This is a genomic window from Halosimplex aquaticum (genome assembly GCF_028747785.1).
Taxonomy (GTDB): Archaea; Halobacteriota; Halobacteria; order Halobacteriales; family Haloarculaceae; genus Halosimplex; species Halosimplex aquaticum.
In genome coordinates this window covers 3,465,691-3,519,884 of sequence record NZ_CP118158.1, presented here as the reverse complement: position 1 = coordinate 3,519,884, position 54,194 = coordinate 3,465,691, and the positions used below count along the sequence as shown (strand labels likewise).

At 70.1% G+C, this 54,194-nt stretch carries 55 protein-coding genes and 3 pseudogenes (2 of these 58 only partly in view); 28 read left to right on the top strand and 30 right to left on the bottom strand.

The features are described from left to right. A protein-coding gene (locus PSC72_RS17545; RefSeq protein WP_274322718.1) for a hypothetical protein crosses the window boundary here: on the bottom strand, positions 1–59 show its beginning. It extends 1,111 nt beyond the left edge of the window; the window shows 59 of its 1,170 coding nt (coding positions 1–59); the start codon lies at positions 57–59; its stop codon lies off the left edge, out of view. A 233-nt stretch (positions 60–292) separates the two neighbouring features. Here PSC72_RS17545 and PSC72_RS17540 point away from each other — a divergent pair, with 233 nt between their 5' ends. Next, on the top strand, positions 293–1,063 hold the full coding sequence (locus tag PSC72_RS17540; RefSeq protein WP_274322717.1) for an SDR family NAD(P)-dependent oxidoreductase: 771 nt from the start codon (positions 293–295) through the stop codon (positions 1,061–1,063). Further along, positions 1,060–2,076, top strand: a complete 1,017-nt coding sequence (locus tag PSC72_RS17535) for a TIGR04024 family LLM class F420-dependent oxidoreductase (RefSeq protein WP_274322716.1) — start codon at positions 1,060–1,062, stop codon at positions 2,074–2,076. Before PSC72_RS17540 ends, PSC72_RS17535 begins: the two co-directional genes overlap by 4 nt. A 375-nt stretch (positions 2,077–2,451) precedes the next feature. Here PSC72_RS17535 and PSC72_RS17530 read toward each other — a convergent pair whose 3' ends face one another. The 6 genes from PSC72_RS17530 to PSC72_RS17505 form a co-directional block, all read right to left on the bottom strand. Beyond that, a complete protein-coding gene (locus PSC72_RS17530) occupies positions 2,452–3,837 on the bottom strand; it encodes an FAD-binding oxidoreductase (protein ID WP_274322715.1) in 1,386 nt (461 codons plus the stop codon). Between the two features lie 67 nt (positions 3,838–3,904). Continuing rightward, the gene (locus PSC72_RS17525) at positions 3,905–4,132 is read right to left on the bottom strand and encodes a hypothetical protein (RefSeq protein ID WP_274322714.1); all 228 of its coding nucleotides are present in this window, start codon (positions 4,130–4,132) and stop codon (positions 3,905–3,907) included. Positions 4,133–4,267: 135 nt separating this feature from the next. Continuing rightward, positions 4,268–4,510 carry a hypothetical protein gene (locus PSC72_RS17520; protein WP_274322713.1) on the bottom strand — a complete coding sequence of 81 codons (243 nt, stop codon included), beginning with the start codon at positions 4,508–4,510 and terminating at the stop codon, positions 4,268–4,270. 177 nt (positions 4,511–4,687) lie between these two features. Further along, entirely contained in the window at positions 4,688–5,503 is an 816-nt protein-coding gene (locus PSC72_RS17515) for a 6-hydroxymethylpterin diphosphokinase MptE-like protein (protein ID WP_274322712.1), read from the bottom strand. Positions 5,504–5,629: 126 nt separating this feature from the next. Beyond that, complete coding sequence (gene folP, locus PSC72_RS17510) at positions 5,630–6,838, bottom strand: dihydropteroate synthase (protein WP_274322711.1); 1,209 nt, start codon at positions 6,836–6,838, stop codon at positions 5,630–5,632. Between the two features lie 151 nt (positions 6,839–6,989). Continuing rightward, positions 6,990–7,295, bottom strand: a complete 306-nt coding sequence (locus PSC72_RS17505; RefSeq protein ID WP_274322710.1) for a DUF7577 domain-containing protein — start codon at positions 7,293–7,295, stop codon at positions 6,990–6,992. A gap of 121 nt (positions 7,296–7,416) precedes the next feature. On the opposite strand from PSC72_RS17505, the gene PSC72_RS17500 reads away from it, so the two are divergent. From PSC72_RS17500 to PSC72_RS17490, 3 genes and pseudogenes are all read left to right on the top strand, one after another. After that, entirely contained in the window at positions 7,417–7,944 is a 528-nt protein-coding gene (locus PSC72_RS17500; protein ID WP_274322709.1) for a hypothetical protein, read from the top strand. Further along, positions 7,944–8,732 carry an RNA methyltransferase gene (locus tag PSC72_RS17495; RefSeq protein WP_274322708.1) on the top strand — a complete coding sequence of 263 codons (789 nt, stop codon included), beginning with the start codon at positions 7,944–7,946 and terminating at the stop codon, positions 8,730–8,732. The genes PSC72_RS17500 and PSC72_RS17495 overlap by 1 nt, the downstream gene beginning before the upstream one ends. 89 nt (positions 8,733–8,821) lie before the next feature. Continuing rightward, positions 8,822–9,493: pseudogene (locus PSC72_RS17490) on the top strand (DUF2071 domain-containing protein). Positions 9,494–9,555: 62 nt separating this feature from the next. On the opposite strand, the gene PSC72_RS17485 reads toward PSC72_RS17490, so the two are convergent. The 3 genes from PSC72_RS17485 to gatE are packed head-to-tail and all read right to left on the bottom strand — an operon-like array spanning position 9,556 to position 12,927. Further along, positions 9,556–10,050: a hypothetical protein gene (locus PSC72_RS17485; RefSeq protein WP_274322707.1), complete on the bottom strand. Its 495-nt coding sequence runs from the start codon at positions 10,048–10,050 to the stop codon at positions 9,556–9,558. Continuing rightward, positions 10,047–11,042 carry a hypothetical protein gene (locus PSC72_RS17480; RefSeq protein ID WP_274322706.1) on the bottom strand — a complete coding sequence of 332 codons (996 nt, stop codon included), beginning with the start codon at positions 11,040–11,042 and terminating at the stop codon, positions 10,047–10,049. The genes PSC72_RS17485 and PSC72_RS17480 overlap by 4 nt, the downstream gene beginning before the upstream one ends. 7 nt (positions 11,043–11,049) lie before the next feature. After that, positions 11,050–12,927, bottom strand: coding sequence for a Glu-tRNA(Gln) amidotransferase subunit GatE (gatE, locus tag PSC72_RS17475; protein ID WP_274322705.1), 1,878 nt, complete (start codon positions 12,925–12,927; stop codon positions 11,050–11,052). Positions 12,928–13,128: 201 nt separating this feature from the next. On the opposite strand from gatE, the gene PSC72_RS17470 reads away from it, so the two are divergent. Then, on the top strand, positions 13,129–13,503 hold the full coding sequence (locus tag PSC72_RS17470) for a response regulator (RefSeq protein WP_274322704.1): 375 nt from the start codon (positions 13,129–13,131) through the stop codon (positions 13,501–13,503). 67 nt (positions 13,504–13,570) lie between these two features. After that, positions 13,571–14,398: a hypothetical protein gene (locus PSC72_RS17465; RefSeq protein ID WP_274322703.1), complete on the top strand. Its 828-nt coding sequence runs from the start codon at positions 13,571–13,573 to the stop codon at positions 14,396–14,398. A gap of 155 nt (positions 14,399–14,553) precedes the next feature. Here PSC72_RS17465 and PSC72_RS17460 read toward each other — a convergent pair whose 3' ends face one another. The 3 genes from PSC72_RS17460 to fen all read right to left on the bottom strand — a co-directional run bounded on the left by PSC72_RS17460 (position 14,554) and on the right by fen (position 18,502). Continuing rightward, positions 14,554–15,963: a class II fumarate hydratase gene (locus PSC72_RS17460; RefSeq protein ID WP_274322702.1), complete on the bottom strand. Its 1,410-nt coding sequence runs from the start codon at positions 15,961–15,963 to the stop codon at positions 14,554–14,556. 170 nt (positions 15,964–16,133) lie between these two features. Continuing rightward, the gene (locus PSC72_RS17455) at positions 16,134–17,333 is read right to left on the bottom strand and encodes a twin-arginine translocation signal domain-containing protein (protein ID WP_274322701.1); all 1,200 of its coding nucleotides are present in this window, start codon (positions 17,331–17,333) and stop codon (positions 16,134–16,136) included. A 188-nt stretch (positions 17,334–17,521) separates the two neighbouring features. Continuing rightward, a complete protein-coding gene (gene fen / locus PSC72_RS17450) occupies positions 17,522–18,502 on the bottom strand; it encodes a flap endonuclease-1 (protein ID WP_274322700.1) in 981 nt (326 codons plus the stop codon). 102 nt (positions 18,503–18,604) lie between these two features. Between fen and PSC72_RS17445 the strand changes: the two genes are divergently transcribed. After that, a complete protein-coding gene (locus PSC72_RS17445) occupies positions 18,605–19,363 on the top strand; it encodes a hypothetical protein (RefSeq protein ID WP_274322699.1) in 759 nt (252 codons plus the stop codon). Continuing rightward, positions 19,360–20,688, top strand: coding sequence for a hypothetical protein (locus tag PSC72_RS17440; protein ID WP_274322698.1), 1,329 nt, complete (start codon positions 19,360–19,362; stop codon positions 20,686–20,688). The genes PSC72_RS17445 and PSC72_RS17440 overlap by 4 nt, the downstream gene beginning before the upstream one ends. Before the next feature lie 42 nt (positions 20,689–20,730). Here PSC72_RS17440 and PSC72_RS17435 read toward each other — a convergent pair whose 3' ends face one another. Next, on the bottom strand, positions 20,731–21,180 hold the full coding sequence (locus PSC72_RS17435; protein ID WP_274322697.1) for a TIGR00725 family protein: 450 nt from the start codon (positions 21,178–21,180) through the stop codon (positions 20,731–20,733). A gap of 80 nt (positions 21,181–21,260) precedes the next feature. Here PSC72_RS17435 and PSC72_RS17430 point away from each other — a divergent pair, with 80 nt between their 5' ends. Beyond that, the gene (locus tag PSC72_RS17430) at positions 21,261–22,541 is read left to right on the top strand and encodes an alkaline phosphatase family protein (protein WP_274322696.1); all 1,281 of its coding nucleotides are present in this window, start codon (positions 21,261–21,263) and stop codon (positions 22,539–22,541) included. A gap of 37 nt (positions 22,542–22,578) precedes the next feature. On the opposite strand, the gene phaC is transcribed toward PSC72_RS17430, so the two are convergent. From phaC to PSC72_RS17410, 4 genes are read right to left on the bottom strand one after another with little or no spacing between them, the layout of a single operon-like run. After that, on the bottom strand, positions 22,579–24,105 hold the full coding sequence (phaC, locus tag PSC72_RS17425) for a class III poly(R)-hydroxyalkanoic acid synthase subunit PhaC (protein ID WP_274322695.1): 1,527 nt from the start codon (positions 24,103–24,105) through the stop codon (positions 22,579–22,581). Position 24,106: 1 nt separating this feature from the next. Continuing rightward, entirely contained in the window at positions 24,107–24,682 is a 576-nt protein-coding gene (locus PSC72_RS17420) for a poly(R)-hydroxyalkanoic acid synthase subunit PhaE (RefSeq protein WP_274322694.1), read from the bottom strand. Positions 24,683–24,720: 38 nt separating this feature from the next. Then, positions 24,721–25,269, bottom strand: a complete 549-nt coding sequence (locus PSC72_RS17415; RefSeq protein ID WP_274322693.1) for a hypothetical protein — start codon at positions 25,267–25,269, stop codon at positions 24,721–24,723. 5 nt (positions 25,270–25,274) lie between these two features. Further along, the gene (locus tag PSC72_RS17410) at positions 25,275–25,571 is read right to left on the bottom strand and encodes an AbrB/MazE/SpoVT family DNA-binding domain-containing protein (RefSeq protein ID WP_274322692.1); all 297 of its coding nucleotides are present in this window, start codon (positions 25,569–25,571) and stop codon (positions 25,275–25,277) included. 498 nt (positions 25,572–26,069) lie between these two features. Between PSC72_RS17410 and PSC72_RS17405 the strand changes: the two genes are divergently transcribed. After that, positions 26,070–26,624 carry a MaoC family dehydratase gene (locus tag PSC72_RS17405; RefSeq protein ID WP_274326195.1) on the top strand — a complete coding sequence of 185 codons (555 nt, stop codon included), beginning with the start codon at positions 26,070–26,072 and terminating at the stop codon, positions 26,622–26,624. Between the two features lie 54 nt (positions 26,625–26,678). Here the strand turns inward: PSC72_RS17405 and PSC72_RS17400 are convergent, their stop codons facing one another. Further along, positions 26,679–28,052, bottom strand: coding sequence for an oxidoreductase (locus tag PSC72_RS17400; RefSeq protein WP_274322691.1), 1,374 nt, complete (start codon positions 28,050–28,052; stop codon positions 26,679–26,681). A 126-nt stretch (positions 28,053–28,178) separates the two neighbouring features. On the opposite strand from PSC72_RS17400, the gene PSC72_RS17395 reads away from it, so the two are divergent. After that, positions 28,179–28,607 carry a universal stress protein gene (locus PSC72_RS17395; RefSeq protein WP_274322690.1) on the top strand — a complete coding sequence of 143 codons (429 nt, stop codon included), beginning with the start codon at positions 28,179–28,181 and terminating at the stop codon, positions 28,605–28,607. Between the two features lie 75 nt (positions 28,608–28,682). Next, a pseudogene (locus PSC72_RS17390) lies at positions 28,683–29,129 on the top strand (phosphopantetheine adenylyltransferase); the annotation flags it as partial. A 185-nt stretch (positions 29,130–29,314) separates the two neighbouring features. Here PSC72_RS17390 and PSC72_RS17385 read toward each other — a convergent pair. The 3 genes and pseudogenes from PSC72_RS17385 to PSC72_RS17375 all read right to left on the bottom strand — a co-directional run bounded on the left by PSC72_RS17385 (position 29,315) and on the right by PSC72_RS17375 (position 32,765). Continuing rightward, complete coding sequence (locus tag PSC72_RS17385; protein WP_274322689.1) at positions 29,315–29,755, bottom strand: universal stress protein; 441 nt, start codon at positions 29,753–29,755, stop codon at positions 29,315–29,317. A 65-nt stretch (positions 29,756–29,820) separates the two neighbouring features. Next, positions 29,821–30,342: a KEOPS complex subunit Cgi121 gene (gene cgi121, locus PSC72_RS17380; RefSeq protein WP_274322688.1), complete on the bottom strand. Its 522-nt coding sequence runs from the start codon at positions 30,340–30,342 to the stop codon at positions 29,821–29,823. 19 nt (positions 30,343–30,361) lie between these two features. Continuing rightward, a pseudogene (locus PSC72_RS17375) lies at positions 30,362–32,765 on the bottom strand (ATP-dependent DNA helicase). Positions 32,766–33,055: 290 nt separating this feature from the next. On the opposite strand from PSC72_RS17375, the gene PSC72_RS17370 reads away from it, so the two are divergent. Together PSC72_RS17370 and PSC72_RS17365 are read left to right on the top strand one after the other, a co-directional pair. After that, on the top strand, positions 33,056–33,556 hold the full coding sequence (locus tag PSC72_RS17370) for a hypothetical protein (protein ID WP_274322687.1): 501 nt from the start codon (positions 33,056–33,058) through the stop codon (positions 33,554–33,556). Between the two features lie 120 nt (positions 33,557–33,676). Next, the gene (locus tag PSC72_RS17365) at positions 33,677–33,919 is read left to right on the top strand and encodes a ferredoxin (RefSeq protein WP_274322686.1); all 243 of its coding nucleotides are present in this window, start codon (positions 33,677–33,679) and stop codon (positions 33,917–33,919) included. Positions 33,920–33,979: 60 nt separating this feature from the next. Here the strand turns inward: PSC72_RS17365 and PSC72_RS17360 are convergent, their stop codons facing one another. Together PSC72_RS17360 and PSC72_RS17355 are read right to left on the bottom strand one after the other, a co-directional pair. Beyond that, positions 33,980–34,630: a hypothetical protein gene (locus PSC72_RS17360; RefSeq protein WP_274322685.1), complete on the bottom strand. Its 651-nt coding sequence runs from the start codon at positions 34,628–34,630 to the stop codon at positions 33,980–33,982. 3 nt (positions 34,631–34,633) lie between these two features. Then, positions 34,634–34,855 carry a hypothetical protein gene (locus tag PSC72_RS17355; protein WP_274322684.1) on the bottom strand — a complete coding sequence of 74 codons (222 nt, stop codon included), beginning with the start codon at positions 34,853–34,855 and terminating at the stop codon, positions 34,634–34,636. Positions 34,856–34,934: 79 nt separating this feature from the next. Here PSC72_RS17355 and nadA point away from each other — a divergent pair, with 79 nt between their 5' ends. The 4 genes from nadA to PSC72_RS17335 all read left to right on the top strand — a co-directional run bounded on the left by nadA (position 34,935) and on the right by PSC72_RS17335 (position 38,983). Further along, positions 34,935–36,068, top strand: a complete 1,134-nt coding sequence (gene nadA, locus PSC72_RS17350) for a quinolinate synthase NadA (protein ID WP_382261808.1) — start codon at positions 34,935–34,937, stop codon at positions 36,066–36,068. A 2-nt stretch (positions 36,069–36,070) separates the two neighbouring features. Then, positions 36,071–37,627, top strand: a complete 1,557-nt coding sequence (locus tag PSC72_RS17345; protein WP_274322682.1) for an L-aspartate oxidase — start codon at positions 36,071–36,073, stop codon at positions 37,625–37,627. 4 nt (positions 37,628–37,631) lie between these two features. After that, positions 37,632–38,459, top strand: coding sequence for a carboxylating nicotinate-nucleotide diphosphorylase (gene nadC, locus PSC72_RS17340; RefSeq protein WP_274322681.1), 828 nt, complete (start codon positions 37,632–37,634; stop codon positions 38,457–38,459). Positions 38,460–38,530: 71 nt separating this feature from the next. Beyond that, on the top strand, positions 38,531–38,983 hold the full coding sequence (locus PSC72_RS17335) for a hypothetical protein (protein WP_274322680.1): 453 nt from the start codon (positions 38,531–38,533) through the stop codon (positions 38,981–38,983). Between the two features lie 19 nt (positions 38,984–39,002). Here PSC72_RS17335 and PSC72_RS17330 read toward each other — a convergent pair whose 3' ends face one another. From PSC72_RS17330 to PSC72_RS17320, 3 genes are all read right to left on the bottom strand, one after another. Beyond that, positions 39,003–39,740: a GNAT family N-acetyltransferase gene (locus tag PSC72_RS17330; protein WP_274322679.1), complete on the bottom strand. Its 738-nt coding sequence runs from the start codon at positions 39,738–39,740 to the stop codon at positions 39,003–39,005. A gap of 83 nt (positions 39,741–39,823) precedes the next feature. Further along, positions 39,824–42,031: a glycoside hydrolase family 3 N-terminal domain-containing protein gene (locus PSC72_RS17325; RefSeq protein WP_274322678.1), complete on the bottom strand. Its 2,208-nt coding sequence runs from the start codon at positions 42,029–42,031 to the stop codon at positions 39,824–39,826. A gap of 95 nt (positions 42,032–42,126) precedes the next feature. Then, the gene (locus PSC72_RS17320; protein ID WP_274322677.1) at positions 42,127–42,996 is read right to left on the bottom strand and encodes a TrmB family transcriptional regulator; all 870 of its coding nucleotides are present in this window, start codon (positions 42,994–42,996) and stop codon (positions 42,127–42,129) included. Positions 42,997–43,097: 101 nt separating this feature from the next. Here PSC72_RS17320 and PSC72_RS17315 point away from each other — a divergent pair, with 101 nt between their 5' ends. Then, a complete protein-coding gene (locus tag PSC72_RS17315) occupies positions 43,098–43,436 on the top strand; it encodes a DMT family transporter (protein WP_274322676.1) in 339 nt (112 codons plus the stop codon). 61 nt (positions 43,437–43,497) lie between these two features. Here the strand turns inward: PSC72_RS17315 and PSC72_RS17310 are convergent, their stop codons facing one another. Further along, a complete protein-coding gene (locus PSC72_RS17310; protein WP_274322675.1) occupies positions 43,498–43,668 on the bottom strand; it encodes a DUF5786 family protein in 171 nt (56 codons plus the stop codon). 127 nt (positions 43,669–43,795) lie between these two features. Between PSC72_RS17310 and PSC72_RS17305 the strand changes: the two genes are divergently transcribed. The 4 genes from PSC72_RS17305 to PSC72_RS17290 all read left to right on the top strand — a co-directional run bounded on the left by PSC72_RS17305 (position 43,796) and on the right by PSC72_RS17290 (position 46,986). Beyond that, positions 43,796–44,467, top strand: coding sequence for an RNA 2'-phosphotransferase (locus PSC72_RS17305; protein ID WP_274322674.1), 672 nt, complete (start codon positions 43,796–43,798; stop codon positions 44,465–44,467). 85 nt (positions 44,468–44,552) lie between these two features. Further along, complete coding sequence (locus tag PSC72_RS17300; RefSeq protein ID WP_274322673.1) at positions 44,553–45,491, top strand: carbohydrate kinase family protein; 939 nt, start codon at positions 44,553–44,555, stop codon at positions 45,489–45,491. Between the two features lie 70 nt (positions 45,492–45,561). Next, positions 45,562–46,035, top strand: a complete 474-nt coding sequence (locus PSC72_RS17295) for a TIGR03668 family PPOX class F420-dependent oxidoreductase (protein WP_274322672.1) — start codon at positions 45,562–45,564, stop codon at positions 46,033–46,035. 39 nt (positions 46,036–46,074) lie between these two features. Continuing rightward, positions 46,075–46,986: a dihydrodipicolinate synthase family protein gene (locus tag PSC72_RS17290; RefSeq protein WP_274322671.1), complete on the top strand. Its 912-nt coding sequence runs from the start codon at positions 46,075–46,077 to the stop codon at positions 46,984–46,986. Between the two features lie 72 nt (positions 46,987–47,058). On the opposite strand, the gene PSC72_RS17285 is transcribed toward PSC72_RS17290, so the two are convergent. Next, positions 47,059–47,628 (bottom strand): NADPH-dependent FMN reductase, encoded by a 570-nt coding sequence (locus PSC72_RS17285; protein ID WP_274322670.1) that lies wholly within the window; start codon positions 47,626–47,628, stop codon positions 47,059–47,061. 230 nt (positions 47,629–47,858) lie between these two features. Here PSC72_RS17285 and PSC72_RS17280 point away from each other — a divergent pair, with 230 nt between their 5' ends. The 3 genes from PSC72_RS17280 to ddh all read left to right on the top strand — a co-directional run bounded on the left by PSC72_RS17280 (position 47,859) and on the right by ddh (position 51,085). Continuing rightward, on the top strand, positions 47,859–48,638 hold the full coding sequence (locus PSC72_RS17280; RefSeq protein ID WP_274322669.1) for a DUF7260 family protein: 780 nt from the start codon (positions 47,859–47,861) through the stop codon (positions 48,636–48,638). A 189-nt stretch (positions 48,639–48,827) separates the two neighbouring features. Continuing rightward, entirely contained in the window at positions 48,828–50,039 is a 1,212-nt protein-coding gene (locus PSC72_RS17275; RefSeq protein ID WP_274322668.1) for an MFS transporter, read from the top strand. 116 nt (positions 50,040–50,155) lie between these two features. Next, positions 50,156–51,085: a D-2-hydroxyacid dehydrogenase gene (ddh, locus tag PSC72_RS17270; RefSeq protein WP_274322667.1), complete on the top strand. Its 930-nt coding sequence runs from the start codon at positions 50,156–50,158 to the stop codon at positions 51,083–51,085. 48 nt (positions 51,086–51,133) lie between these two features. Here ddh and PSC72_RS17265 read toward each other — a convergent pair whose 3' ends face one another. Next, positions 51,134–52,099 (bottom strand): NADPH:quinone reductase, encoded by a 966-nt coding sequence (locus tag PSC72_RS17265; RefSeq protein ID WP_274322666.1) that lies wholly within the window; start codon positions 52,097–52,099, stop codon positions 51,134–51,136. A 1,383-nt stretch (positions 52,100–53,482) separates the two neighbouring features. Here PSC72_RS17265 and PSC72_RS17260 point away from each other — a divergent pair. Next, positions 53,483–54,194: the 5' portion of an enolase C-terminal domain-like protein gene (locus PSC72_RS17260; RefSeq protein WP_274322665.1), read on the top strand. 494 nt of this gene lie beyond the right edge of the window; 712 of the gene's 1,206 nt are visible here — the first part of the coding sequence; it begins with the start codon at positions 53,483–53,485; the stop codon falls past the right edge of the window.

Sequence of the window (54,194 nt, the reverse complement as noted above, 5' to 3'; positions counted from 1 at the left end):
CCAGTCGCCTGTACGAAGCGGCGCCTGCCGGTCCGGGGATTCGGGGGCGTACCTCCCACAGTGGTCGTACAGGAGTAGAGAGTTCGGATAAGGATTCGGGTGGTGACAGCGGTGCCCGGTCGACACCCCGCTGTGCACTCGGCGCCTCGCACGAGACGAGGTGTCATCAGAACGTCGAGACGAGCTGGCAGGTTCAAACCCCGCGCGAGTTGTCGCGAGTGCTACGCACCTATTTGGGTCTGCGGGCCCCGGACACGAGTATGCGACGTAGTACCACAGCGGAGGTGAGACGGTGACCGACCGGTTCTCCGTGGCCGGCCAGACGGCCGTCGTCACCGGGGGAACGAAGGGGATAGGCCGCGCCGTCGCCGATCAGTTCGTCGCCGACGGCGCCGACGTAGCGATCTGCGCCCGGACCGAGGACGACGTGGACGAGACGGTCGCGGAATTGAACGAGGGGGACGGCGGCAGCGCCGTCGGCCGGACGTGCGACGTGCGCGAACGCGCCGAGGTCGAAGCGCTGGTCGACGCGGCGGCCGAGGAATTCGACACGATCGACTGTCTCGTCAACAACGCCGGGGCGAGCTTCATGGCCGGCTTCGAGGACATCTCGGAGAACGGCTGGGAGAGCGTCGTCGACGTGAACCTCACCGGAACGTACAACTGCACACAGGCCGCCCGCGAGCACCTCGCCGACGGCGACGGGACGGTGATCAACGTGGCGAGCGTCGCCGGCCAGCAGGGCGCCCCCTACATGAGCCACTACGGCGCCGCGAAGGCGGCGATCATCAACCTCACGAGCACGCTCGGCTACGAGTGGGCCGGCGACGGGATCCGCGTCAACTGCGTCGCGCCCGGGTACGTCGCCACGCCCGGGGTCGCCAGCCAGATGGGCGTCGAACCCGGTGATATCGATCGAGGGAACTTCGACCGCAACGTCGGCCTGAGCGAGGAGATCGCCGACGTGGCGCAGTTCCTCGCCAGCGACGCCAGTTCGTTCCTCGTCGGCGAGACGGTCACCGCCCGCGGCGTGCCGGACATCGAGGAGACCCCCGACCTATGACTCGAAACTCCACCCCGACCCGCGACGTGTTCCTCCCCGTCGCCGCCCAGCCGTCGATAGACACGCTCGTCGAGTACGCACAGGACGCCGAGGAACTGGGTTACGACCGCGCGTGGCTACCCGAGACGTGGGGCCGCGACGCCGTGACGGTGCTGACCGCTATCGCCGAGCGCACGGACGAGATCGGTATCGGCACCTCCATCGCGAACGTCTACTCCCGCTCGCCCGCCCTGATCGGCCAGACCGCGGCGACCCTGCAGGAAGTCTCCGACGGCCGACTCAGGGTAGGTCTCGGGCCGAGCGGGCCCGCCGTCGTCGAGGGCTGGCACGGCGTAGACTACGACCGGCCCCTGCGTCGGACCCGCGAGACCATCGATATCATCCGGCTCGTGCTCTCGGGCGACCGCGTGGAGTACGACGGCGACATCTTCACGCTCTCGGGTCTGCGTCTACGCTGTGATCCGCCGGATACGCCCCCGGGACTCGACGCGGCCGGGATGGGGCCCAAGTCCGTCGAACTGGCCGGTCGATTCGCCGACGGCTGGCACGCGCTGATGCTGACCCGAGACGGGTTGGGCGACCGGCTCGACGACCTCCGGCGCGGCGCCGAACTGGGTGATCGGGAGTTCGAGGACCTGCGCGTGACGCTCTCGCTCCCCTGTCTCGCGCTGGACGACCGCGAGCGCGCCCGGGGATTGGCCCGGAACCACCTCGCGTTCTACGTCGGCGCGATGGGCACGTTCTACCGCGAGGCCCTCGAACGGCAGGGCTACGAGGACGAAGCCGTCGAGATCGCCAGCGAGTGGGCCAACCGGAATCACGACGCCGCCGAGGCCGCGGTCTCCGACGAGTTGCTCGACGACCTGGGCGTCGCCGGCACGCCCGACGAGTGCCGCGAGCGATACGCCGAGTGGGAAGCCATCGACGGCGTCGACGCCGTTTCCGTCTCGTTCCCACGCGGCGCAGAGCCAGGGGAAATCGACGCGACGATGCGCGCGCTCGCTCCGGAGTAGCTGGTGGAGAGCGCCACGAGGACTCCAGCGGAAGCCGTGAGAGTTGCAGGCCGTGAATCGACTACAGCGCTCCTGACTCGTCACTACCGGCGTTGAAAGCCCCCGACCGCTGCGGTCCCGGGACTCGCTGCGCTCCTCACTACGCTGCGGTGCTTGCTTCGTCCGGGTTCCCGCAGCTGTCGGCCCCTTTCAGTCCCGCCCGGCACAGCACCGCAGACAGCCACACGCCTCCCCAGCCGATTGCGTTGCTCAGTCGCGTCGCTCCTTGCGCTACTCATCCCTCGCACGGCTCCGTCTCGCGGCCTCGCTATCGCTCGGCACGCTCGACAGCGCGCGCCACTGAAAATTTGGGCCCGATACGCCTCGAAAACCGCCTTACTCAGACTCGTCCGGGAAGATCTTCCCCGGGTTGAGAATCCCGTCGGGGTCGAGCGCGTCCTTGATCGAACGCATGACGGCCACGGAGTCGCGGCCGTGCTCGCGGTTCATGAACTGCCGCTTGCCCAGCCCCACGCCGTGCTCGCCGGTGGCTGTCCCTCCCAGTTCGATCGCTTTCTCGACGATGCGCTCGTAGGCGTCCTCACCCCGGGCGACCATCTCCTCGTCGTCGGGGTCGACGAGGATCTCGTAGTGGAGGTTGCCGTCGCCGGCGTGGCCGTAGCAGGCCATCGGGAGGTCGCGGTCCTCGGCGACCTCGCGGGCCTCGCGGACGATCGTCGGGAACGCGCTGATGGGGACGGTCACGTCGCCGGGGTGGAGCGGTCGCAGGTGCTCGCGGTAGTCGTCGAGCGCGTAGGCCATCTCGCGGCGCAGCTCCCACAGCTCGGCCATCTCCTCGTCGGCGGCCATCTCGAAGGAGAGGGGGTCGTAGTCGGCGAAGACAGCCCGGCAGAAGTCGATCTCCTCGTCGACGCCGTGGTCGGCGTGGAACTCGACGAACACCATGGGGGCGTCGGGGAGGTCGGTGCCGACGTACTCGTTGGCGACCTCGGCCGCGAACGAGCCCAGCAGTTCGATCTTCGCCACGTCGACGCCCGACTGGATAGCGTCGGCGATGGCCCCAGCCGCGTCCTCGAACGTCTCGAACACGGCGCGCCCGCCGCGGATCTGCTGGGGTCGGCCGGCGAGTTGCAATGTCGCCCGGGTGACGACAGCGAGGGTCCCTTCGCTGCCGACGATCAGGTCTTTGAGATTGTATCCCGCCGAACTCTTGACGGCCTCGCTGCCGGCCGAGATCACGGTCCCGTCGGCGAGCACGGCTTCGAGGTCGAGCACCCAGTCGCCGACGACGCCGTACTTCACCGCTTGCATTCCGCTGGCGTCTGTCGCGATCATCCCGCCGACGGTCGAGATGTCGCCCGACGAGGGCAGCGGCGGGAAGGTCAACCCGTGCTCAGCCGCGGCCTCGTCGACGGCGCTGCCGAGGACGCCCGGCTGGACGTCGACCTGGAGGTCCTCGGGGCGAACGTCGAGAATCTCGTTCATTCGGGTGGTGTCGAGGCTGATGCCCTCGTGGGCAGGAACGGCGTTGCCCTCCAGTCCGGTCCCGGCGGCGTAGGGGGTGACGGGAATCCCTCGCTCGTGAGCGCCGGCGAGGATCGCCGACACCTCCTCGGTGGTCGTCGGCCAGACGACGGCGTCGGGGCGGACCTCGTCCTCGGGGTGGGTGCCCCAGTCGCCGGCGTGTTCGTCGCGCGCGTACTCGTCGACCGACACCCGATCGTCGCCGACGGCGTCGGTCAGAAAGGCGTAGTCGGTCATTGCCTGAGTGAGCGGTCCCGTCGCATTTAGCTCCGTCGGCGGAGGAGACGGCCCCGACGACCGCCGTTCACTGACTCACCGACTGCTTCGCGGTGATCCGGTGCGTCAGCGAGTGGCCGATGAGCACGAGGCCGACGCCGGCGAACGCCGCCGCGGCCCAGCCGCCGAGGTCGGCCGGCCAGTGGCCGGTCGTCGTGCGCAGTGCGACCGAAACCAGCGCAGTGAAGACCAACAGCGCGCCGAAGTTCCGGGCACTCCAGAACTGCTCGTCGCGCGTGTCCCTCGTTCGATCCATCATTGACCACGTCGGAAGTCGGGAGCGGATGGCAATAACCGGAGCGCCAAAACAGTTAGAGCCGCCAGATCGCCACCGAGACGCGCCATTCGCCGCGAGCTGTGCGACGGGCGAGCCCCGGTCGGGTCGACTCTTCTACGCCCCCGTCAGCGGTTCGAACTCGTCGTTGCCGCACTGGCAGGTCCCGTCGGTCCCGAGCGGGACGACGGCGCCGTCCGCACCCATCTGTAACGAGTAGACCTGCCCGCATTCGGTGCATTCCCCCACCAGCGCCTCCTCGTCGACGGCGTCGGTCCCGTTCCGGTCTCCGCCCGTTTCGGCCTCGTTTCGCCCACCGCCCAGTTCGGTCCCGTCTCGCGCCCCCGCGTTTTCGGTCATCGCGCTGATACTACGGTGTCCGTCTATAAATTGTCACCTGCGAAATCTGTACGGAGTGGTTACCAGATGACGACGCGGACGAGTCGGCGTCGCGTACATCGGTCGCACCGCGCCCGACGGCGTCGTCCGTGGGACGTGTAGCGATGGGAAAACACGTCACTCTGTTGTCTGAACGGATTATCTCGGGAGGGCCGACTCGTCGATGGCGTCGCGCCGCCCGTCCAGCACGTCGAAGCGTTCGCCGCGGCGGGCCTCCAGCCACCGCAGCAGCCGCTCGGCCCAGACGAGTTTCCGGCGCTTGATCGGTCCGACGTCCGGGTCGTCGAAGTCCCAGCCCGCGAAGACCAGTGCTGCGGCGCCGCGGTGGTCGGCCAGGAAGGCGGCGCGGTCGCCGTCGGTGAATCCACCGGTGTTGTGGACCGGCCCCGCCGGCGCCGCCTGGGTCGTCGGCAGCACGTACTCGACCGCAAGGCGCGGTACCCGCTCGCGGAGCGCCGGGCGGTTGTCGCCGTGGGCGTGAACGCCGACGGGGTTCCCCTCCCGCGTCAACTCGCGAGCCACGTCGCTCTCCTCGTCGAGGTCTGTCACCATGCAGTCCACCGCGAGTCCGGCCTCCCGAAGTCGAGCGGCGGCGTCCGAGGCGGCCACGACGCGTTCGGCCGCTTCGACGCGATCGAGCTCCGCGTCGAGGGACGGCCCCGCACCGACGATAGCGACCGTCTCGCCGGAGTAGTTGAGGTCTGACGGTGAGAGTGTGCGAGCGTCGGCTTCGATCGCGTCCGACGGGTCAAGTCCGGGATCGGGGTCTCCGTCTGACGCGTCCGGGCCAGCGTCTGACGCGCCCGCACCTCCGCCGGAGGCCGCTTCGCCGGTGGAATCACCGTCGCTGACCAGGTCGGCGAGCAGGTCGCGGGCCCGTTCGTCGGCGGCGCGGTCGAACCCCATATCGGACAGGATCGCCTCGTAGACGGGCTCCCAGTCGTGAAATTCCATGGCTGTCGCTACGGTAGTTGGTCGCCAATAAACCGGATTAGCCGAAGTGGCACGGACAAGGTACCCCTACCCAGGTGCCCTTTCGGCCTTCACCCACCCGTTTTCGCGCATCCGGTATAAGTTTTCTCACCTCTTTTCGGCCCCGCCGCCCGGCAGCGTCCCCGCGAGCGGACGTGGAACGTCGGTTCTGTCCGCCAGGGCCGCCAGCGCGGCCGCCGATCCACATAAAAACCCCCTGCCCCCGTCCTCGGCGAGCAGGAACCGACAACCCGTGGCCTCCGCCGCCGCCCGCAGGCGTTTCCGCGTCGATTCGTTCAGGCCGGAAACGGCGTACAGCCGGCTCACGGCCACCGCGGGGTCGGCGTCGGTGACGCCCAGCCGTTCGAAGTGTCGGGCCGCCTCAGCCGGGGTCGTCACGTCCAGTTCCTCGACGGTGAGGTCACCGGCATCGCGGCCGGGACCGCTCCGTCCGCGCTCGCGGGCGAAGGCGTCGCCGACGAGGGCGGCGTCGCGCGTCTCGGCCACGTCGTGGGTCCGGATCACGTGCGCGCCGCGCTCGACGGCCATCGACGTGGCCGCGAGGCTCACCGGCAGCGCCTCCTCGGTCGAGCGGTCGGCGATCGACCGCAGGAAGTTCTTCCGGTTGATCGAGACGAGCATCGGCCGGTCCAGGCCGCGGAACTCCCGCAACCGGCGGAACGTCTCGCGGTCGTCCTCCAGGGTCTGGTCTTCGGCCCACCCGCCGAACGCCGGGTCGACGATGGTCTTGTCGGTCAGGCCGTTCTGTTTCAGCGCCTCGTACACCTGGTCGACGTAGTCCGCCCGCTCGGCCCACTCCGCCGACCGGCGCTCGGCCCACGGCGTCGCCCGCACGGCGCCGGGTTTCGTCAGGTCCGGCGGACTCGCCATCTTCGCGACCGCCACGTCGTACTCGCGACAGACCTCCGGCATCTCCGGGTCCGCGAAGCCGGCGATGTCGTTGACCATGTCGAACCCGCGGTCCAGCGCGGCCTCGGCCACCTCGGCGTAGCGCGTCTCGATGCTCCAGACGGCGTCGCCGGAGGTCGAGTGGAGCGTCTCGACGGCGGTGTCCAGCCGGTCGAGCTCCTGCTCGGCCGAGAGCACGTCGAAGCGCTTGTTGGCGGACTCCAGCCCGACGTCGACGATGTCGGCGCCCTCGCCGATCAGTTCGTCGTCGACGTACGCCGCGGCCTCGCCGGGGTCGTCGAAGACGCTCGGGTCGTAGGGCGACTCCTCGCTGACGTTGAGGACGCCCATGATCCGCGGGGGGTAGTCGTCGCCGATCCCCAGGCCCGCGGCGGTGACGTTCTGCATGCGCGCCCCTGCGGACTGGGACCGCAAAAACCGTGCGATGCGTCCGCCGGTGCTCGCCGACCCGCGGCCGCCCGCCTGCCGGCCGGCTCACGCTCACTCGCCCGTGCGGAGGCCGCGCCCGGGCCGGTCACTGGTTCAGGACCCGGACCGGTCACTGGTTCAGGAAACTGTTCGGCGCGCCCTTTGACCGCTCGTAGCGCGACTCCGGCAGCTTCGACGAGCAGTTCTTGCAGACGCTGTACTCCGGGTCGTTGTTCGTCCCGCAGTCGGGGCAGTACCCCGGATACTTCGAGGGCGTCGTGCTGACGAGCGTCGAGTAGTGCGACGGCAACACCTCGTCGTTCCGCGGCGCGTGCGCCGCGACCCGCCCGAGTGCGAGCCACGCGCCCATCGCGACCACGCCGAGCGCGAGCCCCGCCGCGAACACCATCGCCAGGAAGACCACCAGACTGGCCATGCGTGAGACAAGGTAACGTGTCTACATAAATCGTGGGTCGAGCGGAATCTCCGGTCTCGCCGCCTCCTCCCGGCGGCGCCAACACGGGCGCTTTTTGTCGACTCGTCGTCTACCCGCCGACATGGGCAAGGTTTCGATCGGTCTCCGCGGCTGGCGGTTCGACGAGGACGCGGTGTTCGACGCCGACGGCCGGATCCGGCCGCTGGGGAACATGGACGAGGACACCCGCGAGCGGATCGTCCGCCTCTCGGCGATGATGGGCGAGCCCTGCGACGCCTGCTATCTCGTCCACGGCGACGAGGACATCGAGCGGTGCAACCCCGCGCAGGCCATCTACGGCGAACCGCTCGGCGAGGTCCTCCTCTGTGACGACCACGAGGCCGACTTCGTCTACTGGTTCCAGGAGGAGGGCGGCAAGCGCCTCGCCGGCGAGCGAGAGCTCCAGGGGGCGTTCCACGACTGGTTCGCCGACGGCGGCCGCTCGCCCGAGGGGTTCGAACTCGAACACGTCGAGGAGGACCCCGACAGCGTCCCCGAGGCGCCCGACCCCGACGACGAACTCCCCGGCCTCGAAGAGGAGATCGAGGAGATGGACGACGAGGAGCTCGACGCGCTCGACCTCGACCTGACCGACCTGGACATCGAGTGATGACCGACGAAGCAGACCGGCCCGCCGCGGACGACGACACGGACCCCGACGCCGGCGGCCCCTCGATCACCGTCGCGGTCGTCGACGCCGAGACGCCGGGTAACATTGGCACCATCGCCCGGTCGATGAAGAACTTCGGCCTCTCGGACCTGTTGCTGGTCGATCCGCCGGAACTCGACCCCGAGGGCGAGGCCTACGGCTTCGCCGGGCAGGCCCGCGAGGACGTCCTCCCGAACGCCCGCGAGGTCAGCTTCGACTACCTCGTCGAGAACTTCCACACCGTCGGCTCGACCGCGGTGACGAACGAGGACGAACGGAGCCACACCCGCTATCCGTTCAAGACCCCGGCGGAACTCGCCGACAGCCTCCGCGGCGTCGAGACCGACACCTGCGTGGTCTTCGGGCGCGAACGCGTCGGCCTCACCAACGACGAACTCGCCCGCCTCGACGAGGTCTGCTCGATCCCCGCCGCCGCCGACTACCCGGTCCTCAACCTCGGCCAGGCGGCCACCATCGTCCTCTACGAACTCCGCGAGTTGACCGTCGCCGAGACCCAACACCCCGACGAGCGCCACCAGCGCGCCGAGGAGCGGGCGGTCGAAGGACTCGACGACCAGTTCGGGGACTTCCTGGAGGCGATCGACCACCCCGAGGAGAAGCGGCCGAAGGCCCGGCGGCTCTGGCGGCGGCTGGTCGGCCGCGCACACCCCACCGGGCGGGAGGCGACGACCCTCCGCGGCATCTTCCGCCGCGCGGCGCAAGCGGTCGAGCGACGCGACGAGGAGTGAGCCCGGGCGGCACGGCGATCTGTGCGCGGTGGTGACCGAACCGGAACGGGCCGCCGACCTATTTACGACCGGTGGGCGAAGCGGGGACGATGCCGCTGGCACGCGCCGACGTCAGGGACGTCTGTTTCGCGCACTGGCCGGTCGAGCCCGCGAGCCTCGCGGCGGTACTGCCGGACGCGCTTGCGCCCGCGACGCGGGACGGGACCGCCTGGGTCTCCGTCCTCGCCCAGCGGACCCGGGCTGGCCTCGGCGGTCTCCCCGGTCGCTACGAATTTCCCCAGGTCGCTTGCCGAACCTACGTCGTCCCCGACGGGGACTCCGCCCCCGGACTGGGCGATCCCGCTGTCGGCGTCTTCTTCCTGCGAGTCGCGGCCCCGAGCAGACTCGCGACGCTCGGCGGTCGGATCGCCTTCGGGATCCCGTACGTCCGCGCGCCGGTCGACCTGCGGCGGACGGCCGAGTCGATACGAGTCCGGACCGAGTCGGATGACGGCGCGCGCTACGTCGCGTCCCTGGCCCCCGAGGGCGATCCGACGCCCGCGGACCCGGACTCGCTCGTCGCCTAGCTGACCGAGCGCTATCGCTACTACCTCCCGGACGGTCGCGACGGCGAGATCGGCCACGGCCCCTGGCGGCTGGCGACGGCCACCGGGAACGTCCGCGAGAACGGGCTGCTGGACGCCGTCGGCGTCGAAAGCGGCGCCGATCCGATCCTGCAGTACTCGCCCGGGACCGACATCCGGCTGACGAAGCGGGCCTGAGTCGGCGCAGTCGCTTCGCTGGTCGGGCCACTCGGCGGTCAGTCGACTGCGATCCCGTCTCTCTACTCCGATTCCCGTCCGCCGTCGCTGCGTGCCGGGGCGTCGCCGTCGGCGGCGGCGCGACCGTCGGCGACCGTCCCGTCGCCGCGCTCGACGACCACGCCGTGGCGCGTCGTCGCGACGAGGTCGGCGAGCAGGTGGGCGTACAGGGAGGCGCCGACGAGGCCGGCGAGGTACGGCCGCCACAGCCACAGGGCGGGCACCGCGATCCCGCCGATGACGACGTGACTCAGCAGGCGGTTCAGCGCCCCCACGATCCCCTCCTCGAAGATCTCGTCCTGCGCGAAGAAGACGATCCGCGGGTCGCGCAGACAGCGGTAGATGGGGTCCAGATCCCCCGCGTTGTACCACGCGAGGAAGAAGTGGTCGAAGTCGATGCCGACGCCGACGGCGACCGCGACGGCCACGACCGCCCACATCGGGATCGGCGGAGTCGTTACCGCGAGCGCGGCGAGGCCGACGACCAGCGAGATCGCGGCGTGGGCGCCCGACTTCATCGCGGCGCCCCGGAGTCGTCGACCGCGGTGCCCGTCTCGGTCCCGTCGCGCTCGGGGACCGTCCGCTGGATTATCGACAGCCCGGCCGCGCCGGCGAGGAAGGTCCCGGTCGCGAGCAGGAGCGTCCACGACTCGGGCGCCGGCCACAGGCCCATCCCGGCGGCCTCGACGGCGCCCATCGGCGTCGCCGTCGCGCCGACGAGCACGACGCCGAGCCCCGCGCTGAGCACGCCGACCGCGATCCCGAGGACGACGAGCACCAGCCAGACGGCGGCGGCACCGCCGACGGCCGACCGGACGTCCGCGCCGTCGACCGCGAGCGCGAGGAAGGCGACGGCGAGGACGCCGTAGTCGACCGCCCCGCCCAGCGCCCCGACGGCCGATCCGCCGACCGCGAGCCAGAAGTACGGCGCCCCGAGCGCCAGCCGAGAGGCCACCTCGATCCCGAACCAGAGGGCGGCGACGACGCCCATCACCCGCGCCACGCGAACGACTGCCCGCGGGCTGACCCGGGGGAGGCGGTGGTCGGTCGGTGCGAGCGGGAGCCCGCCGGTGTCCCGGTCGCCGAGGGCGTCCCGGAGGACCGCGCCGCCCGCCGCGGTCGCGACGAGCAGGCCGGCGGCGAACAGCCCCTCCTGGAGGGCGCCCGCGACGCCGTTGACGAGCACTGTCTCCGTGACCGACGACGGCTCGGCGACCAGCCTGACCAGCGGCGACACCTCGATGGCGACGCCGCCGACGAAGACCGCGATCGCCAGCCGCCGGACGGACGGCCGGGTGATCGACTCCTCGCCGGTGGCGACCCGCTCGCCGAGGCTCAACAGCGCGACGACGGCCAGCCAGTCGGTCGCGACGCGCAGTCCGAGCGAGTTGACGAGCGTCACGACGCTCCGGAGCGGCCGCGGCGGCACCGAGGCCAGCGTCACGGTCGCGACCGCCAGCAGGAGCGTCGCGACGAGCGCACTCGCGCCGCGTCGCCGGGTCGCCCTCATCGGCATCCTACCCCGCTCGCTCCTGGATCTCCTCGCGGAGGACGCTGCTGACCGTGTCGCCGTCGGCCTTCCCGCGGAGCTCGCCCATGCACTCGCCCATCAGCCCGGAGAAGGCGCCCATCCCCTCGGTCTCGACCTGCTCGGCGTTGCGTTCGACGACCGTCACGACCGCCTCGCGCACCTCCTCGGCGCCGACGCCGCCCAGGTCCTGCTGTTCGACCGCTTGTTCGGCGGTGAGGGCGGGGTCGGCCGCGAGCGCTCGCAGCAAATCGTCCAGCCCCTCCCGGGGCACCTCGCCGCCGTCGACCAGCGCGAGCGCGTCCGCGAGGTGCTCGTCGGTCAGGTTCTCGACGGCCACGTCGTCGCGGCGCAGTTCCGTCAGCGTCGATTCGAGGGTGCCGGCCGCCAGCGTCGGGTCCACCCCGTCGGCGACGACCTCCTCGAACAGCGGCATGTACTCGCCGTAGGCGACCTGCTCGGCCAGCCCCGAGTCGAGGTCGTACTCCGCCTGGTAGCGCTCGACCTTCTCGGTGAGCAGTTCCGGCTGGTCGACCTCGGTGGGGTCGGGTTCCACGGGCGGGACGTCCGTCTCGGGGTACATCCGCGCCGCGCCCGGCAGCGGCCGCAGGTAGCGCGTCGTGCCGTCCTCGTTGGCGCCGCGGGTCTCCTCGGGGACCAGTTCGAGGGCGTCCGCCGCGCGCTCGACAACCGCGTCGACGGCCAGTTCGGTCGTCTCGGGGTCGTCCGCGACGAGCGCGACCGCGTCCTCGGGGCTCGCGTCCACTGCCTCGCGCAGGGCGTCGACTTCCTCCTCGGTGACGCCGTAGGCCGGCAGTTCGTCCGTGTGGAAGATGCCGCCGGCGCCGTGGCGCTTGGCGTGGTCGGACAGTTCGGTCCCCAGCCGGCGGTCGGGCTGGATCTCCCGGCCGACGAGCCCGTCGAAGCCCTCCAGTCGGACGGCCATCACGTTCCCGCCGCTGGAGAGCGCGCCGCCGATGACGCCCGAGTCGGTGTCCTCGAAGACCTCGGTGACGTCCCGCGGGTCGCCGACGGACGCGTCGCGCGCCTGGAGTTCGTCGGCGATATCCAGGAGTTCGACCTGCCGGCGGACCTCGTTACGGACGATGTCGTCGATGTCGTCGAGGCTCTGGACGCCCTTGATCTCGACGCGGGCGCCCTCGGCGATGGAGACGTTGACGTCCTGGCGAATAGTACCTAAGCCGCGCTTGACCTGCCCCGTCGAGCGCAGGAGCATCCCGATGCGCTCGGCGGCGTCGCGGGCCTGCTCGGGCGAGCGGATGTCCGGCTTGGTCCCGATCTCGACCAGCGGGATCCCCAGCCGGTCGAGCGAGTAGCGCACCCCCGCATCGGTCTCCTCGACGCGCTGTGCGGACTCCTCTTCGAGCATCAGGTCCTCGATGCGGACCGTGCCCTCGTCGGTCTCGATAGCCCCGTCGCCGGCGACGCGCATCGTCCGCTGGAACCCCGTCGTGTTCGACCCGTCGACGACGATCTTCCGCATGACGTGGACCTGATCTGCCACCGTCGCGTCGAGCAACTGGGCGATCTCCATGGTCACGTCCATCGCCTCGCGGTCGACGCGGTGGGGCGGCTCGTCGTCCTCCTCGACGAGACAGGTGGTGTCGTAGGCGAGGTACTCGAACTCGCGGTCGACCATGCTCTCTTCGAGGGCGGCCTCGTCGATCTCCCCGAGTTCGCTCTTGGTCGGGTGGAGGTAGCGCGTGAACGTCCGCTGGGCGGCCTCGGGCTCCCGGAGCTCGGTGGGACACGGGCAGAACAGCTTGTGCGCCGTGTCCAGTTGCTGGTGGATCTCCAGCCCTGCCACCAGCCCCAGGTCCTCGTAGTCGTAGTCGGCGTCGCTCATTGGTGAGTCCTGCGAGGGCGTCGGGCAAAAAACACACCCTTCGGTCGCCGCCCGGGCGGCGCGCCCCAGTGAATCGCGCTCGCACGGACGGCGTCGGAGAGAACCACCGTGCGGTAGGCTCCCGACTTACAAAGGACTCATATTCACCTATTTCGTTGGGTGGGTAATGGGGTGGATTCCGTGACGGGTGGAAACTTGTTCGTGGTGGACGACAACCCGGGAGATATCCGGTTCGTCGAGGAGGCGTTCAGCGCCTCGCAACTGGCCCCGGCGATCCACAGCGTGAAAACGAGGGAGGAAGCGCTCGCCTTCATACATCGACGAGGCGAGTACGAGGATAGCCCCGAACTCGACGTCGTCTTGCTCGACTGGAACCTGTCTCAAACGACGAGCGGAGAAGTGTTGAGCGCCCTGCAGTCCGCCAGACCGGAGACCCCTGTCGTCGTGATGACGGGCACGAAATCCGAGATAAACGGGGCGAAATCTGAACTACCGCAGGTGGATCGGTACATCGAGAAACCGACCGTTCCCCAGCGATACGTCGATGTCCTCAAGCCGTATCTGACCGAGAGATGAGCGTTCGATACCGAACGCCGCCCGGTCGATGCGACGGTTTTTGCCGGCCGCGCCTGTAGTGCGGTCGATGCGGTGGCGCCTCCTCGTCGCGCTCGCGGTCGTGGTCACCGCCGGCTGCGGCTCGCTGTTCGGCGGCGACGAGCGCGCCGACCCCGCGACGGACACGCTGACGCCCGCACCGGTCCCGGAGGTCACGCCGACGCCAGAGCAGTGGCCCGTCGCGCCGGGCGTGACGGCCAACGCCGTCGCCGACGCCGACGCGCTCGTCGCCGCCCACCGCGCGGCGACCGCGAACCGCTCGTACGTCTGGCGCGAGCGCCGCGGGACGACCACCCACCCGAACGAGTCCGTCCCGCTGTTCGACCGCACGGTCGCGCGGGTCGAGTCGCAGACGGTCTACCACGTCTGGACCGGCCAGGAGCGCGTTCGGCTCCGTACCGGACTGACGAGCGTCGCCGACTACTCGGAGTACGCCGACGGCACCGAGCGGATCGTCCGCTACCGGTACGTCGGCCGGTCCGACTTCGAGCGCCAGCGCCGCCACCCGGTCGACGCGACCGCCCACCGGCACATCGGGCTGAGCGCCGCCAGTGCCATCGAGCGGTATCTCGACGTCGAGTCGGCGACGGTCGCCGCGGTCAGCGTCGACGGCCGGCGCCACTACGAGGTCGTCGGCCGTAACTGGAGCCGGCCCGACGACGACCGCGTGACCGACTACACCGTCGTCGCCGTCGTCTCGCCGGAGGGATTCGTCCGCTCGCTCGACGCCTCCTACACCGTCCGGTCGGTCGGCGAACCCCGACGCGTCCGCTACACGTTCGCCTACGAAAAGGTGGGAGAGACGACCGTGGATCCGCCCGAGTGGGACGCTGAAGAAACCGATCGCTCGTCGTAACGTGGTCCACACTTCGTCCGGATCACGCTACTCGCGGGTCGCTTCGCTCCCCGCACGTATTTAGGGAGGCGCTCGCTTCGCTCGCGCCTCCCCTACTCGCGGCTCCTTGCAGTCGCCGCTCGCTATACCGTGGTCCTCACTCCGTTCGGACCACGCTACTCGTCACCCAGAATGACGCGCTCGGTCATCTTCCGCGGATCGAGCACCTCGTCGGCCTCCTCCTCGCTGAGGTACCCCTCGGCGACGACGACCTCCTTGATCGTCTTGTCCTCGGCCATCGCCTGCTTGGCGACCTTGCTGGCCTTGTCGTAGCCGATAGCGGGGTTCAGGGCCGTCGCCAGCGCCATCGACTGCTGGACGCGCTCCTCGCAGTGCTCCTCGTCGGCTTCGAGTTTCGCGACGAACTTCTCGGCGAACACCTCGCTCCCGTTGGCGATCAGCCGGGCGGACTGCAGGAAGTTGTTGGCGAGGATGGGCTTGTAGAGATTGAGGTCGATCTGGCCCTCGGCAGCGCCCGCCGAGACCGCGGCGTCGTTGCCGACGACCTGCTTGTGGACCTGGTTGACCGCTTCGGCGACGACCGGGTTGATCTTCCCGGGCATGATGGAGGATCCGGGCTGGTTCTCCGGCTGGTCGATCTCGCCGAGGCCGTTGCGCGGGCCGGAGGCGAGCAGGCGCAGGTCGTTGGCGATCTTGTTCAGGCTACCCGCGACGGTGCGCAGGGCGCCGTGGGCCTCCGACATCGCGTCGTGGGCGGCCTGGGCCTCGAAGTGGTTGTCGGCCTCGCGGAACTCGATGCCGGTCTCCTCGCTGATGTACTCGGCCGCCTTCGCGGGGAACTCGGGGTGGGTGTTGAGGCCCGTGCCGACGGCGGTCCCGCCGAGCGCGAGTTCGCTCAGGTGGTCGCGGGTTCCCTCGACGCGCTCGACGCCCTTCTCGATCTGGGTGCGGTAGCCCGAGAACTCCTGGCCGAGCGTGATGGGCGTGGCGTCCTGCAGGTGGGTGCGGCCGGTCTTGACCACGTCGTCGAACTCGTCTTCCTTCTCGGCGAGGGCGTCGGCGAGCGTCTCCAGCGCGGGGAGCACGTCGTTCTCGACCGCTTCGAGGCTGGCGACGTGCATCGCGGTCGGGATCACGTCGTTGCTCGACTGGCCGTAGTTGACGTGGTCGTTCGGGTGAATCGTCCGAGAGCCGATCTCGCCGCCGTAGATCTCCGTGGCGCGGTTGGCGATGACCTCGTTGGCATTCATGTTCGAGGACGTGCCCGACCCGGTCTGGAACACGTCGACCGGGAACTGGTCGTCGTGCTCGCCGGCGATGACCTCGTCGGCCGCCTCGACGATGGCCTCGGCCTTGTCGTCCTCGACGAGCCCGAGGTCGCTGTTGGCCAGCGCCGCGGACTTCTTGACGACCCCGAGCGCGCGGACGAACCGCCGTCCGAACGTCTCCTCGCTGATCGGGAAGTTCTGGATCGCGCGCTGCGTCTGGGCCCCCCAGTAGGCGTCCGCCGGCACCTGCATCTCGCCGAGGCTGTCCTCCTCCGTCCGATAGTCGTCGTCTGACATACGCGGACCGACGACTGGGGAGGCGTAAAAGCCACCGAAGACGCGCGGCCGCTCCCCGTCGCGTTCGGGCCGCTACGAGCCGCGACAGCGGGACGCACCGACCGCGCCGGCGCTTCCATTCAGGCGAAAAAATTCGGTGGGTTCGTGGCCGCGTCAGCGCACGAGGCCGGTCAGTACCCTTCGGTCTCGGTCTCGTGCCCCTCGTCGGTCGGCGTTTCCATGGGAGTCTCGGTGTCCGTGGGGGCCTCGGTCTCGGCACCGGCCGTCCCGGTCGCCGTGCCCTCGCCCTCGGTCACGATGAACCCGAGGTCGACGACCGCCTGGCCGACGCTCGTGTAGGGGCCGTCCTCCGCGCCCTCGCTGGTGACGAAGTCGTAGGTCTCGTTTCCGTCGGTGTCGAGGTGCGGCATCGGGACCAGCGGCTTCGCCGGCGCGGGCGGGAACGTGACCTCGGCGATCTGGTCGGGGTCGTCGAGCGTGACCTCGATCGTCCGGTGGCGGCCCGGTTCGAGGTACTCGGAGACGCCGACGACGCTCTCGAACAACTCGCCCGAGAGCAACCGCGCGTCGTGCAGGGCGACGAACCCGCCGTCGGAGAGCAGCGCCTGCCCGACCGACACCGTGTCGCCGTCCAGCACCTGATTCTCGAAGTCCACCGTCGCGAACGGCGCCGTCTCGTCGCTCGCCGCGTCCGTACCGGTTCCCATGTCCGTGCCGGTTCCCGCGGGCGTGTCGGTCGGCGTATCCGTCGGGGTCTCAGTCGGCGTGTCCGTCGCGGTATCAGTCGGCGTGTCAGTCGCGGTCCCCTCTCCGCCGCTCGTCCCCGCGACGAACCCGAGGTCGACGACCGGGAGCGCGTTCTCCGCGAACGGGCCGTCCTCCGCGCCCTCGCTGGACACGAAGTCGTAGGTCTCGTCGTCGCCGGTCTCGCGGTGGGGCATCGCGATGAGCGCGCCCGTCCCCTGGAGGCTCTCGGTCTCGAAGTCGGCGCCGGGCACGTCGAACAGCGTCACGTCGGTCTGGTAGTGGACACCGGCGTCCAGCCGGTCCGAGACGCCGATGACGCTTTCGAGGACGTTCCCCTCGAAGAGGCTCACGTCGTGGAACGCGACGTAGCCGGGCTCCGAGAGCGTCGCCTGGTCGACGACGACGCTCGTCCCGTCGTCGGACTCCTGGTTCGCGAACTGCACCGACGCGAACGGACTCGTCTCCGTCTGGTCGTCCCGGGCGGCCGCGCCGTCGCCGTCGCGTCCCGAAACCACCGCGCCCGTCCCGAGAGCGATCGCGCCGGTCGCCAGCGCACCGCTCTTGAGGAACGTTCGTCTGCTCGATTCACCAGTCGCTGATCGGTCTGTGGGTTCGTCTGTCATCGCTTTGACTCCACCGACTGTTAGGAAGTTCGGCGAATAAAGCCCGGAAACCGTTTTCTCGGTAGCGCCGCCGTACGAACGCGCCGTCGCGATGGACGCAGAGTAACCCTATTCAGCCCTGAGTAACGACGGCGTTCGACGGCGACCCGCGACCGGTGAGTCCCGTTTGGCCGATCATACCGCCCGGCTCAGGTCCAGCGGTCGAGGCCGGTCTGGACGACCGACTGCTCGATGCGCTCGAAGCCGCGCTCTACTTCCTCGGGGTCGACCTCCCACTCCTCGCAGACGTACGCGCGAGCGGCCTCCATGTCGGGTTCGATCTCGCGGTCGAAGTCGTAGTCGTCGGTGACGGCCGGGTGCAAGAAGAGGTCGCGGATGCGGTCGGCGTTGTCGACGTAGACGTCGCGGGCCTCGAAGACGCCCCAGATGTCGCCGTGCTCGCGGACGGCCTTGACGGCGGTCTTCGGCCCGATCCCGGAGACGCCCTCGTTGAAGTCGGTGCCCATGAGGATGGCGGCGTCGACGAGTTGCTCCCACGTCAGGTCGTGGGTCTCCAGGGTCGCCTCGAAGTCCATCAACTCGGGGTCGCCCTTGCTGGTGAGCTGGCGCAGCGTCAGCGGCGTGCCGAGCAGGAGGGCGTCGTAGTCCTCGGTGCCGACGTAGTCGACGGCGCCCTCGCGAGCCATGTGTGCGGCCTGGGCCTCCCCTTCGGCCGGCGCCTCGATAACGGGCACGTCGAACAGTTCGAGGACCTCGCGGGTGGTCGTCAGGATGGTGTCGGTCAGCCGCTGGGTCTGCGATTCGAGGCGCGCCACGGCGATGGAATCGCCTTCCTCGCGGGCCTGTTCGAGCTGCTCCTCGCGCTTCTCCCGCTCCTCGCGGCGCTGCTCGACCTCGTCGTCCTTGAGGTCGACGACGGAGCCGTCGAAGACGAACACGGGCGTCACGTCGTGCTCGAAGAACTTCGGGAGCCCCTGGACGACGCCGACGAGGTTGGCGACCTCGTCGCCGTCGGCGGTCGTGTAGATGTCGTCGTTCGTCCACCGGACCGTCGTCGTGAGGTAGCGGTACAGCCAGTTGTGCGCGTCGACGGCGACGACCGACCCGGCCAGGTCCTCGAAGGACACGTCCTCGATGGCTGCCAGGTCGCGGAGATCTGCGTTACCCATTGGCCCCGATACGGTCGATGCCGATTTGAATCCCCCGACACGCCGCCTCCCGTCGAGTTACCCATGAGATATATATTTACGGCGAGATGACAACTCGTATCGATGCCCCCATTCACGCGACGCCGCGCCCTCCAGGCAGCCGTCGGCCTCGCCGCCGGGTTCGCCGGCTGCAACGACTCCAGTGGCGGTGGCCGGTCGCCGACGCCCTCGGCCCCCCGCGGTCCCGACGACGACCACGTCGCGCTGGACCCCGAGTACGTGACCCTCCGGGCGAGCGACTACGAACTCGGCGACCGGTTCGCCTGGTTCCTCGCCGATCCGGCAGACAGGCCGACCGACGGCGGGACTGTCGACCGCAGCGACCGCCAGACCCGTGGCCTCATCGCCGACCGGGCGACCGCGGAGACGCTCACCATCGAGGAGGGCGGCGTCGCCGACACAGAGATATCCGACTCCCCCGAGGCGGTCCGGGAGTTCGTGGCGGCGACGGACTTCGACCGGGAGACGCTGTACCTCCACCACGAACTGACCGACGAGTGTTACCGGCTCGTCCTGTGTCACGTCAGCTGGGCAGACCGCGAGGTCGAGATCCGCTACGGCCGGTTCCTCCGCGACCACGACGTGGCCTGCGAGGCAGACGCCCGCGACGGACACCTCACGGTCGTCCGGATACCGGCCGCCCTCGACCCGAAACGGTACGAACTCGGCGGGACTGGGGTCGGAAACGGGCACTGCTTTCCCCCGCCCGGCGAGCGCGGACGGCCGACGCCGCCCGTCACCGCCCCCGGGACGACGGCCGACACGGATGCCGAGGCGGGGACGCCGGCGGACGCCGCGTCCCGCGACGGGAGAACGCGATGAGCGACGAGTCGCGCTCCTCGCCCGGGCACGTGACGCGACGGGGTGCGCTCGCGCTCGGCGGTGCGGCGTTCCTCGCCGGCTGTGGCGTCCCCGGGGACCTGCTCGGGTCGGAGCCGGTGGAACTCGACGGACCGAAACTCCGGCTCGTGACCTCCCGCGAGGGGCCGACGGTTCCGCGACCGTTCCCGGTCGAGGTCGCCGGCTCGCACGTGACGGCCTCCCGGGACCGAGCGTACGCGATGCTCGACGCGGTCCCGCTCCCGCTCACCGCCGACGAGATGGCGAACGGGGCGATGCGCGATGAGATAGCCGAGCACGCCGAGCGAGCGCGGAGCCGCCTCTCCGAGGCGATCGAGGCGCCGAGCGTCCGCGAGCGACTCGAACGGCTCGCCGACGCTCGCGGGTCGGCTCGCGTCGCCGAGGGGACGTGGGCGGCCGCGAACGACGAACTGAGCGCAGCGGCCGTGCGGGCGAACCGCCGGACGACGCGCGAGGCGATCGACGCCTTCCGCGAGAACTGGGCGTACGTCGGCGACGACGACGTTGTCCGGGCGCTGCTCGTCCACGACCTCGTCGAGGAGTGGGCCGCGAGCGCTCGCACCGGGATCGAACCGGACGACCGTCACGTCGAAGGGGTCGTCAACGCGCTCGTCGTCGGGGAACGCGCCGGGTCCGTCGAGGGGGCCCGCGCGACGCTCGCGGACGCAGAACACGTCGGGCAGCGGTTCCGCGAGTCGCTGTCGGACGCCCGGTCGCTGCGCTCGACGTTCGCCGACGCGCGCGACTCCCTGTCGTCGACCATCGAGTCGCGGATGGCCGACGTCCCGCCCGAGAGTGCCGACTTGAACGGCCAACTCGACGCAAACCTCGACGAGACGGTCGCCGGGTTCGCGCTGAAGGACCTCCACGGCGACCTCCCGACGGGCGACGAGATAGCTCGGACCGACGGGCTCGCGGTGACCGTCCTCGGACAGATCGAGGGGATCGCCCGCCTGGGCGCGTTCGAGACGCTGTACGGGCGGATCGAATCCGGCGATCACCGAACGGTGGAGGGCATCGAGGACGTCGAAGCGCTGCGGGCGGCGGCGGTCACGGCCGTGGAAGACGCGCTGGCGGCGAGCGCCGACGACCGACTGGCGCGGACCGTCCTCGCGACCCTGTCGGGCTGGTTCGACTACGCCGAGCGGCAACTGAGCGAGCTGGGCGACAGCGTCGAACTCTCGCGGGCCGCCCGCGACCTCGCGCTCTACGTCGCACTGGAAACGATCGCCGCCGCGACGCCGGCCGCCGTCGACGAGGGGCTGGCGGCGCTCGGCGTCGAGTGACCCAGAGCGATGCGCGATCGGAGTCACTCGCCCCGCGGCCGTCTACGCGCGTTCTTCCACCGACTCGACGGCCTCCTCGGGCGTGTCCACGTGGTCGATGCCGTCGACGCCGTCGATCCGGTGCGTCCCCAGGCCCGCCACGGGTTTGCCGAAATCGAGCGCGTGGCCGAGTTCCGAGAGCGTGCCCGTCCCGCCGTCGACGGCGATCACGGCGTCGCCGTTCATCGCCACGAGCACGTTCCGCGCGTTGCCCATCCCGGTCGCGACGGCGGTGTCGACGTACTCGTTCGCGTCCGCGCGGCGCTCCGTGGGCAGGATACCGATAGTGTGTCCGCCCGCTTCGCTCGCGCCCCGACAGACCGCTTCCATGACGCCGCCGAGGCCGCCGCAGACGGCCTCGTGGCCGCGCTCGCCCAGCGTGCGGCCGAGCGCTTCCGCAGTCGCCGCTTGCTCGTCGGTGACCGTTCCGCCGCCGATGACGCTGACTCGCATGGCGGTGGGTGGCGCCCGGCCACCTAAACCGTCACGACTAGCAGAAAACTTATTTACTCAACATGTGGGTAACCCAATAGATGCTTCGCACTGGCGACGCGGCGGCCCTCCTCGATCGGCAGACGCACGAGGGGATGGTCGTCCCCGACTACGGGGGATACTGTTTCGCGAACGTTCCGGGGACGGTGGGGGACGTGTTCGACGTGGACGTCGGTCGATCGCTCCCGACGGACGTGTTCGGCGGGGTCGACACTGACGTCTCGCACGTGGTCGTCGTCCTCCTCGACGGCCTGGGATGGCGGCGGTGGCGTCGCGACAGCGAGGACCACCGGTTCCTGTCGCGCCTCGGGGAGCGCGGCAGCGTGACGCCGCTGACGACCGTCTGCCCGTCGTCGACGGCGACCGCGATCACGACGGTCCACACGGGGGCCACACCCGCGGAACACGGGGTTCTCGGCTGGGACGTCCACCTGCCCGAGCACGGCGACATCGTCGGCGCGTTCCCGCACGCCGTCCGCGAAGACGTCGTCGGCGACGTGGCGGGAGGCCGGACGCCGGCGACCGAGTCGGCGGACCTGGTCGCCGCCGATCCGGTCTACCCGACGCTGGTCGACGCGGGCGTCGAAGCGCACGTCGTCCAGGGGTCGGAGACCCTCGGTACGGACTACGCCGACGCCACGTTCGGCGGCGCCGAGCAGGTCCCCGCCGACGGGCCGCGCGAGACGGCGCGGGCCGTCCGCCGGGTGGTCGAATCCGCCGACGGACAGACCTACACCTACGCGTACCTCCCCCAGCTGGACGCGACCTCCCACGAGTTCGGGACCGACTCGGGCGCCTACCACGACGCGCTGGCGACGCTGACCCGCTGTCTCTCCCGGGAACTCTACGACCGACTCGACCCCGAGACGGCCGCCGAGACGCTGTTGGTCGCCACCGCCGACCACGGGATGGTGGACCTCGAACCGGGACCGGCGGGGTGTCTCGACCTGTCGACCGTCGACGGAGTGACCGCGGGGCTGAAGCGGCGGCCCTCGGGGGAGCCGTCGCCCCCGTTCGCCGACCCCCGGCTGACGCACCTCGCGGTCAGGGCCGGCGGCGTCGACGGCGTCGTCGACGCGCTCGAACCGCACGGCGTCGACGCGTTCACCCGCGAGGAGGTGCGAGAACTCGGACTCTACGGGCTCGATCACGGCGTCGTCTTCGAGCGACGGGCCGGCGACCTCGTCCTGACGCACCCGGAGATGAAGCTCGTGCATCCCGCCGTCGAGGACGTGGTGTCGCACGTCGGGATGCACGGCGGGCTCACGCCCCGCGAGATGCTCGTCCCGTTCGCGGCGGCGCGGCTGTCGGACCTGCAGTGACGGCGAAAACGGAGCGCGGAATCGAGAGCGAGCGGGCTTACTCGACCTGCTCGAACCAGTCCTCGACGCGGGCCACGGGCGCGCCGGTGATGTCGGCGACCTCCGTGGGATCGCTGTCCCGCAGGTCGGCGACGCTGGCGATGCCGGCCTCGTGCAGGCGGTCGGCGTAGGTCGGGCCGATACCGGCGATGGTGTCCACGTCCGGGCTGTCGGCGGCGACGTCCGCGCCGTCGCCGGCGCCCACGTCCTCGGCGTCCTCGGCCACCTCGGCCTCGGCGGACGCGTCGGTCGGCTCGGCGTCGTCGGCCGCGGTCTGGGCGACGGCCGCTTCCTCGGCGGCGGGGCCGGCCTCGGCCGCCGTCTGTTCGGCGGCTTCGTCCGCGGCTGTCACGTCGTCGGGTTCGGCCGCCTCGGCGCCGGCCTCGGCCGCTCCCGTGCTGGTCGCCGGCGCGCGGTCGGCGTACCACTCGCAGACCTCGGGCCAGACTTCCTCGTGTGACGACGAGGACACAGAGAGGCCGATGTGGCCGGTCGCGTACTCGATGGTGGTCACGTCGTCGGAGCCGACGACCTCGTTGAACGGCTTCGAGGCGTCGGCGGGGATGAGGTGGTCGTACTCGCCCATGATCTGCAGGACGGGCATGTCGATGTTCTCGACGTTCACGTGCGTCCCGTCGAGGTACATCTCGTTCTCGTAGAGCTTGTTCTCCTGGTAGAGGTCCCGGAGGAACTGGTCGTAGGCCTCACCGGCCACGTCGATGCCCTCCGAGAGCCACCGCTCCATGCGGCCGAAGTTCTCGACGAAGTCCTCGTTGTCGAGGTTCTCGTAGAACCTGATGTACTTCGAGACGTAGTTGTCGACGGGGTCCATCAGCGCGAAGCCGACGTCCAGGAACTCCGCGGGGACGTTCCCGAAAGTGTCGGTGACCTCCTCGGGGTCGTAGTACTCGTCGGAGCCCCACTGTTCGAGGACGCCGCCGGTCCCCTGGAAACAGAGGCCCGCGGCCATCAGGCCCAGCGCGTTGACCTTCTCGGGGTGGAGCGCGGCGTACATGGCCGACATCGTGCCGCCCATGCAGTAGCCGAGGACGTTGATCTTGTCCTGGCCGGAGCGCTCGCGCACCTCGTCGACGCAGTTCTCGATGTAGCGGTTGACGTAGTCGTCGAGCGTGAGGTGCTGGTCCATCCGCGACGGCTCGTTCCAGTCGATGAGGTAGACGTCGTGGCCCGCTTCGAGCAGGCGCCGGACCACGGAGCGCTCGGGCTGGAGGTCGAGGATGTACGGCTTGTTGATCAGCGCGTAGACGATGAGGATGGGAACGTCGTGGGTCTCCTCGGGTTCGATGCCGGCCTCCTCGGGCTTGTAGTGGAGGAGTTCCAGCTTGTTCTCCCGGTAGACGACCTCGCTTGGCGTCTGGCCGACTTCGACGCTCTGGACGGTCGCCAGCGCCTCGGGGAGGTCGGCGTTGCTCTCGGTCGCCTGGGTCATCGTCTCCAGCGCGGTGCGCTGGGCGTCGAGGGCCATCGAGACGGGATTGAACGGGTCTGCGCGTTCGCTGGCCATCTTACCCCTCCAGGTGGTCGAGGACGCGGTCGAGCTTCTCGTCGACCTCCTCCAGTCGGTCGAGCTGCTGTTCGACGTCGTGCTGGCGCCGTTCGAGTTCGACGAGTCGCTCGCCGACCTCGTCCATGTCGTCGCGGGTGGGGAAGCCGAGCTGGGAGATGGTCTCCTGGCTCACGTCGTCGGCCTCGCGGCGCATCTCCATCATGCGCTCGACGAGCTGGCCGTTGGCGGCGGCGAAGGCGCTGGTCGACATGACCTCCTTGAACGCCTCGTTGGCCGACTGCAGCCAGATGTCCCGGTATTCGGAGGGCGCGACGTCATCGCCCTGGGCGGCGTCGGTGCTCCGCTCGAACATCTGCTCGGCGGCGTCCATCCACACCTCGTAGGCGCGGTTGTAGCCCTGGATGCCCTCGGCCATCGCCTCTTCCTCGGGGACCGAGTCCTCGACGGCCTCGGCCCACGACTCGACGAAGGCTGCCTGGGCTTTCATGTTCTGTTCGAGGGAGTCGGCGACCGCGTCGTTCATCTCCTCGACCATCTCCGTCCACTGCTCCTGCATCTCGTTGGTGTTGCTCATGGTATGTGTTCGTGTACGTTGAAAGAAAAAACCGTGTTCTACGCGTCGACGGCCTGCGCGGCGCGCTCCTGGACGTCGGTGACCTGCTCCTGCAGGTCCTCGACTTGGTCCTGGAGCGACTCCAGCTGGTCGCCCCACTGCTCGGCCACGTCGACCGACTGGGACTCCAGTTCCTCGTGGGCCTCGACGAGCAGCTGGACCTGCTCGTCGAGCGCTTCGACGTAGTCGGCCGCCAGCTCGTCGTAGGCGTCGGCGCCCTGCTCGTACTCGTCGGCGACGGTCTCGAAGACCTCCGCGTGGTTGTCGAGCAGGAAGTCGTACTGCTCGTCGACGGCCGCGCGGACCTCGTCGACGGTGCCGGCGGCGCCGGGCACCGAGGACTCGACGACGTCGAGGTAGCTGTGGGCGAGCGTCTGGGACAGCTCGACGCCGCGGCGCTGGGCCGAGCGCTGGCTGTCGAAGCTGTCGACGACGGCCTCGTTGACCGTCTGCTGGAAGTCGATGGTCTGCTCCAGCGCCTTCTGGCTCTGCTCGATCGTCGCGCGCTGCATCTCGAACGCCGTGGTGATGGGGGTGGTGTATGCCATGTGGATCACTCTCGGTTCCGCTTGACCGGGATGACGACGGTCTGGACGATGTCTCCCTCTTCGATGTCCAGCGCCTCGCGCTCGGCGTCGGGGATGGAGATCCGGCCGCCGGACTGCACGCGGGTCTTGAACGTCGCCGTCTGACTCATCGCACCGAGCTGGTTCATGTCCAGCCCGCCGGCACCCGCCTGCATCATCTGACTGAGGAACTCCTGCTGGGTTTCCATCGCCTGCTCACTCATCTCCTGCATCCCGCTGAACATCGTCGGCGGCCACGTCGGACCGTCGTTCTCGTCGGTCATCGGTCAACAGTATGTACATCCCTCGAACACATAAGCATTGCGCTGAATACCATCTTCTACCACTCAATACCATTCCATGGATCGGCGTACGTCTCAGTAGCCCTCGGGACCCGAATCGAACCGTGGGCCGCGAACGGTCCGAAGTGGCAGTCCCCCATCGACCACGAGCGGCGTTCGACCAGAAGCGACAGCAAAATGCAGTCGCGCTTCGCCGATCCTCGCTCACGCGCCGCTCGATAGGGCGCGGTAACGCGACGTTACTGCCCGCAGGTCGGGGGTCACAGACGCGGTGGGGCGCGGGTTTTCCTTCGCTGCAGAATCCGCCGATAGTAATCTCCCCGTATCCCGGAGAGACGCCTGAGAGACCGCTTCTCGGGCGATTCCGTGTGATCACGTACCACTACGTTTTAATAGCATCAAACCCAAACGAGGGTATCGATGAGTTCTGAACCGCACCGAAACGCGCTGCTTGACACGTGGACGGAGACGTCCTCACACATGTTCAACAGCGTGGTCGCGGCCAACCGGGCGGCGTTCGCGGCGTTCGGCGTCTCCCCGTCGTCCGACGAGGAGGGAATGGAGGCCGTAGACCGGATCGAGGCCGACGAGGACCTGCCCGAGTGGCACGTCGAACTGACCGAGACCGACCGCGGGAGCCTCGGCGTCGGCGACCGCGTCGAGTTCACCAAGACGATCTCCGACCGCGACGTCCAGTCGTTCGCCGCCGCCAGCGGTGACACCAACCCGCTGCACCTCGACGACGAGTTCGCGAGCAAGACCCGCTTCAAGGGCCGCATCGCCCACGGGACGCTCGTCGGTGGCCTGATCAGCGCCGGCCTCGCTCGCCTGCCCGGCCTGACCATCTACCTCTCCCAGGATCTGGAGTTCCACAACCCCGTCCGCCTCGGAGACCGCCTCACCGCGGAGTGCGAGATCGTCGAGGACCTCGGCGACGACCAGTACCGGCTCACCACTCGCGTCGTCGACGACGGCACCACGATCATCGACGGCGAAGCCGTCGTCCTCGTCGACGAACTCCCCGACGACGTCTGAGGATCTTCTGCCCCGTTCGACCCGTCTGCATCCGACCTGTCCGAGTGACTTCAGTCACCTATCTGACTCTGACTCCTCGGGCCCCCGGCGGTCATAGACGCCCTCGCCTTCCAGGCGAGCGCGCTCGCGAACCACAGCGGGCGTCCGGCACGTCCCCGGCGCACCGGTCACCTGCGGGACGGTGCAGTTGTTGCAACTCGCGCAGAGCGCCGCCGAACCCTCGCGTCGGCCGCGCTCGCCGAGCAGTCGCGCACCGAGGCGCGGTTCGGCGTAGAACGGCCGCCCCATCCCGACGAGGTCACAGGCCGGTTCCCCGCCGGACGCGCCCAGCAACTCGTCGCACGTCTCCCGTTCTCGGACGCCGCCCTCGCAGAGGACGGGCACGTCGACCCGCCTGCGGACCCGACGGCAGAGATCGGCGTTCCAGCCGGGCTCCCTGGGGAAGCGGCGACTCTGCAACCGGTTCAGCGCCGCGACCGCCCTGGCGCGCCGCGGACCGCCGAACGCCTCGGCGTAGTCGCTCCGGAGGTCCGCGGCCTCCCAGGCGCGGTCCGGATAGGCGCCCCTGACGACGCTCATGTCCCAGAACGTCGAGACCTCGACCGGGACCACGGCGTCGTAGCCGATCGCGGCGACGCGCTCGCAGATCCCGACAGCGTCGTCGCGCGAGAGGCGGCGACGGACGAACCGGGGCGCGGCCGTCTCGGCCGGCACTTTCGTCGCCAGCGGCACGTCGCCGGCGTGGTCGCGGACCGCGTCGTGGACGGCTTCCAGGAAGCGCACGCCGCCGCTCCCCGGCGGCTCGTCGGGGCCGGTGCCGAACTCGTCGTCGCGGCGGTTGTAGAACGGGGAGAGGAACTGCTGGACGACGCCCATGTTCGCGCCGGAGAGGTGGATCCCGTCGTACCCGGCGTCGGCGGCGTAGCCCGCCGCTCTCCCGAACTGCTCGGCGAGGTCGTACACCCCGGCCGTGGACATGACTCGCGGCTGGAAGTCGACGAGTCCCAGCCGGTCGAGCGCGCGCAACTGCGCGGGCGGCCGGGAGACGGCGAGTTCCTCGTGGTCCGGGTTCCGGGCGCGGTGGCCGGCGTGCCAGACGGCCATGCTCCGCAGGCCGCCGTGGGCCAACTGGACGAAGATGCGGCCGCCGTGGTCGTGGACGGCGTCGGTCAGCCGCGAGCAGCGCGCGACGAACGCCGGGTCGTGAAACCGGGTCATGTTCGGCGCCGCGCACCCGCTCTCCGCCGTGACGATACTGGCGCCCTGGAAGACGAGCCCGACGCCCGACGCCGCCGTCGGTTCGAGTTCGTCGACGAAGGTGTCGACCGCGTCGGGACCGTTGCCCGCGCACTCGAGCAGCGGCGCCCGGTAGAGGCGGTTGGGGATGTCGACTCCGCCGACGGACACGGGGTCGTCGAGCGTCGCCATACGGTGAGTAGTCGAGTTCGCAGGTTAAGCTTACTCCCGACGTATGCCGATGGTTACGGCGGCCGGCCGCCCGCGAACCGTCGCGCACCTATTTACCGCCGATCCGTCTCGGTCCGATCGGGGACCATGACCGATCGAATCCTGCTCTCGCTCGACGAGCGCACGTCAGAGGGAACCGGTGGGACAGCGGCGGCGATCGACCGCGCGCTCGACATGGCCGAACGCAGCGGGGGCGTCGTCCACGCGCTGTACGTCGTCGACACGGGCCGGTACGGGGAGCCGGCGCTGAGCAGTGCCGAAGTGCTCGTCGGCGACGCCGAGGACGCGGGCCGCGACCTGCTCTCGACCGTCGACGCGCGCGGCCGCGAGCGCGACGTCGTCGTCCGCACGCGCTGCTGCCACGGCCGACCGAACGAGGAGCTACCCGCTTACGCCAGCGAGATCGACGCCGACGCCGTCGTCCTCGCCGGCCGTCGCCGACCGGGGCGGGTCCGACGCGAACTCGAACGGACCGCCGACACCGTCGTCACTCCGGGGGCCGTCGTCGGTCGGTGACCGCCCCGGTCGAGGGAGTCCGTGGCACCGTCCCGAGGCCGTGAGACACTTCTCTCGTCCGACCGATGCGTAGGTATGCGCGTCGCAGTCGCCGGCACCTTCGGCCCGATCCACGACGGACACCGCGCCCTGTTCAGGAAGGCGCTCGAACGCGGCGACGAGGGCGTCCTCGTCGCGCTGACCAGCGACGAGTTCGCCCGCGGGAAGCGCGAGCGCCCGGTCCCCGACTTCGCGGCCCGCCGCGAGCGGGTCCGCGAGGAGGTCGAGGCGCTCGACGAGTGGGGTCGCCAGGTCGAGATCAGGAAGCTCCACGACGAACACGGCATCGCGTCGACGGACCCGACGCTCGACGCGCTGGTCGTGTCCCCCGAGACGGCGGGCGAACTGGCCGACATCAACGACGAGCGCGCCAGACGCGGCCTCGACCCGATGGAGGGGTTCGTCGTCCCGTTCGTCCGCGCCGCCGACGGCGAACGGATCTCCTCGACTCGCCTCGTGGCCGGAGAGATCGACGAACACGGCGGGCTCAGTGCGGGGGAAGACGAGAGTGAGAGTGGGGACGAGAGCAATGGTGGAGGCGAACGCAACGGCGGGGCCGAGAGCGCAAGCAACGGCGAAGGCGAGCGCGCAGACGGGTCCGAAGGCCGCGACGGGACCGATTGACGACCGGTCTCGACGCGCCGGGCGCGTCGGTCGGTCCGTCGGCGCTATTCCTCGGTGTCGTCCTCGCTCGCGCGGACCGTCAGCACGGGCACGTCGGCGGCGCGGACGACCTTCTCCGTGACGCTGCCGAGGAGATACCGCTCGATCCCGGTCCGCCCGTGCGTGCCCATCACGACGAGGTCGATCCCCTCCTCGTCGACGTAGTCGAGGATCGACCGGTGGGGCGTCCCGGTCGTGACCGAACCGACGGCGTCGACCCCTGCGTCGCGCGCCCGGGCCACGGCAGCGTCGGTGGTGTCCTCGCCCATCTGCTCGAACGACTCGGCGAGATCGACGGCCCCGGACTCCGGGCCGATCGCGGAGACGTCGACGACGTACAGCGAGTGGACCGTCGCGCCGAACTCGGCGGCGAGGTCGACGGCCTCGTCGTGGGCCCTCTCCGCACCGGCGCTCCCGTCCGTCGGAACGAGGATGTCCTCGTACATACTCGACCTTCGGCGCACGGACGTAAACTGGTGGCGCCGGTTCTCGATCTGCAGGAACCGCCCGCTCACTTCTCGACGTCGAGGAGCGCGACGCGCTCGCGGACGACGTCGGCGAGCGTCCCCTCGACCGCGTCGAGTTCCGCGTCGCCCACGTCGAAGAACTCGCGGACGCGATCGGGATCGAACTCACCGAGCGTCGCAGTCGGTTCCAGGGTCGCGGAGCCCTCGACGTCGCGCACGGCCGCAGCCGCGTCGCCTTCGGCTCCGGTTCCGTCGCCGTCCCCGGCGTCGACGAGGACGACGGCCGGACACTCGCCCTCGCTGACGCCGATCGCCAGCGCGCGGTCGATCTGGCGCGTCCCCGCGGCGTACAGCAGGATCTCGACGCTCCGCTCGCGCGCGACGTTCTCGCCGCGGTCGATCGCCCGGTCGGCGAGTTCGACCGCCCGCTCCAGGTGCGCGCGGTCGACCACGTACCGGGCGTCGAACGCCTGGACGGCGACGCCGTGTTCGTCGCCGATCTCCCCGAGTCGTGCCACGAACCCGTCCAGATCCTCGACCGTCGCGACGGCCTCGACGAGTTCCATCAGGCCTCACCCCCGTCCATCAGAAGTCACCCAGGCTCGACTGGTCTTCCTCCTCGTCCGGTTCGGCCGCGTCGTCGCCGCCGGCGCCGGCGTCGCCGTCCTCCTCCGGACGGGCGCTCGCGTCGGGGTCGACGCCGTCCATCGAGGGGTCGCGGTGGCCCGCGTTCTCCAGGACGGTCTCGGCGGTGCGTTCGCGGCCGCGGAGCGCGCCGAGGACGACCGACTTGTCGGCCTCGCGCAGGTCGGCGCGGTCCTCGATGCCGGCCTGATACAGGCGGCGGGCGCGCTTGCGGCCGACGCCGCGGACGCCTGCGAGGTCGGTCAGTTCCTCGCGGACGCCGTGTTCGGCGCGGACACGCGCCTCGCGGATGGCCGGCGCGAGCCCGAGCCCGAGTTCGCCCGCGAGCGACTCGGCGGCGCCCAGCAGCCACTGGGCGGTCTCGACCTTGCCGCGCACGTCGCCGGGGCCGACGCCGTAGCGGTCGGTGATCTCGTCCTCGTCGACCTCGCTGGCCCAGTCTTCGAGCAGGCGGGCGGTCTTCAGCGCCGAGAGCCAGTCCTCGAAGGCGGGGTCGAACTCGCTGGGCATCGACCCGAGGAACTCCTCCTCGCGCTCGAAGGCGAGCATCTGGTACTCCTCCTCGTCGCCCGAGCGCAGGTAGAGTTCGTACATGTCCGGGGTACGCGCGACGAGGTGGTAGAGGCCCATCGCGGTGGGATCAGGACGGTCCGCTTGTTCGTCCTCGTCGGCGTCGTCGGCCAACTCGCCGGCGGTCGTGAATCCCGGCGGCTCCTCGTCGGCCGCCGGTGCGTCGGCCGCCGGGGTCGCGCTTTCGGCCCGCGCTCGCCCCTCGCCGCGTTTCCAGGCGCGGAGGCCGTCGATTATCTCCGCGGCGCTCATCGGATCGAGGTAGAGTCGCGAGACGGTGTGGCCCAGCGAGGTGGCGGTCAGGTCGTCGCCGTCGCGTTCGAGGAACTCGTTCCGTTCGAGGTACTCGATCATGTCGTCCATCACGCGCTCCAGGCGACCCCGCTCGGTCGTCTGGGACGCGTACAGGGTCTGTTCGAGGAACTCCAGCAGGCCCTCGCGGGAGTTTGCGAACCCCGAGGCGACGGTGGCGAGGATGTGCGTGCGGAGCGCGGGCTCGGCGGCGAGCTTCGACTGGACGGGCTCGGGGTCGGCCCAGACGTACCGCTCGAACAGCTCGTCGAGTTCGTCGTGGCTGTTGGCGATCAAGAGCGCCTCGCCGTACGGGTCGAGGCCCGGCCGCCCCGCACGGCCCATCATCTGGTGGACTTCGAGCACCGAGAGCGGTTGCATCCCGCCGGCGGTGCCGTCGTAGCGCCGCCAGTCGCGGACGACCACCCGTCGCGAGGGAGTGTTCACGCCGGCGGCGAGCGTGGGCGTGGCCGAGACGACCTTCACGAGCCGGTCGCGGAAGGCGTCCTCGACGAGCGAGCGGTGGCCGCTGGCGAGGCCGGCGTGGTGGAAGGCGGCGCCGCCCTCGACGGCGTCGGCCAGGTCGTCGCTCGTGTCCGTGTCGCTCACGTCGCGGATCTCGTCGGCCACCTCGGCGAGTTGTTCCTTCTCGCCGGGCGTGAGGTGGGGTTCGACCGTGGAGGCGAGGCGACCGGCGGCGGCCTCGGCGTTGCGCCGCGAGTTGACGAACACGAGGGTCGAGCCGTCGTCTTCGAGCGTGTCGCGGACGATGGCGGCGGTCGGCTTCTCCGAGTTCCTGACCGAGAGCTCGCTCTGGCTCCCGTCTTCGAGGTGGAGCGCCTGGCCGTAGTGGACGCCCTTCTTCAGTTCGATGGGGCGCCAGTCCGAATCCACGAGGGCGGCGTCGAGCCACTCGGCGAGCGCCTCGGCGTTGCCGATGGTCGCCGAGAGCGCGACGGTCTGCAGGTCGGGGTTCAACTGGCGGAGCTTCGCGAGCGTGACCTCCAGCGTGGGGCCGCGCTCGCCGTCGTCGACGAGGTGGACCTCGTCGGAGACCACGCAGGTCAACTCGTCCAGCCACGGCGCGTCGTTCCGGACCAGCGAGTCGACCTTCTCGCTCGTGGCGACGACGATGTCCTTCGTGGCGAGCCAGCCCCCCTCGGACTCGTAGTTGCCGGTGGAGACGCCGACGTCGAGGCCGTACTGCTCGAACTGTTCGAACTCCTCGCGCTTCTCGCTGGCGAGCGCCCGCAGGGGGACGATGTACAGCGCCTTCCCCCCCGCGCTCGACCGAGGCGAGCATGGCGAGCGTGGCGACGAGCGTCTTCCCGCTGGCCGTGGGAACGCTGGCGACGAGGTTCTCGCCCTGCGTGACGCCGGCGTCGACCGCCTCGGCCTGGGGCGGGTACAGCGACTCGATGCCGTCGGCTCGCAGGTGCTCGGGCAACCAGTCGGGCACGCCCGGGATGTCCGCGACGTCCATTACTCGCGTGGTAGTGCGCTCCCTGATTTAAACTGTCGGACCATCTTTTTCGCTGGGGGGTCGCCTGCGGCGACCCCCAGCCAAAAACATGGGTGAAAAAGGCCGAACTCGCGTGCAGCGCGAGTTCGGTGTCTGCGAGAGTGTGCACCGCGAACGACCGCAGGCTCGTCAGGGCTCCGCTCTCACGGCGAACCGCGCTCGCTTCGCTCGCGCGGATACTCGACGGGGGGAGGAGAAGGCCGACCGCCGCACATACAGAGATATATGCGCGGTGGCCTATCGGAGAATAGATGGACCGTCGCCAGGCGCTCAGAAGTTTGGGAGTGGCCGGGAGTCTCGGGCTCGCCGGGTGCTCGTCCGTTCTCGGTTCCAGTGGGACCGTGCTCGGGCGGATCGAAGTCATCAACGCGTCGTTCACGGCACGGACAGTTCGGCTCGCAGTGGAGCGCGGCGACGAGACCCTGATCGACCGGCAGGTCTCGCTCGGTCCGGCCGACGCTGCAGACGGGTCCGCCTGGACGAAGATCCAACCGACGTGGTCGGACACACAGAGCCAGTACCGTATCTGGGCTCTCCACCTCGACGAGGAGGGGGAGCGAGCCTCCACGTCCTGGGAGTACACGGTCACGCGAGCGGACTACGACACCTACTACGAGGACGAGGCCGAGGACCCGGGATGTATCGGTGCTCTCGTGAAGATAGGCGACTTCTCCGAGGCGGAGTACCCCCCGATCGGAATCAGCCCGACGTACGTGGAGAATCCGTGCGGGACCGCGGATCGGACCCGGTGACCTCGCACCTGACGCGGCAAACCGCACCCGCCGCCGGGTCACATTCCGCTCGGTTCGGAACTCGTCGGATCGCGAACGCCGTCCCGCCATTCCTATGCCGTTCGCCGGTCAACTACCGCCATGCGCATCGAATACGATCGGGACACCTGTATCGGGATGTTCCAGTGCGTCGCCGAGTGGGACGGCTTCGAACGCGACAGCGACGCGGGCAAGGCGGTCCTCGTCGATAGCGAGGAGCAGGACGACGATATCTTCGTCCGCGAGGTCCCGGAGGACGCCGAACTCGACGCGAAGTTCGCCGCCCGGGCCTGTCCCGTCGACGCCATTGCCGTCTACGACGACGACGGCGAACAGATCGTCTGAACCGCTCACCCCCGTCGCCACTGGTTCGCTCCGAACGCTACTCGCGGTCTCCCGCCGGAGCTAGTACGGTCGATCGGCGGCCGCGGGAACGTCCAACTGCGCGGCGAGGTCGCGCCACTCGGTGTACTGAGTCGGGTCGCCGGGGGCGACGACGGCTATCGATCCGTCGCCCAGTTCCTCGACGCGCCGAACCGAGAGGCCGAGCAGCCTGTCCCTGCCGTACTGCTCGACCATCGGGGGCGTGAAGACCATCACCCACGCCGCGTCGTTGAACTCGTCGCTCCCGAGACTCTCGGCCGTCACCGGGTGGCGGTACCCGGCAGTGCCGTTTCGAATCCCGCTGCTCTGGTCGCCGCCCATCAGGTACCCGGCGGCGGGGCGCTCCGGGAGGTGCTCGTAGACGGTCACGAAGAGGTCGACGTACTCGTCGCGTCCCTCTCCCCGGGCGTAGGCGACACCGCCCTCGTACCGGTTAACGACGAGACACGAAAGGGGCGGAGTGATGGTCGCGCCCTCGGGCGCGTCCGGTTCGTACTCCGGCGCTTCGACGTGGAACTGGATGCGTTCGTCGTCGGCGAGCTGGATTCGCCTGTCGTCGATCCGTTCGAGGCCGTTCGTCGACGGGTCGAACTCGCCGAAGAGGCGCTGTTTCACCGCTTCTGCGCTCCCGTCTGGATAGACGAACGCGCCGTGTATGTTTCCCTCGACCATCGTTCAGGCGGACACGGGTGATCCCCCGGGACGAGTGCGGGTAACCGTTGGGTCGAACCCGCCGTCCGACCCAGTCGCGAAGGGCCCGACGACGAACAGATCGTCCCAACGGTTCGCGCCCTCGTCGGTCGCCTGTTTCTCAACCCTTGATAATACGCACCACTCTCCATCAATAGAGCCATTCAGGACCGAGAACTGGTCGAAACGGGGTTCGTACCACGTCATAGTTACCGGTCGGCCCCATTGAAGACAAAACTTTTTCAATACGGTGGTCCATAGAATCACCTAACCCAAGTGACCACTCGTGCCGGAAATGGAAACAGCGCAGTTCGAGACTGACCTCAGTCTCTTCAAGTACGACAACCTGGAACAGCTCCCGCCGGCCTACCGCGACCTGGACGAGGCCGAGCGGAGCGAACGCATCGAGGCCGCGCTCGACGAACTCGGCGACGACGTGGTGATCCTCGGCCACAACTACCAGCGCCGTGAGATCGTCGAGCACGCCGACTTCGTGGGCGACTCCTACCAGCTCTCGAAGGGGGCGGCGAACGCCGACGCCGACTACGTGATCTTCGGCGGCGTCACGTTCATGGCCGAGTCCGCGGACATCATCACCGACGACGACCAGTCGGTCATCCTCCCGAGCATGGAGGCGTCGTGTCCGATGGCCGGGATGGCCGAGGCGCTCCAGGTCGACGCCGCGTGGGCCGAGATCACGGGCGCCGCGCCCGACGAGGATATCATCCCGATCACCTACATGAACAGCTACGCGGACCTGAAGGCCTTCTGCGCCGAGCAGGGCGGACTGGTCTGCACCTCCTCGAACGCGCACAAGGCCTTCGAGTACGCCTTCGAGAAGGGCGACAAGGTCCTCTTTCTCCCCGACAAGCACCTCGGGGAGAACACGGCGTATCGGCTCGGCATGGAGGACGAGATCGCCGAGTGGGACCCGTGGGACCCCGAAGGCAAGGACGTCGAGGAGGTCGTCCAGAACGACATCGTCCTCTGGGACGGCTACTGCCAGGTCCACGAGCGCTTCCGCGAATCGCACATCGAGGACCTCCGCGAACGGCGCCCGGACGCCAACGTCGTCGTCCACCCCGAATGTCGCCGCGAGGTCGTCGAAGCGGCCGACGTGGTCGGCTCCACGTCGACCATCTGCGAGACGGTCGAGAACGCCGACCCCGGCGACGCGTGGGCCATCGGCACCGAGATCCACCTCGCCAACCACCTCGACCGCTGGCACCCCGAGGTGGAGGTGCTGCCCCTCTGCGGCGACGCCTGCATGGACTGCAACGCCATGCGGCAGATCGACCCCAACTACCTGACGTGGGTGCTCGAAGAACTCGTCGCGGGCCGCGAGCGCAACGTCATCGAGGTCGCGCCCGAGGAGAAGGAACTCGCACAGGTCGCCCTCGACCGGATGCTGGAGATCTAACGATGAGCGAGACCGAACTCGAAGACTACGACGACTACCGGACGACGGATGTGCTCGTCGTCGGCTCCGGAATCGCCGGCCTGGCCGCGGCGCTGGGCGCGGTCCGCGAGGGCGCCGACGTGACCGTCGCGACGAAGGCGACCCGCCCGGAGGGCGCCTCGTCGTGGTGGGCGCAGGGCGGCATCGCCGTCTCCCGGGACGACCCCGGGCAGTTCAAGGAGGACATCCTGGCCGCCAGCGCCGACACGTCCGACCCCGGCGCGGTCGACGTGCTCGTCGACGAGGCCAACGAGGCCGTCAACGACGTGCTGGTCGACACGCTCGGCGTCGAGTTCGACACCAGCGGCGCGGACGAGGGCGGCGAGGAGACCGCGGACTTCGACTTCGGCCGCGAGGCCGCCCACGACGAGCCGCGGATCCTCCACGTCGACGCGTCGACGGGCAAGCACATCCACGTCCCGTTCCTGAACCAGCTCGACGACCGCGACGGCGTCGAGATACTCGACGACACCGCCGCGCTCAAACTCGTGAGCCACGAGGGGCGCGTCCACGGCGCGTTGCTCGAACACGAGGGCGATGTCATGCCGACGTTCGCGGGGGCGACGGTTCTCGCCACGGGCGGCATCGGCGACCTCTACCCGCGCTCGACCAACCCCGACGGCTCGACGGGCGACGGCATCGCGATGGCCGCGCTCGCCGGCGCCGACGTGGAAGACATGGAGTACGTGCAGTTCCATCCGACTGTGTACCCCGGTGGCGAGGGCGCCAACGACGGTCCGTTCCTCGTCAGCGAGGCCGTCCGGGGCGAGGGCGCCGTCCTCCGCAACGGCGAGGGCGAGCGGTTCATGCCCGACTACCACGCGGACGCCGAACTCGCGCCCCGAGACGTGGTCGCCCGCGCCGTCCAGAAAGAGCGGGACGCCACGGGCGAGGTCGTGCTGGACGTCTCGCCGCTCGACTTCGCCGGGGAGTTCCCCGACCTCGTCGAGAAGTGCGAGGACCGCGGCATCGGCTGGGAGTCGGGCATCCCCGTCGGCCCCGCGGAGCACTTCCTCTGCGGCGGCGTCGACGTGGACACCTGCGGACGAGCGTCGCTCGACCGCCTCTACGCCGTCGGCGAGTGCTCGCGCACCGGCGTCCACGGCGCCAACCGCCTGGCCTCGACCTCGCTGCTGGAAGGGCTCGTCTGGGGGCTCCGCGCGGGCGGAGACGCCGCGGATTACGACCCCCAGGTCGTCGAGGCGCCGGAACTGCTGGACCGGGACCCCGCGCTCCCCGACAACTTCGCCCGCGAGAAGTTCGTCCGCCTGCGCCGCGTGATGGACGAGTACGTCGGCCTCCGCAGACATCCCGACGACCTCGGTCGCGCGCAGGCGGTCCTGCGACGACTCAAGGGCGAGGTCGACGCCTACGTCCGCACGCGGACCTCGCGGTCGCTGTACGAACTCCGCCACGCGTCGGTGACGGCCCTGCTCGTCGCGCGGGCCGCCGCCGAGAACGAGGAGTCCGTCGGGACGCACAACCTCGTCGAGGAACCCGCGACGACGCGGGCCGACTGAGCCGATGATCCCCGACTCCAAAGTCGAACGGTGGCTCCGCGAAGACGTGGGCCACCACGACGTGACCAACCAGGTGCCGGGCGAGACGACCGGTCGACTCGTCGCCAAGGAGTCCGGCGTGGTCGCCGGTCTCGACGCGGCTCGCGCCGTCTTCGAGTACCTGGACGTGGCCGTCACCGACAGCGCGGCGGCCGGCGACCGGATCGAACCCGGCGACGCCGTCCTCGAAGTCGAAGGATCGGCCCGAGAGGTGCTGCGCGGCGAGCGCGTGGCCGTCAACGTCACCGGCCACGCGTCGGGCATCGCGTCGAAGACGCGACGGGCGGTGGATGCGGCCCGCGCGGAGAGTGACGACGTGCGGATCGCCGGGACGCGAAAGACCACGCCCGGACTGCGGGGGATCGAGAAGCGGGCCGTCGTCGCGGGCGGCGGCGACACCCACCGGCTGGACCTCTCGCACATGGTGATGGTCAAGGACAACCACGTCGCCGAGCTGGGGCTCGAATCCGCCGTCGAGCACTTCCGGGAGCGGGCGTCGTTCGCGACGAAGGTCGAGGTGGAAGTCGAGGAGCCCGCCGACGCGCCGCGGGCCGCCGAGGCCGGGGCGGACATCGTCCTTCTGGACAACATGGACCCCGACACGACCGAGCGGGCGGTCGGACTGCTCCGCGACGCGGCGGACGACATCGGTCGCGAGGTGCTCGCCGAGGCCTCGGGCGGCATCACCGTCGAGACCGTTCCCGAGTACGCCGCGACCGGCGTCGACGTCGTCTCGATGGGGTCGCTCACCCACTCCGCGCCGACGCTCGACTACTCCTTCCGGACGGGGTGACGGCCGCTTCGGACGCAAATTGACAGGCGCCGCCCCCTATCGTTTTATTGACAGAGAGTGATCGCACGGACATGGCAGAATCGACGATGGACGAGAGCGTAGTCTCCCCGGGATTCGTCGGTGGAGCGGCCGCCGTGGTCACGTTCGGGGCGCTCGCGTACGTGACCGTCCTCCTCTTCGAGCAGATCGCGGCCGGGGTGCTCGTCGGCGCCCTCTCCGGCGTCGGGATCTTCTACACCGTGCCGTACACGATCCGACGGGCCGACGAGAGCTACGTCCGCGACGACCACGAGAACCTGGCGCGGAGCTTCCACCCCGGTGCGGCCGGCTACGCGCTCTCCGGGGCCGGCATCGTCGCGCTGGCGCTCATGTTCGTCCTCGAGAACGCGTTGCTCTCGGTGCTGGTCGCGGTCACGCTTGCGTTCGCGGAGTACGTGGTCCTCTCGCGGGCGCTCCCGCGTGCGGGGGAGTCGTCGGTCGAAGACCACGACGGCGACTGGTCCAGCGACGATTGGGACGAATAGGGCGAGGGCGCCTCGTAAGTCACTCGTCGAGCCGCCGGGCGAGCATCACTTCGTCGACGAGGCGGCCGTCGATCTCGTAGTGCTCCTCGCGGATCGCCTCGATCTCCCAGCCGTTGCGTTCGAGGAAGTCGATAGCCTCGCCGTTGGTCGCGGGGAGGCTGTTGTACACCTTTCGGCACCCCCTGGAGGCGGCCCACTCGACGCAGCGCTGGAGGAGGTGGCTGCCGATGCCGTGGCGGCGGTAGCCGTCGAGGACGCCGACGGTACACTCGGCGGTCCCGCGGAGCTTAGCCTGCTCCTGGGCGTCGACGTGGCCCCAGCCGACGACCTCGTCGGCGACCTCGGCGACGAAGACGATCCGACACTCCGTGGGCGTGCGCCGGAAGAGCGTCTCCTCGTAGGTGAGCTCCTCGGCGACCGTCTCGGCGGTGATGTAGGTCCCCTCGGTGGTGACCTCGCGGATGACGCCGACGACGCCGGAGAAGTCCGCGGGCCGGGCCGGACGGATCGCGTAGGCGACGCCCGCCTCGGCGAACTCCTCGGACTCCCCCGGCTGGAGTTGCGCCCGCAGGCGCCCGCGCTCGTCCTCCTCGATGAAGTCGTCGCGCTTGAGGATCGAGACGTGATGTTGGAACGACTCCGGGTCGACGCCGACGGTCTCGGCGACCGACGCCGGCTCGACCGGACCGTGCCGGTCGACGAAGCGATAGACGCGCTTGCGGTCGCCGGAGAGGTCGATCTCGTCAGGGACCGACATTGGCGGAGATACGCGCGCCACGGCCATGAGCGTGACGGCGGCGCGAGAACGGCGACAGTACGGCGGCGGCCGATCGCCCCACCTCAGCGCCGGTACGGACGGCGCCGCACCACCTCGAAGCTGTCGGCGAGGTCCGCGACGCTGACCTCGAAGGTTCCGGGTTCGACCGTCCGCGTCCCGTCGTTCTCGACGATGCCGAACTCCCGGACGTCCAGCGAGAACGAGACCGTCGCTCGCTCGCCGGCGTCGAGGGCCACGCGGTCGAACGCCCGCAGTTCTCGGACCGGCGTGATGCGGGTGCTCACCACGTCGGTCGCGAACACCTCGACGGGTTCGGTCCCGGCGCGGTCACCGACGTTGGCGACCGCGACCTCGACGTCGACGGTGCCGTCCGGTCCGACCTCGGCCGGTGCGACAGTCAGGTCCTCGTACTCGAAGTCCGTGTAGCTGAGCCCGTGTCCGTACTCGAACAGGGGATCGTAGGAGGAGCGGTGGGCCTCGTGGTCGACGGTCGGATGGGTGAGGTGGTTGAACCGGACCGGCACCTGTCCCTCCGAGCGCGGGACGGAGAGCGGGAGCCTGCCCGACGGGTTGTGCTCGCCGAACAGCACGTCCGCGACGGCGCCGCCCTCCGAACCGGGCTGGTAGGCCAGCAGCAGGCCGGGGACGTGCTCGGCGATCCACGGCGTCGACAGCACGCGGCCGGTGACGAGGACCGCGACGGTCGGCGTGCCGGTCGCGTGGATCGCCTCGACCAGTTCGCGCTGGGCGTCGGGCAGCGTTAGGCTCTCGCGGTGGGGGAACTCCTCGGCCCCGAACTCCTGGGAACTCGCGCGGAACTCGTGGATGTAGTCGGGTTCGCCGACGACCACGACGGCCGCGTCCGAGTCGGCGGCCGCGTCCCGGGCGGCGTCGACGTCGAGCGTCTCGCCGATGGCGCTCCCCGGTTCGTGGACCACGTCGGTCCCGTCGTCGACCGCCGCCTCGATCCCGTCGAGGACGGTGTCGCCCAGGGGCCGCGGGTCCTCGACGCTCCCCCAGCCGCCGTGCTGGGCGGCGATGTCGTCCGCGTTCGGGCCGGCGACGAGTAGCTGGTCGAGGTCGGGGTCGAGCGGGAGGACGTCGTCCTCGTTCCGCAGGAGCGTCATCGACTCCCTGGCGACCTCGCGGGCGAGGTCGCGGTGGTCCGGCCGGCCGAGCGTCGCGACGGCGTCGTCGGGGTCGACGAACGGGTCCTCGAAGAGGTCGAGCGCGAACTTCAGGTGGAGCACGCGCCGGGCGCTCTCCTCGATCCGCGACTCGCTCAGTTCGCCGTCTTCGACGAGGGCGAGGACCTGCTCGCAGTACTCGGCGCCGCCGGAGGGGAGCAGGTCGATCCCCGCCCGGATCGCACGCCAGAGCGACTCCTCCAGGGAATCGGTGGCGCGGTGGCCGCCGTGGAGGTCCTCGGCGCCGGCGTAGTCCGCGAGCGTGAACCCGGTGAATCCCAGGTCCTCGCGGAGCAGATCCCGCAGGAACCGCGGCGAGCCGTGGACGGGTTCGCCGTCGATGACGTTGTAGCAGGGCATGATCCCGGCGGTCCCCGCCTCGATCCCGGCCTCGTAGGGCGGGACGTGGACGCGCCGGAGCGTGTACTCGGAGATGTCGTTGGGGGCCTGATCCTCGCCGCGGACGCCCTCGCTGTAGGCGGGGAAGTGCTTGGTGACGGCCAGCACCGACTCGTCGAGGTCGTTCTCCTGGTACCCCCTGACCATCGCCTCGGTGAAGGCGGCGCAGAGGCGCGGGCTCTCGCCGAACGTCTCGGCGATGCGCCCCCAGCGCTGGTCGCGGGCCACGTCGCCGATGGGGCTGCTTGTCGACTGGACGCCCGTCGCGCGCATCTCGACCGCGGCCGCGCGCGCCGCGCGCTCGGCGAGGTCGGGGTCGCGCGTCGCGCCGAGCGCGAGTTGCTGGGGGAAGACAGTGCTCCCCGAGATGGCGGCGTGGCCGTGCTCGGCCATCGCGCGGACGAACAGCGGGATATCGAACCGCGAGGCGTCGATGGCCGCCCGCTGGAGGTCGTTGACGAACTCGGCCTTCTCGGCGGGCGTGTTGTGCGGCGTCCCGCCGAAGTGGACCGAGCCGACGTGGTGGTCGGTGACCGCCGTCTTCGCCTCCTCGACGTCCGCGAGCGCCGGGACGCCGACGACCTGGCCCACCTTCTCGGCGACGGTCATCTCCTGGAGGATCGCCTCGACCCGCCGCTCGTCCTCCTCGGCGAGTCGCTGGCCGAACGCGCTCCGATCTGGCATGCGTTCACGTGCGCCACTCACGTCAATCAACGTTCGGGTGCCGGAAGCGAGGACCGGAGCGGCCGACGGCCGGACGCCGATGTCGACCGGGCGAATCAGTCGTCGAGGTCGGGCGCGCCGTCGACCGTGTCGTCCCCCATCGCGTCCCCGTCGAGCGCGAGGCCCCCGTCGTCGACGACCGCGGAGAGCGGCACGGCCTCGGCCCAGGCGCGGTCGAACACCTCGGCCAGCCGACCGGCCATCTCCCCGTCGCGGACGTGGATCACGCCCAGGCGCTCGCCGCTGTCGAGCGGGTGCGGGACGTGGAAGCAGACCTCGTTGCCGTCGACCACGTCGAAGGTGACCTCCAGGTCGGTCGTGACCCGGAGCGAGACGTTCGGCGGCGCGTCGACCGTCTCCGCGACGACGTCCGGCGGCGCGGCCTCGACCATCGCGGCGTGGCCGAGCATCCGGACCTCGACCCCGTCGTCGAGTGCCGCGTAGAACGGGTCGACCTCCGGTTCGTAGCGCTCCCACGGCGCCGCCGCGTAGGGCACGCTCATCGCCGACCGGATACTGTCGCCCGCGGTCGCGAACAGGTCCCGTTCCAGCGAGATCGCCGTCTCGCTCCCCAGCGGCGCGGTCCAGAAGCGGCTCTCGGCGGGTTTCGTCGCAGCGAGTTCGGGACCGATCTCGGCGGCGATCGCCTCGTAGCGGTCGGCCCGCGCCGACAGTTCCCGCCGGCGCTCCGCAAGCAGTCGCTCGACGGCCGTCTCCGGATCGACCGCCGCGTACGTCGTCGGCTCGGTCGACTGGCTGCGGACGACGTCGCGGGCGTCCAGCCCGTTGAGCACGTCGTAGATGCGCCCCATCGGCACGTCGCTGGCCTCCGAGACCTCCTGGGCCGTGGCGGACCCGAGCGACAGAAGCGCCCGATAGACCTTCTCCTCGTAGCTCGACAGCCCCAGCTCCCCCAGGTCGGACATGCCTCGCGGTGGGGCGCGAGCGGACTAAACCATTCGGGAACGGACAGGAAGTGGCGGCGCGTTCGACAAGCGGTTTTCCCGCGGGCGGACTCCCTCCGGCCATGCGACCGTACCTGACGCTCGCGCTCGCGATCGCCGCGGAGGTGACCGGCACGACCGCGCTGAAGGCCAGCAGCGGGTTCTCGGAACTCGCGCCCACGGCCGTCGTCGCGGTCGGGTACGCGGGCTCCTTCTACCTGCTCGGACTGACGCTCGAAGAGCTACCGGTCGGGCTGGTGTACGCGACCTGGGCGGGGATCGGGATCGTGGCGACGGCGCTGGTGGGCGTGGTGGTCTTCGAAGAACAGATCGACGCGGCCGCGGTCGCCGGGATGGCGCTCGTCGTCGCCGGCGTCGTCGTGTTGAACGCGTTCTCGGACGCCTACGCCCCCGCGCACTGATCGCGACGGCCGCGGGCCGGTGGTTCGCGGCGGGCGCCGAAGTGTGGGTCCGACCGGGGGGTTACTTCATGTCCTGCAGGCGGTCGACCAGTTCGTCGGCGGAGTCCGCGCCCTCGACCGACACCTCGCCCTCGTGGTCGTGCTCGTGGACGTTGACTGCGTCGTCTTCGTCGTAGTCGGCGTCGCCGCTCTGGTTCTCCTGTTCGGATTCGTCGTAGCTCCCGAAGCCCATTGTGGATCGACGTAGCGGAATGGGACGGAAAAACGGTGCGGTCGTGGACGCCACTGCGGCGTGCCATCGGGCGCCATACCCGGGGACGGCGAACGTGTTTTCCGGCCCGGCGGCGAACTGGACGGCGATGACTACCGTCCGCAGCTGCGAGGACCACGGGTTCTTCGAGGGCGACGCCTGCCCCGTCTGCGAGCGCGAGGGACGGGCGGTCCTCGGCGCCGCTCGCCGCCGCCGTCTCTCGAAGTACCTCTCGGGCGCGCTCAGGCACTTCCCGGACGACGCGGGGCTCGCGCTGGACGACGCCGGCTGGACGCCGTTCGGCGACCTGGTCGCCGCGGCCGAGCGACAGTACGACTGGGCGGACCGCGAGCGCGTCGCCGCCGTCGTCGCGACGGACCCGAACGGCCGCTTCGAGCGGACCGGCGGCGGGGTCGGCGACGGCGGTGCGGAGTCCGGCGACGACCGCGTCCGCGCGGCCTACGGCCACTCGGTGGCCGTGGACCTGCAGTCGGGCGACGGCCCGGTCCCCGACACGCTCTATCACGGCACGGCGCCGCGGACCCGCGACGCCATCCTCGCCGAGGGCCTGAAACCGATGTCGCGCCAGCTGGTCCACCTCTCCGGGGGCGTCGACGAAGCCCGCCGCGTCGGCGAACGGCACGCCGACGAGCCCGTGGTCTTCGCGGTCGACGCCGCCGCGATGCTCGCCGACGGTCACGAAATCACCCGCCGGGGTCGAGCGACCTACACGACCGAACGGGTCCCGCCCGAATACCTCACCGTCCGGGAGTCGGACTGACGGCGCCGACCGGGCGGGCGCTCCCGCCGCGGTCTCCGCGGTCGAACCATGCGGACTCTTGGCGGACTGGTGAGTACGGTCGGTCATGGATCCGACCGTCCTCGTCGCCGGCGAGACGCTCGTCGACTTCCTCCCCGCGACCGAGACACCCCTCGCCGACACCGACGAGTTCTCCCGCCAGCCCGGCGGCGCGCCGGCGAACGTCGCCGTCCGCCTCGCGCAGCTCGACCGACGGCCCTGGTTCTGGACGCGCGTCGGCGCCGACCCGTTCGGCGACTTCCTCGCCGACGCGCTCGCCGACCGCGGCGTCCCCGAGCGATTCGTCGAGCGCGACCCGGACGCCGAGACCACGCTCGCCTTCGTCAGCGGCGACCCCGAGGAGGGGCCCCGGTTCACGTTCTACCGCGACGGCACCGCCGACACGCGGTTCGAATCCGGCCGCGTGCCCGACGAGACCCTCGCCGACGTCGAGTGGGTCGTCGTCGGGAGCGTCCTCCTCGCGAGTTCTCCCTCGCGGGAGGCGATCCACGACCTCGTCGAGCGGGCGAACGAGGCCGGCTGTACCGTCGTCTTCGACCTGAACGCCCGGCCGGAGCTGTGGCACGACGCCGACTTCGAGAGCGAAGTCCGCCGCCTGTTGCCCGCGGTCGACGTGCTGAAGACGTCCCACGAAGACCTCGAACCGGCGGGCTTCGACGGGTCGACGATCGACGCGGTCGCGCCGCGGCTCCACGAACTCGGTCCTCACACCGTGTTCCTGACGCTCGGCGAGGCCGGCGCGGCGGCCGCCGCGACCGACGACGCGCCGTGGGGCCCCGAAGAAGCCGTCCACGAGGGGTACGCCGTCGACGCGGTCGACACGACTGGCGCGGGCGACGCCTTCACCGCGGGCGTCGTCGACGCGCTCGCGGCCGGGGAGCGCTCGCTCGCCGCCGTCCTCGACCGCGGCAACGCCGTCGCCGCCGCCTCGACCACCCGCGCCGGCGGGATGGCCGAGCTACCCGACCCCGACAGCGTCCTGTAGGCGGCCTTCGAGTCGGAGCGACGTCGCTGGCGGCGGAGCGCTCTTTTCTGACGGCCGCCTGGTCTCCGGTATGTTCACCGACGCCGAGCGCCGCTACCTCGAATCCGCCCGCGTCGCCCGACTCGCCACCGCCGATGCGGAGGGGCGGCCGAACGCCGTCCCGGTCTGTTTCGCCCTCGTCGACGGCGAGGACGACGAGAGCGCCGCCCCGGACGGCGAGACCGCGCCCTGGATCGCCTCGCCGATCGACGAGAAGCCGAAAGGCGGTTCCCCGGAGACGCTGCGCCGAGTCCGCGACGTGCGCGAGAACGGCCGCGTCGCGCTGGTCGCCGACCACTACGTCGAGGACTGGGACCGCCTCGGCTGGGTCCAGGTCCGGGGAACGGCGTCGGTACTGGCGCCCGGGGACGCGAGCCACGATGCGGCCGTCGGCGCCCTGCGCGGCGAATACGACCAGTACGCGGACCACGCGCTCGGCGAGCGACCGGCGCTCCGGATCGACCCCGGCCACGTCCGCTCGTGGGGTCGCATTACTGACCTGTAGCGGTACCTTCATACTCACCGCCGCGGGATGGATCGACAGATGACGGATCAAGGTCCGACACGTGACGTTTCGATACGCGGCGTCATCCCGCCGACGATCACCGCCTTCGGTGCCGACGAGGAACTCGACCTCGACGCGACCGCGGCCCACGCCCGGTTCGTCGTCGACCGCGGGGTCCACGGCGTCTTCCCGCTCGGGACCAGCGGGGAGTTCCCGATGCTCAAGCCCGACGAGCGCGCGGCGGTCATCGGCGCGGTCGTCGACGAGGTCGGCGACGAGGTGCCCGTGATCGCCGGCGTCAGCGCGCCGAGCACGAAGAACACGGTCTCATACGCGCTCGACGCCGAGGACAGCGGCGCCGACGCCGTCGTCGTCGGCATCCCCTACTACTACCCCATCGACAGCGAGGCGATCGTCGAACACTACGAGGAGGTCACCGACGCCGTCGACATCCCGGTGTACATCTACCACTTCCCGGCGCGGATGGGCAACAAGCTCGACCTGGACACGCTCGACCGCCTCGCCCGGATTGACGGGATCGTCGGCGTCAAGGACTCCAGCGGCGACGTCGCGTGGCTCGGCCAGGCCATCGACCGTCAGCCCGAACTGGCCTACCTCGCGGGGCTGGACTCGCTTCTGTTCGCGGAGCTGGAGATCGGGTGTTCGGGCCTCGTCAGCGCCGTCTCGAACGTCTTCCCCGAGCTGACGGTCGAGCTCTACGAGTCGTACGTCGGCGGCGAGGAGGGCCGCGCCCGCGAGCTCCAGAGCACGGTCTTCGACGTGTGGAAGGCCATCGACCGCGGGCCGTACCTGGGAGGCGTCAAGTCCGCGCTGGACTTGCACCCCGAGGTCGAGTTCGACCCCGGGCCGATGCGGCGGCCACTCCAGCGGATGGACCGCGACCAGGAGGTCCAGCTGGAACGGACGCTCCGGACGCTCGACCTGATCTGAGCGGGAAACGAGCGAGGGCGAAGTCGCCGAGCGCGAAACACGTCGAGGCGAAACCGTCGAGTGCGAACCCGTTCAGTCGTCGCACTCGGCGGGAGCCGCGGGGCGTGCGGACGGGTTGACGTCCGCGTTCGCGGTCACCTCGCGACCGAGTTCGCGGATCCGGTCTTCGAGGCCCGGTTCGGTGACCTCCTCCCCGTCGAACTTGTCGTAGGCGCCGCGGATGCCCACCTGCGTGGGGACCGTCCAGCCGTGGACCGAGCGGACGACGACGCGCAGGTGATCGAGCGTGCTGGCGTAGCTACCGCCGCCGGCGGTGGCGAGCAGGCCGACGGTCGTGTCGGTGAACTCGTCCTTGCCGCAGTAGTCCAGCGCGTCCTTCAGCGTCGCCGAGTACGAGCCGTGATAGACCGGCGACCCGAGGATGACGGCGTCGGCCTCGCGGACGCGCCGCTTGAACTCCCGGACGGTCTCGCCCTCCTCCGCGTCGGGGTCGAACGGGGGCAGGTCGATCGTTCGCAGGTCCAGCAGCTCGGTGTCGGCGCCGGCGTCGGCCGCCGCGTCGAGGGCGATCCGGAGGGCGCGGCGGGTGTAGCTCCCCTCGCGGCGGCTGCCGCAGACGGCGACCACGTCGGGGCAGTTCATGTACATCGATCGGAGCACGGCTCGAATAAAGGTTCCCTGAATGGCGTTTTGGTAGGCGGTCCGATAGTTTCGGCGAGGTGGCCAGACTGCCGCGGCAGGGAGCAAACGGCCGTGGCGGATCCGCGCCGGCCGACGAGGAGCTATATACGGGTACGGCCCGGTATAGATCCCTCATAGCAACCGCTTACCCGTCCGGCCGGGCGGATCCGACACGGACCGCCCGACAGCACATGACAGCCTCGAACTCCGCGCCCCTCCGGACGGCGATCGACATCGTGGACAGGGAGATCGAATACGCGACCGACGAGCGGGCGGCGTTCGACCGGTTCCGCGCTCGCCTCTCGAACGTCGATCCGACGCCGCCCAGCGCGACGAGCGCGACCGCTGGGTCCGGCGTGACGACGATGCCCGCGGCCGTCTCGACGGGCGGCGATCCGGGCCCCGCCGCCTCGCTCCGGGCCGTCAGGACGGCCTACCGGGAGACCGTGATGGACGTCCCCCACTACGAGGCGGAGTACGGCGACACGCTCCGCGCGAGCCTCGCCTCCGAGTTCTGCCCGGAAGTGGCGACGCAGGTTGTCGACGGCCGGCAGTTGACCCCGCCGCTGTACCGCGCGCTCTGGGACGGCAGCGAGTCCGCCAGCGACGACCGCGAGCGGTTCCGCCGCGCGCTCGAACGCGAGCGGGAGTCGCTCGTCGATATCGACGGCGCGCTGGCCGAGTGCGACCGGCGACTCGCCGAGATAGAGCCGCAACTCGACGACGCGTCGACAGCGCGGCTGAGCCGGCTGGACGACCGGTTGGCCGACCTCGAAGCGACGTGCGCCGACCTGGCAGACGAACGCCAGTCGCTCGTCCACGGCCGACCGGACGTCCACCTCTCCGGCGTCGCCGGGACGAGCCTCGTCACCTTCCTCTACGGCGAGTTCGACGCGCGCTGTCCGGCCCTGTCGGCGATCGCCGACCGCCTGCAGCGGATCCGCGACGACCGCACGCGCTGTCTCCGGTGACCCGCGGGCCCCGTGACCGCGGCGCAAACGGGAAACATCGACCGGGAGCGAGGGGTTCAATGGCCAGTAGCCGGGATCCGGGAACGTGATCGCTCCCAGCGGTATCGTCGCCCGTCCGCCCGCGGACGGCCCGTCCGAGTCGTCGCAGGTCAGGCGAGCGCGGTCGCTCGTCCCGTCGCCGCGCTCGCCATGAGCGGGTCGACGGCCGAGGCGGCCGGTACCGGTCGAACGGTCCCCCGAGGCCGTGCCGGCGTGTTCGTCTCCATCTGTGCCTTCTCCTTCCTGGTGAACTTCGGCCGGATCGCCTTCGCGCCGCTGGTGGACTACTTCATCCGCTCGGGCGTCAGCCCGGCCACGGCGGGGCTGGCCGCGACGGCCGTCTGGGTCGGCAGCGCCCTCCCTCGGCTCCCGACGGGCTACCTCCTGACGAAAGTCGCGCGCCACCGCGTCCTCGTGGGGATGGGGCTGTTCCTCGCCGGCGCGGCCGGGTTCACGGCCTTCTCGCCGGACATCCGCGTCACCGTCGCCGGGGCGCTGCTCGTCGGCCTCGCCTCCGGCGTCTTCTTCATCGCCGCCAACCCGCTGGTGAGCGAGCTCTACCCCGAGCGCGTCGGCCTGGCGGTCGGCCTGCGCGGGATGTCCTCGCAGATCGCCGCCGTCACCGCCCCGTTCCTCGTCTCGCTGGCCATCGGGCTGGGCTCCTGGCGGCTGTCGTTCCGCGCGCTGGCGGTGCTCGCGCTCGCGCTGACTGTCGCGTTCGTCTTCGCGCTCCGGCGGGCGGACCTGCCGGAGGCGGGCGTCGACGACCGCGACCTGCTGGGGGCCATCCGCGCGCAGTGGCGCCTCGTCGCGGCGGGCGTCGTCTTCGTCGGCTTCAGCGGCTTCGTCTGGCAGGGCGTGTTCAACTTCTACGTGACCTACCTCGGCGCGAAGGGGATCGCCTCCGGCCCCGCGAACACCCTCTTGACCGTGACCTTCGCAGCGGGCGTTCCCTCGTTCGTCGTCGCGGGCCGCCTCGCCGACCGCTTCTCGTATCTCTCGGTCCTGCTCGGGATCCTCGGGGGGTTCGTCGTCACGCTGCTGGCGTTCACGCTCGTCACGAGCTGGGTCGCGGTCGCCGCCGTCTCGATCGTCATGAGCCTGATCGTCCACGGCCTGTTCCCGGTCGCGGACGCCTACCTGCTCGACTCGCTGCCCGACGAGAACCGCGCGAGCGCCTACTCGGGCTACAGCGCGGTCATGATGCTGATGCAGGCGCCCGGGAGCGTCGCCGTCGGCGCGCTCGCGGAGTTCGGCCTCACCTACTCCGGAGTCTTCCGCGGCTACGCCGTCGGCGTCGGGATCATCACCGTCGCGATGGCCGCGCTCGCGCGCGACGGGCAGCTCCCCACCGGAGAGTGAGCGGTGGCGGAGTGAGCGGCCACGGAGTGGTCAACTGTCGGTTCCCCGGCGGATCGACGCCGCTCGCGGGCCGGTTCGGAGCAAACGTTACTGTCCGAGACCGAGTAGTCGAGCCCATGCGCATCGACCGGATCGGGATCGACGAATCGGTCGCGGCGGTGTTCCCGCCGGAGCCGCTCGCCCAGCGCCTCGCGGCGGCCGCCGTCGACGCGACGATCGTCGACGGGTCGCCCGAGTCACTGGCCGACTGCCAGGCCGTCGTCACCCTCGAACACCGCGAGTCGTTCCTCGACCTCGAGTGGGTCCACTCGATACAGGCCGGCGTCGACCGGTTTCCCCACGACCGCTTCCGCGAGGAGGGCGTCGTCCTGACGAACAGCACCGGCGTCCACGGCGACGCCGTCGGCGAGACGGTCGCCGGGTTCGTCCTCGCGCTCGCCCGGCGGATCCACGAGCACGTCGCCCACCAGACCGACCGCGAGTGGTCCCGGCCGGGCTGGGACGACGGGTGGACGGTCGCCGGTGAACAGGCCTGCGTCGTCGGCCTCGGCGGCCTCGGCCGCGGGATCGTCGACCGACTGACCGGCCTCGGGATGGACGTGGTCGGCGTCCGCCGCTCGCCGCTGCCCGAACCCGGCGTCGATCAGGTGTACACGGTTGACGGACTCCGCGAGGCCGTCGCGGACGCGCGGTTCGTCGTCCTCGCCGTCCCGCTGACCGACGCGACCCGCGAGCTGATCGGCGCCGAGGAACTCGCGGCCATGCGCCAGGACGCCTACCTGATCAACGTCGCCCGCGGCGGCGTCGTCGACCAGCTGGCGCTGGTCGAGGCCCTCCGAGACGGCGAGATCGCGGGCGGAGCGCTCGACGTCTTCGAGACAGAACCGCTCCCCGAGGACTCGCCGCTGTGGGCGATGGACGACGTGATCGTCTCGCCGCACTGCGCGGCCTACACCCGCGACTACTACCGTCACGTGGCCGCTATCCTCGAAGAGAGCGTCCGCCGGATCGCCGACGGCGAGGACCCGGTCAACCGGGTGCTCTGAGAAGCCCGGGCGCCCGTCGGTCCCGTCGGTCCGGAGTACGGCCGCCGACTACGGTTCGATCACGAGTTTGCCGAGGAACGAGTCCTCCAGCACGGCGCGCTGGGCCTCGCTCGCCTCGTCGAGCCCGTACGTCCGCGCGAGTTCGATCGAGAGCGCGTCGCGCTCCATCAGGTGCGCCGCGCCGCGGAGCGGCACCCGCAGGTCGGGCGTGTTGAACATGGTCATGAACTGGTAGGAGACGTCCTTCGAGCGGGCGGCGCCGTCGTTCGTGAACGCGGGGTCGGGGCTGTTCTCGCCGATGCCGACGACGCGGGCGCCCGTCGCGGCCACGTCGGCGTCGAACTGCAGGTAGTCGTCGAGCCGGTGGTCGAGGACGACGTCGACTCCGCCGTCGGAGGCCTCAGTGACGGCGTCGGCCAGGTCGTCGCGGCCGTAATCGAGGACCGTCTCTGCTCCCATGGCGGCGAGTTCGTCGTGGTACGCCTCGCGAGCGGTGGTGATCACCCGGGCGCTCACGGCGTCGCCGATCTGGACCGCGGCGTGGCCGACGCCGCCCGACCCGCCGTGGACCAGGCAGTGTTCCGCGGGGTTCAGGTCGGCGTGGTCCACCAGCGCCCGCCAGGCCGTCACCGCCGCGACGCCCGCGGCGCCGGCCTCGGTCAGGTCCGCGCCGTCGGGCAGGTGGACGACCCGATCGGTCGGGACCGTCGCGTACTCGGCGTAGGCGCCCTGGTGGCCGCCGTTGCCGATTCCCGTCCCGAAGACCCGGTCGCCCTCGTCGAACTCGTCGACGTCGGCGCCGGTGGCCGCGACGACGCCCGCGAGGTCGACGCCGGGCGTGAACGGCAGACCGACCGGGTCGTACGAGCCGTCGCGGAAGTACGTGTCCACGGGGTTGACGCCCGCGGCCGCGACTTCGACGAGCAGTTCGTCCGGACCCGGGTCCGGACGGTCGACGTCCTCGACTGCGAGCGCTTCGGGACCGCCGTGGTCGTTGAGCCGAACAGCGCGCATATCGGTCGAACCGACGCGTCGGACCGCCATAACTGTGGGCGTCCGAGCCGCGTCCGGGGATCCCGGCCGCGCTCCGCCCGGAGAAGGCTCGGCCGTGGGAGTCACAACTCCGGACCGACCGCGTCCGACACCTAATCATTAAGGCGCGGCGGACTTCCGTCTCCAGCCCTTACGACAAGATGGCTCGTGCCAATGCGAGCCCCATCCCACCACGGATGCACCCCACCCGCGACCCACCCTGTCCACACCCACCCGTTCCCGCGCTCGGGGGAGCGTAGGAACCCACCTTTCCGTCGTCCGCCTTCGCTCCCACCGTTCCGCTCCCATCGAGCCCCGGGCTCCCGCCCGCTCACCGGTCACTCCCGTCCCGGTTCCCGCTTTTTCCACGCCCCAACCGATCAGCGCCGCGCCCCTCGCTCATCCTGTCCGACCGAGACCAGCGGAGTCACGGACACCACCAGAACAATCATATCATGTATAATTACGCGGTAAAGTAAAGTTTCCCACATCCACGCAGTCGATCAGCAGTTCAGTCACCGAGGGTATCGAGTGAGTGACTAAGTCGGGCGTCTGCTGGACGATTCGGCTTGAAACCGAACTTTAGGAGAGGCGTCGTTCCCGTTCACGTGACTCCGATCATCGGGACCGACGCTTGCAGCGGGATCTGCGTTCCCGCTCCGACTGATCCAGTTCCGCCCGGCGAGAGACAGGTGAGCTGCGTATTCGACGGGTATCTCGGGCATCGTCGTTCTTCGGGCGCTCGATTCGAAACGCTTCGTCGACGCGATCCCCGAAATCAGAGAGGTATAATCATATGTATTCTATCATATATTGATTTGTGGCTTTTCGGGGCCGGATCTGGTATCCTGCTCGGGCCCCGATAGAGACGAGGCGGCAGACCGTAACGGAGTCGACGACCACGGGGACATCGTCGGGCGACCAAATTGTCCGGCAATACCGGACCCACATCGGCACTTAGAATTACATCTGTATATTTGTAATTCCCATCAGAAGGGTCCTATTCCACGGTCTTGACGGCCCAGGCTAGCCGGTTTCGAGCCGGCCGTCAGAGAGGGGGTGCCAAAGTCCGGCAATGCCGGAAAGAAAATGCGCAGAAACGGCCATTGAGGAGTAGATCCGGTTGCACCCAGTTTCGATCACAGAAACGAGCAGCCTCGTTTCGGTAATACCGGAAGGTAGTGCAATTCGTTGACAAACGACGCGGCGAGAGAATTCCGGGGATTGTGAACCGCGGCAGTTCGCTCCGAGCGACGCCCGGCGGCCCGGGACGGGCGAGCGGTCCACCACGGGACGGCGACCGGGCACGCAAGGATTATATAAAGGTTGTCCGATGTATGGAACGAACGGCATTCAGCGTCTACTATGGAGATCACCGATATTGACGTCACGAGCGTGAGCACAGAATCGTGGGGCGAGTTCGTGGAGTTCCCCCTCGTCACAGTCATGAGCAAGTACGACGAGTACAACAACGCCGACGGGGACAACCCGCAGGCCCGCCGCAAATGGATGGGGCCGGTCGGCGACGTCGTCGTCGAGGTCCACACCGACGCCGGGATCACCGGCGTCGGCCACGGCAACTGGGCGACGGGCGCCATCGAGACCATCGTCGACGAGACGCTCTCGAAGCTCGTCGTCGGCGAAGACCCCCAGGAGCGCGAGAAGCTCTGGGACATCATGTACCGGGCGACGATCCCCTTCGGGCGGAAGGGCGCCGCCATCGAGGCGATCAGCGCCGTCGACCTGGCGCTGTGGGACATCGCCGGCAAGGAGGCCGACAAGCCCGTCTACGAACTGCTGGGCGGACCGGTCACAGACGAGATCCCCTGCTACGCGAGCAACCTGCATCCGGTCGATATGGACACGCTCGAACGCGAGGCCATCGAGTACGCCGAGAAGGGCTTCGACGCGATGAAGCTCCGCTTCAGGCACGGCCCCGAGGCCGGCCGCGCGGGCATGAAGGAGAACGAGGAGATCGTCAAGACTGTCCGCGACGCCGTTGGCCACGACATCGCCATCGCCGGCGACGCCTACATGGGCTGGTCGGTCCGCTACGCGAAGAAGATGCTCGACCGAC

Coding starts and splice junctions, on each gene's coding strand:
- PSC72_RS17535 (WP_274322716.1), top strand. CDS start 1,060: ATGACTCGAAACTCCACCCCGACCCGCGACGTGTTCCTCCCCGTCGCC.
- PSC72_RS17530 (WP_274322715.1), bottom strand. CDS start 3,837: ATGACCGACTACGCCTTTCTGACCGACGCCGTCGGCGACGATCGGGTG.
- PSC72_RS17525 (WP_274322714.1), bottom strand. CDS start 4,132: ATGGATCGAACGAGGGACACGCGCGACGAGCAGTTCTGGAGTGCCCGG.
- PSC72_RS17520 (WP_274322713.1), bottom strand. CDS start 4,510: ATGACCGAAAACGCGGGGGCGCGAGACGGGACCGAACTGGGCGGTGGG.
- PSC72_RS17515 (WP_274322712.1), bottom strand. CDS start 5,503: ATGGAATTTCACGACTGGGAGCCCGTCTACGAGGCGATCCTGTCCGAT.
- folP (WP_274322711.1), bottom strand. CDS start 6,838: ATGCAGAACGTCACCGCCGCGGGCCTGGGGATCGGCGACGACTACCCC.
- PSC72_RS17505 (WP_274322710.1), bottom strand. CDS start 7,295: ATGGCCAGTCTGGTGGTCTTCCTGGCGATGGTGTTCGCGGCGGGGCTC.
- PSC72_RS17500 (WP_274322709.1), top strand. CDS start 7,417: ATGGGCAAGGTTTCGATCGGTCTCCGCGGCTGGCGGTTCGACGAGGAC.
- PSC72_RS17495 (WP_274322708.1), top strand. CDS start 7,944: ATGACCGACGAAGCAGACCGGCCCGCCGCGGACGACGACACGGACCCC.
- PSC72_RS17485 (WP_274322707.1), bottom strand. CDS start 10,050: ATGAAGTCGGGCGCCCACGCCGCGATCTCGCTGGTCGTCGGCCTCGCC.
- PSC72_RS17480 (WP_274322706.1), bottom strand. CDS start 11,042: ATGAGGGCGACCCGGCGACGCGGCGCGAGTGCGCTCGTCGCGACGCTC.
- gatE (WP_274322705.1), bottom strand. CDS start 12,927: ATGAGCGACGCCGACTACGACTACGAGGACCTGGGGCTGGTGGCAGGG.
- PSC72_RS17465 (WP_274322703.1), top strand. CDS start 13,571: ATGCGGTGGCGCCTCCTCGTCGCGCTCGCGGTCGTGGTCACCGCCGGC.
- PSC72_RS17460 (WP_274322702.1), bottom strand. CDS start 15,963: ATGTCAGACGACGACTATCGGACGGAGGAGGACAGCCTCGGCGAGATG.
- PSC72_RS17455 (WP_274322701.1), bottom strand. CDS start 17,333: ATGACAGACGAACCCACAGACCGATCAGCGACTGGTGAATCGAGCAGA.
- fen (WP_274322700.1), bottom strand. CDS start 18,502: ATGGGTAACGCAGATCTCCGCGACCTGGCAGCCATCGAGGACGTGTCC.
- PSC72_RS17445 (WP_274322699.1), top strand. CDS start 18,605: ATGCCCCCATTCACGCGACGCCGCGCCCTCCAGGCAGCCGTCGGCCTC.
- PSC72_RS17440 (WP_274322698.1), top strand. CDS start 19,360: ATGAGCGACGAGTCGCGCTCCTCGCCCGGGCACGTGACGCGACGGGGT.
- PSC72_RS17435 (WP_274322697.1), bottom strand. CDS start 21,180: ATGCGAGTCAGCGTCATCGGCGGCGGAACGGTCACCGACGAGCAAGCG.
- PSC72_RS17430 (WP_274322696.1), top strand. CDS start 21,261: ATGCTTCGCACTGGCGACGCGGCGGCCCTCCTCGATCGGCAGACGCAC.
- phaC (WP_274322695.1), bottom strand. CDS start 24,105: ATGGCCAGCGAACGCGCAGACCCGTTCAATCCCGTCTCGATGGCCCTC.
- PSC72_RS17420 (WP_274322694.1), bottom strand. CDS start 24,682: ATGAGCAACACCAACGAGATGCAGGAGCAGTGGACGGAGATGGTCGAG.
- PSC72_RS17415 (WP_274322693.1), bottom strand. CDS start 25,269: ATGGCATACACCACCCCCATCACCACGGCGTTCGAGATGCAGCGCGCG.
- PSC72_RS17410 (WP_274322692.1), bottom strand. CDS start 25,571: ATGACCGACGAGAACGACGGTCCGACGTGGCCGCCGACGATGTTCAGC.
- PSC72_RS17405 (WP_274326195.1), top strand. CDS start 26,070: ATGTTCAACAGCGTGGTCGCGGCCAACCGGGCGGCGTTCGCGGCGTTC.
- PSC72_RS17400 (WP_274322691.1), bottom strand. CDS start 28,052: ATGGCGACGCTCGACGACCCCGTGTCCGTCGGCGGAGTCGACATCCCC.
- PSC72_RS17395 (WP_274322690.1), top strand. CDS start 28,179: ATGACCGATCGAATCCTGCTCTCGCTCGACGAGCGCACGTCAGAGGGA.
- PSC72_RS17385 (WP_274322689.1), bottom strand. CDS start 29,755: ATGTACGAGGACATCCTCGTTCCGACGGACGGGAGCGCCGGTGCGGAG.
- cgi121 (WP_274322688.1), bottom strand. CDS start 30,342: ATGGAACTCGTCGAGGCCGTCGCGACGGTCGAGGATCTGGACGGGTTC.
- PSC72_RS17370 (WP_274322687.1), top strand. CDS start 33,056: ATGGACCGTCGCCAGGCGCTCAGAAGTTTGGGAGTGGCCGGGAGTCTC.
- PSC72_RS17365 (WP_274322686.1), top strand. CDS start 33,677: ATGCGCATCGAATACGATCGGGACACCTGTATCGGGATGTTCCAGTGC.
- PSC72_RS17360 (WP_274322685.1), bottom strand. CDS start 34,630: ATGGTCGAGGGAAACATACACGGCGCGTTCGTCTATCCAGACGGGAGC.
- PSC72_RS17355 (WP_274322684.1), bottom strand. CDS start 34,855: ATGACGTGGTACGAACCCCGTTTCGACCAGTTCTCGGTCCTGAATGGC.
- PSC72_RS17345 (WP_274322682.1), top strand. CDS start 36,071: ATGAGCGAGACCGAACTCGAAGACTACGACGACTACCGGACGACGGAT.
- nadC (WP_274322681.1), top strand. CDS start 37,632: ATGATCCCCGACTCCAAAGTCGAACGGTGGCTCCGCGAAGACGTGGGC.
- PSC72_RS17335 (WP_274322680.1), top strand. CDS start 38,531: ATGGCAGAATCGACGATGGACGAGAGCGTAGTCTCCCCGGGATTCGTC.
- PSC72_RS17330 (WP_274322679.1), bottom strand. CDS start 39,740: ATGTCGGTCCCTGACGAGATCGACCTCTCCGGCGACCGCAAGCGCGTC.
- PSC72_RS17325 (WP_274322678.1), bottom strand. CDS start 42,031: ATGCCAGATCGGAGCGCGTTCGGCCAGCGACTCGCCGAGGAGGACGAG.
- PSC72_RS17320 (WP_274322677.1), bottom strand. CDS start 42,996: ATGTCCGACCTGGGGGAGCTGGGGCTGTCGAGCTACGAGGAGAAGGTC.
- PSC72_RS17315 (WP_274322676.1), top strand. CDS start 43,098: ATGCGACCGTACCTGACGCTCGCGCTCGCGATCGCCGCGGAGGTGACC.
- PSC72_RS17310 (WP_274322675.1), bottom strand. CDS start 43,668: ATGGGCTTCGGGAGCTACGACGAATCCGAACAGGAGAACCAGAGCGGC.
- PSC72_RS17305 (WP_274322674.1), top strand. CDS start 43,796: ATGACTACCGTCCGCAGCTGCGAGGACCACGGGTTCTTCGAGGGCGAC.
- PSC72_RS17300 (WP_274322673.1), top strand. CDS start 44,553: ATGGATCCGACCGTCCTCGTCGCCGGCGAGACGCTCGTCGACTTCCTC.
- PSC72_RS17295 (WP_274322672.1), top strand. CDS start 45,562: ATGTTCACCGACGCCGAGCGCCGCTACCTCGAATCCGCCCGCGTCGCC.
- PSC72_RS17290 (WP_274322671.1), top strand. CDS start 46,075: ATGACGGATCAAGGTCCGACACGTGACGTTTCGATACGCGGCGTCATC.
- PSC72_RS17285 (WP_274322670.1), bottom strand. CDS start 47,628: ATGAACTGCCCCGACGTGGTCGCCGTCTGCGGCAGCCGCCGCGAGGGG.
- PSC72_RS17280 (WP_274322669.1), top strand. CDS start 47,859: ATGACAGCCTCGAACTCCGCGCCCCTCCGGACGGCGATCGACATCGTG.
- PSC72_RS17275 (WP_274322668.1), top strand. CDS start 48,828: ATGAGCGGGTCGACGGCCGAGGCGGCCGGTACCGGTCGAACGGTCCCC.
- ddh (WP_274322667.1), top strand. CDS start 50,156: ATGCGCATCGACCGGATCGGGATCGACGAATCGGTCGCGGCGGTGTTC.
- PSC72_RS17265 (WP_274322666.1), bottom strand. CDS start 52,099: ATGCGCGCTGTTCGGCTCAACGACCACGGCGGTCCCGAAGCGCTCGCA.